The sequence below is a fragment of the Williamsia muralis genome (assembly GCF_002735905.1).
GTDB classification, from domain to species: Bacteria; Actinomycetota; Actinomycetes; order Mycobacteriales; family Mycobacteriaceae; genus Williamsia; species Williamsia muralis_A.
This window is the reverse complement of the sequence record NZ_PEBD01000005.1, coordinates 57,333-115,003: the sequence shown is the minus strand read 5'-3', so window position 1 is coordinate 115,003 and position 57,671 is coordinate 57,333. Positions and strand designations below refer to the sequence as shown.

General features: G+C 65.0%; 51 protein-coding genes and 1 riboswitch (2 of these 52 cut by a window edge). Of the genes, 18 read left to right on the top strand and 33 right to left on the bottom strand.

All coding sequences use genetic code 11. From position 1 onward, the window contains the following. From CSW57_RS07350 to CSW57_RS07330, 5 genes are all read right to left on the bottom strand, one after another. Positions 1-266, bottom strand: partial view of an SDR family oxidoreductase gene (locus CSW57_RS07350; RefSeq protein ID WP_099382194.1) — the start only. 625 nt of this gene lie to the left of the window's left edge; 266 of the gene's 891 nt are visible here — the first part of the coding sequence; it begins with the start codon at positions 264-266; the stop codon falls past the left edge of the window. A 42-nt stretch (positions 267-308) separates the two neighbouring features. Further along, positions 309-1,340, bottom strand: a complete 1,032-nt coding sequence (locus CSW57_RS07345; RefSeq protein ID WP_099382193.1) for a phosphotransferase family protein — start codon at positions 1,338-1,340, stop codon at positions 309-311. Next, positions 1,337-2,560: an acyl-CoA dehydrogenase family protein gene (locus CSW57_RS07340; protein ID WP_099382192.1), complete on the bottom strand. Its 1,224-nt coding sequence runs from the start codon at positions 2,558-2,560 to the stop codon at positions 1,337-1,339. Before CSW57_RS07340 ends, CSW57_RS07345 begins: the two co-directional genes overlap by 4 nt. A 77-nt stretch (positions 2,561-2,637) precedes the next feature. Beyond that, complete coding sequence (locus CSW57_RS07335; RefSeq protein ID WP_099382445.1) at positions 2,638-3,456, bottom strand: SDR family oxidoreductase; 819 nt, start codon at positions 3,454-3,456, stop codon at positions 2,638-2,640. A 19-nt stretch (positions 3,457-3,475) separates the two neighbouring features. Continuing rightward, complete coding sequence (locus tag CSW57_RS07330) at positions 3,476-3,940, bottom strand: cupin domain-containing protein (protein WP_189339166.1); 465 nt, start codon at positions 3,938-3,940, stop codon at positions 3,476-3,478. Positions 3,941-4,147: 207 nt separating this feature from the next. Between CSW57_RS07330 and CSW57_RS07325 the strand changes: the two genes are divergently transcribed. Further along, positions 4,148-5,170, top strand: coding sequence for a hypothetical protein (locus tag CSW57_RS07325; RefSeq protein WP_370623930.1), 1,023 nt, complete (start codon positions 4,148-4,150; stop codon positions 5,168-5,170). A 17-nt stretch (positions 5,171-5,187) separates the two neighbouring features. On the opposite strand, the gene CSW57_RS07320 is transcribed toward CSW57_RS07325, so the two are convergent. After that, the gene (locus CSW57_RS07320) at positions 5,188-6,849 is read right to left on the bottom strand and encodes an FAD-binding dehydrogenase (RefSeq protein ID WP_099382191.1); all 1,662 of its coding nucleotides are present in this window, start codon (positions 6,847-6,849) and stop codon (positions 5,188-5,190) included. Between the two features lie 147 nt (positions 6,850-6,996). Here CSW57_RS07320 and CSW57_RS07315 point away from each other — a divergent pair, with 147 nt between their 5' ends. Further along, positions 6,997-7,380 (top strand): hypothetical protein, encoded by a 384-nt coding sequence (locus tag CSW57_RS07315; RefSeq protein WP_099382190.1) that lies wholly within the window; start codon positions 6,997-6,999, stop codon positions 7,378-7,380. A gap of 14 nt (positions 7,381-7,394) precedes the next feature. On the opposite strand, the gene CSW57_RS07310 is transcribed toward CSW57_RS07315, so the two are convergent. Continuing rightward, entirely contained in the window at positions 7,395-8,243 is an 849-nt protein-coding gene (locus CSW57_RS07310; RefSeq protein WP_143696496.1) for a helix-turn-helix transcriptional regulator, read from the bottom strand. Between the two features lie 35 nt (positions 8,244-8,278). On the opposite strand from CSW57_RS07310, the gene CSW57_RS07305 reads away from it, so the two are divergent. Next, entirely contained in the window at positions 8,279-8,785 is a 507-nt protein-coding gene (locus CSW57_RS07305) for a VOC family protein (RefSeq protein ID WP_099382188.1), read from the top strand. A 40-nt stretch (positions 8,786-8,825) separates the two neighbouring features. After that, on the top strand, positions 8,826-10,172 hold the full coding sequence (locus CSW57_RS07300) for a TIGR01777 family oxidoreductase (RefSeq protein ID WP_099382187.1): 1,347 nt from the start codon (positions 8,826-8,828) through the stop codon (positions 10,170-10,172). Positions 10,173-10,190: 18 nt separating this feature from the next. On the opposite strand, the gene CSW57_RS07295 is transcribed toward CSW57_RS07300, so the two are convergent. From CSW57_RS07295 to CSW57_RS07285, 3 genes are read right to left on the bottom strand one after another with little or no spacing between them, the layout of a single operon-like run. Next, positions 10,191-11,237, bottom strand: coding sequence for a threonine aldolase family protein (locus tag CSW57_RS07295; protein ID WP_099382186.1), 1,047 nt, complete (start codon positions 11,235-11,237; stop codon positions 10,191-10,193). 24 nt (positions 11,238-11,261) lie between these two features. Continuing rightward, complete coding sequence (locus CSW57_RS07290; protein ID WP_223249103.1) at positions 11,262-11,999, bottom strand: ferredoxin reductase; 738 nt, start codon at positions 11,997-11,999, stop codon at positions 11,262-11,264. Beyond that, positions 11,975-12,568 carry a sulfite oxidase-like oxidoreductase gene (locus CSW57_RS07285; RefSeq protein ID WP_099382185.1) on the bottom strand — a complete coding sequence of 198 codons (594 nt, stop codon included), beginning with the start codon at positions 12,566-12,568 and terminating at the stop codon, positions 11,975-11,977. The genes CSW57_RS07290 and CSW57_RS07285 overlap by 25 nt, the downstream gene beginning before the upstream one ends. A 203-nt stretch (positions 12,569-12,771) precedes the next feature. Here CSW57_RS07285 and CSW57_RS07280 point away from each other — a divergent pair, with 203 nt between their 5' ends. Next, positions 12,772-13,548 (top strand): PIG-L family deacetylase, encoded by a 777-nt coding sequence (locus tag CSW57_RS07280; RefSeq protein WP_099382184.1) that lies wholly within the window; start codon positions 12,772-12,774, stop codon positions 13,546-13,548. 1 nt (position 13,549) lies between these two features. Here CSW57_RS07280 and recD read toward each other — a convergent pair whose 3' ends face one another. From recD to CSW57_RS07260, 4 genes are all read right to left on the bottom strand, one after another. After that, positions 13,550-15,400 (bottom strand): exodeoxyribonuclease V subunit alpha, encoded by a 1,851-nt coding sequence (recD, locus tag CSW57_RS07275; RefSeq protein WP_099382183.1) that lies wholly within the window; start codon positions 15,398-15,400, stop codon positions 13,550-13,552. Further along, a complete protein-coding gene (locus CSW57_RS07270) occupies positions 15,397-18,696 on the bottom strand; it encodes a UvrD-helicase domain-containing protein (RefSeq protein ID WP_099382182.1) in 3,300 nt (1,099 codons plus the stop codon). Before CSW57_RS07270 ends, recD begins: the two co-directional genes overlap by 4 nt. A 1-nt stretch (position 18,697) precedes the next feature. Next, complete coding sequence (gene recC / locus CSW57_RS07265) at positions 18,698-22,033, bottom strand: exodeoxyribonuclease V subunit gamma (RefSeq protein WP_099382181.1); 3,336 nt, start codon at positions 22,031-22,033, stop codon at positions 18,698-18,700. A gap of 71 nt (positions 22,034-22,104) precedes the next feature. Next, positions 22,105-22,563, bottom strand: a complete 459-nt coding sequence (locus CSW57_RS07260) for an acyl-CoA thioesterase (RefSeq protein ID WP_223249102.1) — start codon at positions 22,561-22,563, stop codon at positions 22,105-22,107. Positions 22,564-22,932: 369 nt separating this feature from the next. Here CSW57_RS07260 and CSW57_RS07255 point away from each other — a divergent pair, with 369 nt between their 5' ends. Then, positions 22,933-23,571 carry a GNAT family N-acetyltransferase gene (locus CSW57_RS07255; RefSeq protein WP_099382440.1) on the top strand — a complete coding sequence of 213 codons (639 nt, stop codon included), beginning with the start codon at positions 22,933-22,935 and terminating at the stop codon, positions 23,569-23,571. Positions 23,572-23,703: 132 nt separating this feature from the next. Further along, entirely contained in the window at positions 23,704-25,206 is a 1,503-nt protein-coding gene (locus tag CSW57_RS07250; protein WP_099382439.1) for an NAD(P)/FAD-dependent oxidoreductase, read from the top strand. 7 nt (positions 25,207-25,213) lie between these two features. Here the strand turns inward: CSW57_RS07250 and CSW57_RS07245 are convergent, their stop codons facing one another. The 8 genes from CSW57_RS07245 to CSW57_RS07210 all read right to left on the bottom strand — a co-directional run bounded on the left by CSW57_RS07245 (position 25,214) and on the right by CSW57_RS07210 (position 31,446). After that, on the bottom strand, positions 25,214-25,891 hold the full coding sequence (locus CSW57_RS07245; protein ID WP_099382180.1) for an urease accessory protein UreD: 678 nt from the start codon (positions 25,889-25,891) through the stop codon (positions 25,214-25,216). Between the two features lie 16 nt (positions 25,892-25,907). Further along, positions 25,908-26,606: an urease accessory protein UreG gene (gene ureG / locus CSW57_RS07240; RefSeq protein WP_023958086.1), complete on the bottom strand. Its 699-nt coding sequence runs from the start codon at positions 26,604-26,606 to the stop codon at positions 25,908-25,910. A 66-nt stretch (positions 26,607-26,672) separates the two neighbouring features. Continuing rightward, positions 26,673-27,323: an urease accessory protein UreF gene (locus CSW57_RS07235; protein WP_370623929.1), complete on the bottom strand. Its 651-nt coding sequence runs from the start codon at positions 27,321-27,323 to the stop codon at positions 26,673-26,675. A gap of 35 nt (positions 27,324-27,358) precedes the next feature. Continuing rightward, a complete protein-coding gene (locus tag CSW57_RS07230; RefSeq protein WP_099382179.1) occupies positions 27,359-29,080 on the bottom strand; it encodes an urease subunit alpha in 1,722 nt (573 codons plus the stop codon). Then, positions 29,081-29,407, bottom strand: coding sequence for an urease subunit beta (locus CSW57_RS07225; protein ID WP_023958082.1), 327 nt, complete (start codon positions 29,405-29,407; stop codon positions 29,081-29,083). Positions 29,408-29,417: 10 nt separating this feature from the next. Next, positions 29,418-29,720 (bottom strand): urease subunit gamma, encoded by a 303-nt coding sequence (locus CSW57_RS07220; RefSeq protein ID WP_099382178.1) that lies wholly within the window; start codon positions 29,718-29,720, stop codon positions 29,418-29,420. Between the two features lie 104 nt (positions 29,721-29,824). Continuing rightward, the gene (locus CSW57_RS07215; protein ID WP_099382177.1) at positions 29,825-31,081 is read right to left on the bottom strand and encodes a DUF6986 family protein; all 1,257 of its coding nucleotides are present in this window, start codon (positions 31,079-31,081) and stop codon (positions 29,825-29,827) included. 11 nt (positions 31,082-31,092) lie between these two features. Then, entirely contained in the window at positions 31,093-31,446 is a 354-nt protein-coding gene (locus tag CSW57_RS07210; RefSeq protein ID WP_099382437.1) for a PaaI family thioesterase, read from the bottom strand. A 385-nt stretch (positions 31,447-31,831) separates the two neighbouring features. Here CSW57_RS07210 and CSW57_RS07205 point away from each other — a divergent pair, with 385 nt between their 5' ends. The 10 genes from CSW57_RS07205 to CSW57_RS07160 all read left to right on the top strand — a co-directional run bounded on the left by CSW57_RS07205 (position 31,832) and on the right by CSW57_RS07160 (position 44,068). After that, positions 31,832-32,248 (top strand): BlaI/MecI/CopY family transcriptional regulator, encoded by a 417-nt coding sequence (locus CSW57_RS07205; RefSeq protein WP_023958072.1) that lies wholly within the window; start codon positions 31,832-31,834, stop codon positions 32,246-32,248. Positions 32,249-32,256: 8 nt separating this feature from the next. Further along, positions 32,257-33,204: a M56 family metallopeptidase gene (locus tag CSW57_RS07200; protein WP_030162622.1), complete on the top strand. Its 948-nt coding sequence runs from the start codon at positions 32,257-32,259 to the stop codon at positions 33,202-33,204. A 42-nt stretch (positions 33,205-33,246) separates the two neighbouring features. Further along, on the top strand, positions 33,247-34,689 hold the full coding sequence (gndA, locus tag CSW57_RS07195) for an NADP-dependent phosphogluconate dehydrogenase (RefSeq protein WP_030162621.1): 1,443 nt from the start codon (positions 33,247-33,249) through the stop codon (positions 34,687-34,689). 120 nt (positions 34,690-34,809) lie between these two features. Beyond that, positions 34,810-36,252, top strand: a complete 1,443-nt coding sequence (locus CSW57_RS07190; RefSeq protein ID WP_099382176.1) for a GuaB1 family IMP dehydrogenase-related protein — start codon at positions 34,810-34,812, stop codon at positions 36,250-36,252. A 170-nt stretch (positions 36,253-36,422) separates the two neighbouring features. Further along, complete coding sequence (locus CSW57_RS07185) at positions 36,423-37,811, top strand: hemolysin family protein (RefSeq protein WP_099382175.1); 1,389 nt, start codon at positions 36,423-36,425, stop codon at positions 37,809-37,811. Further along, entirely contained in the window at positions 37,804-38,880 is a 1,077-nt protein-coding gene (locus CSW57_RS07180) for a hemolysin family protein (protein ID WP_099382174.1), read from the top strand. The genes CSW57_RS07185 and CSW57_RS07180 overlap by 8 nt, the downstream gene beginning before the upstream one ends. Further along, positions 38,877-39,794, top strand: coding sequence for a 3-methyladenine DNA glycosylase (locus CSW57_RS07175; RefSeq protein WP_223249101.1), 918 nt, complete (start codon positions 38,877-38,879; stop codon positions 39,792-39,794). The genes CSW57_RS07180 and CSW57_RS07175 overlap by 4 nt, the downstream gene beginning before the upstream one ends. Before the next feature lie 46 nt (positions 39,795-39,840). Continuing rightward, positions 39,841-42,024, top strand: a complete 2,184-nt coding sequence (locus CSW57_RS07170; RefSeq protein WP_099382172.1) for a malate synthase G — start codon at positions 39,841-39,843, stop codon at positions 42,022-42,024. A 100-nt stretch (positions 42,025-42,124) separates the two neighbouring features. Continuing rightward, complete coding sequence (gene lppU / locus CSW57_RS07165) at positions 42,125-42,730, top strand: LppU family putative lipoprotein (RefSeq protein ID WP_099382171.1); 606 nt, start codon at positions 42,125-42,127, stop codon at positions 42,728-42,730. Between the two features lie 165 nt (positions 42,731-42,895). After that, positions 42,896-44,068: a substrate-binding domain-containing protein gene (locus CSW57_RS07160; RefSeq protein ID WP_099382170.1), complete on the top strand. Its 1,173-nt coding sequence runs from the start codon at positions 42,896-42,898 to the stop codon at positions 44,066-44,068. Between the two features lie 13 nt (positions 44,069-44,081). Here the strand turns inward: CSW57_RS07160 and gcvP are convergent, their stop codons facing one another. The 9 genes from gcvP to secA2 form a co-directional block, all read right to left on the bottom strand. Further along, complete coding sequence (gcvP, locus tag CSW57_RS07155; protein WP_099382169.1) at positions 44,082-46,913, bottom strand: aminomethyl-transferring glycine dehydrogenase; 2,832 nt, start codon at positions 46,911-46,913, stop codon at positions 44,082-44,084. Between the two features lie 190 nt (positions 46,914-47,103). Further along, positions 47,104-47,197: riboswitch (glycine riboswitch) on the bottom strand. Between the two features lie 53 nt (positions 47,198-47,250). Then, on the bottom strand, positions 47,251-47,892 hold the full coding sequence (locus CSW57_RS07150) for a MerR family transcriptional regulator (RefSeq protein WP_023958051.1): 642 nt from the start codon (positions 47,890-47,892) through the stop codon (positions 47,251-47,253). A gap of 258 nt (positions 47,893-48,150) precedes the next feature. Further along, the gene (locus CSW57_RS07145) at positions 48,151-48,666 is read right to left on the bottom strand and encodes a bifunctional nuclease family protein (RefSeq protein WP_030162603.1); all 516 of its coding nucleotides are present in this window, start codon (positions 48,664-48,666) and stop codon (positions 48,151-48,153) included. Positions 48,667-48,765: 99 nt separating this feature from the next. Beyond that, positions 48,766-49,455 (bottom strand): transcriptional regulator FtsR, encoded by a 690-nt coding sequence (gene ftsR / locus CSW57_RS07140; RefSeq protein ID WP_099382436.1) that lies wholly within the window; start codon positions 49,453-49,455, stop codon positions 48,766-48,768. Between the two features lie 35 nt (positions 49,456-49,490). Next, positions 49,491-49,949 (bottom strand): glycogen accumulation regulator GarA, encoded by a 459-nt coding sequence (gene garA / locus CSW57_RS07135; protein WP_030162599.1) that lies wholly within the window; start codon positions 49,947-49,949, stop codon positions 49,491-49,493. A 208-nt stretch (positions 49,950-50,157) separates the two neighbouring features. Next, positions 50,158-50,562 carry a glycine cleavage system protein GcvH gene (gene gcvH, locus CSW57_RS07130; RefSeq protein WP_062798667.1) on the bottom strand — a complete coding sequence of 135 codons (405 nt, stop codon included), beginning with the start codon at positions 50,560-50,562 and terminating at the stop codon, positions 50,158-50,160. 72 nt (positions 50,563-50,634) lie between these two features. Further along, positions 50,635-51,267 carry a CDP-alcohol phosphatidyltransferase family protein gene (locus tag CSW57_RS07125; RefSeq protein WP_099382168.1) on the bottom strand — a complete coding sequence of 211 codons (633 nt, stop codon included), beginning with the start codon at positions 51,265-51,267 and terminating at the stop codon, positions 50,635-50,637. Positions 51,268-51,342: 75 nt separating this feature from the next. Then, a complete protein-coding gene (locus CSW57_RS07120; RefSeq protein ID WP_099382435.1) occupies positions 51,343-51,852 on the bottom strand; it encodes a DinB family protein in 510 nt (169 codons plus the stop codon). Positions 51,853-52,020: 168 nt separating this feature from the next. Then, complete coding sequence (gene secA2, locus CSW57_RS07115) at positions 52,021-54,459, bottom strand: accessory Sec system translocase SecA2 (RefSeq protein WP_099382434.1); 2,439 nt, start codon at positions 54,457-54,459, stop codon at positions 52,021-52,023. 156 nt (positions 54,460-54,615) lie between these two features. Between secA2 and CSW57_RS07110 the strand changes: the two genes are divergently transcribed. After that, complete coding sequence (locus CSW57_RS07110; RefSeq protein ID WP_099382167.1) at positions 54,616-56,205, top strand: hypothetical protein; 1,590 nt, start codon at positions 54,616-54,618, stop codon at positions 56,203-56,205. Positions 56,206-56,214: 9 nt separating this feature from the next. Here the strand turns inward: CSW57_RS07110 and CSW57_RS07105 are convergent, their stop codons facing one another. Beyond that, positions 56,215-57,360 carry a hypothetical protein gene (locus CSW57_RS07105; RefSeq protein WP_099382166.1) on the bottom strand — a complete coding sequence of 382 codons (1,146 nt, stop codon included), beginning with the start codon at positions 57,358-57,360 and terminating at the stop codon, positions 56,215-56,217. A gap of 53 nt (positions 57,361-57,413) precedes the next feature. Continuing rightward, positions 57,414-57,671 carry the 3' portion of an LLM class flavin-dependent oxidoreductase gene (locus tag CSW57_RS07100; RefSeq protein WP_099382165.1) on the bottom strand. Its footprint extends 798 nt past the window's final position, so only the last 258 of its 1,056 coding nucleotides appear in the window; its start codon lies beyond the right edge, outside the window; it ends in the stop codon at positions 57,414-57,416.

Below are 57,671 nucleotides of genomic sequence, written 5' to 3'. Positions count from 1 at the left end.
CGCTGTTGCAGATCGGTCGCCAGCGCACGCACATCCGCCAGATCAGACAGATCTGCGAGCGCTGTACTGACGCTGCCGGTCGGCGATTGACCCGGTGATCCTGAACCGAGCTCCCCGGCCACTTCTGCGGCCTTCACCTCGTCTCGGGCTACTAGGACGACGTCGGCGCCCTGTGCGTACAACCGCCGTGCGGTTTCCTTGCCCAGCCCCGATGTGGCCCCCGTGACGACGACAGTCCTACCCGCGAGCTCATGCCTCTGCGTCATGGTTTCCTCCCTGTCGGCCGGTCGCCCGGTTCGTTTCTGCCATCACAGGATTCCGGATTCGCGCCCCACCTGCACAGTGCGGACAACAAGATCGTCGATGACCTTGTTCGTCGGTCCGCCGTCGCGTGAAGCATTTCGCGGATCGTTGATCAGTCGTCGGCGAACGCCCTCGGCGATGATGGTCAACCGCCACAGGGCAAGGGTGTGCCAGTAGCCGACGTCGGTCACGTCCCGGCCCGTCGCCTCCGCATAGCCGGCGATCAACTCGGCCCGCCGCGGGAACCCGGGAAGTGTCGGCGCGGTGAAGGGCCCGGCCACCCCGTCGCCCGATTCCGGCCAGAACGCCAGCAGGTTGCCCAGGTCGGCGAGCGGTTCACCGAGCGTGCACAGCTCCCAGTCCACGATGCCGATCACGTCACCGTTCTCGGCCCCGGTGATCACGTTGCTCATGTAGTAGTCGCCATGCACCAGTGTCACCTCGGACTGATCCGGGGCGTGCGCAGCAAGCGCCTGGGCGACCTCGGTGATCTCCGCGATGTCCTGGGTCTTGGAGTGTTCCCATTGCGCCGACCAGCGCTTGAGTTGTCGGGCCGCAAAAGGCTTCTTGCTCGCCAGATCGTCGAGACCGACCTTGGCGAGGTCGACCGAATGAACGGTGCCCAGTGCCCGCGGCAGACTCAACCCGATGGCTCGCCGGCGTTCGGGCGACAATTGCGAGGCCACCGCCACATCGTCGACCACAACCCCGTCGACATAACCCATCAACACAAGCGGGGCGTCTGTGACAGCCGGATCACTGGTGGTGGCGATCATCTCCGGCACCGGAACCGGGGTGTCCTGCAGTGCAGACATGATCCGGTGTTCGCGCAGCACGTCATGAGCCGATGCCAGCAGCGCTCCCAGTGGCGGGCGACGGAGAACCCAGTGGCGGCCACCGGCGTCCCCGACGCGGTACGTCAGATTGGATTGACCGTTGCCGATACGCGAAAACGACAGCGGGGCAACAGCTCCAATGTCGAGACCGACGATCCATTCGGTGACCAGATCAGTGTCGATCCCGACGGCCGTACTCATGCCTTCGCCTCCGTCTTACGGTAAGGCCCGAGCTCCTGGCGCGCGATGGTCCGCTTGTGCACCTCGTCGGGACCGTCGGCCAGCCGAAGCGCGCGCAGGTGTGCGTACATGCTGGCGAGTGGGAAGTCGTCGGACACCCCTCCCCCTCCGTGGACCTGTATCGCCCGGTCGACGATCTTGAGCGCCATGTTGGGTGCGGCGACCTTGATGGCAGCGATCTCGGTGCGCGCTTGTTTGTTCCCCACGGTGTCCATCAACCACGCCGCTTTGAGGGTGAGCAATCGATTCATCTCGATGTCGATGCGCGCCTCGGCAATCCAATCCTGGATGTTCGCCTGGGCGGCGAGCGGCTTACCGAATGCGATGCGCGAGGAAGCGCGCTCACACATCAGTTCCAGTGCGCGTTCGGCCATCCCGATCGCTCGCATGCAGTGGTGTATCCGTCCCGGTCCGAGGCGGGCCTGGCCGATCATGAAACCTGCGCCGACCCCGGCCAGGACGTCGCTGTCGGGCACACGCACGTCCTCGAAGAGAACCTCGGCGTGTCCCTCCCTGTCCTGGTAACCGAACACCGGCAGGTTGCGGATCACCCTGACGCCCGGAGCGTCGATCGGGACCACCATCATCGATTGCTGCGCGTGGGCTGCCGCGTCGGGATCGGTCTTTCCCATCACGATCAGGACTTTGCAGTTGGGGTGTAATGCGTTCGACGTCCACCACTTTCGGCCGTTGAGGATCCACTCGTCCCCGGACCGGGTCATGCTCATCTGGATGTTTGTCGCGTCGGAGCTGGCGACCGCCGGTTCGGTCATCGCAAACGCGGACCGGATCGTGCCCTCGAGGAGTGGCGTCAGCCAGCGCTCTTTGTGTTCATCACTGCCGAACAGTGACAGCACTTCCATGTTCCCGGTGTCCGGAGCCGAACAGTTGGTTGCCTCCGGTGCCAGTGCAGCACTTCGACCCATGATCTCGGCAAGTGGCGCATACTCCGAGTTGGTCAGACCTGCGCCGTAGCGGGGATCGGGATGGAAGAGGTTCCACAACCCGCGCTCTTTCGCCTCGGTCTTGAGTTCTTCGATGATCGGCGGATCGAAATGCGGATTACCGGATTCGGCCATTTGCCTGGCGTAGATCTGCTCCGCCGGATACACGTGCCCCGTCATGAAATCGAGAAGGCGATCTCGGTATTCGAGGCATCGGTCGGAGTAGGCGAAATCCATGTGATGAGTCCTGTATCGAGTGAGAGATGTCTCGGGCAGACCTGATCGCCCGAGTCGAAGCCGGCTGGTTCGGAACGTCAGGAATCCGAGAGCAGATGACGCTGATAACGACGCATCCCGGAAATCCAACGGTCGTAATCCGACCCCTTGTTACGGTAGAAGTCCAGTACTTCCGGATGCGGGAGAATCAAGAATTTTTCCTGTTCGACCGCGGCGAGAACCTGGACCGCCACGTCTGCCGGTTGAAGTACCGCGCCCGCGCCGATCACTGCGCTGGCGGCGACAGAAGCGCCCGGCTGGTCGGTCTCGAACCCGGAGCGAAGCAACTCGGTCTCCACTCCCATGGGGCACAGACAACTCACTTTCACACCCTGGTCGCCGTAGGTGACAGAGAGCCACTCGGCGAAACCCACTGCAGCGTGCTTGGAGACCGAGTAAGTGGCCGAACCGATCTGAGTCAGCAGACCTGCCGCAGACGCCGTCGACACGAAATATCCGCCGCCACGCTCGATCCATCGCGGAACGAGCAACCGCGCGGCACGGACGTGGGCCATGACGTTCACCTCGAGGGCGATGTCCCACAAATCGTCGGGAGTGTCCAGGCCCAGTCCGGCGGTGGTCCCGGCGTTCGCGAAGAAGATGTCCACCGGCCCGAACTCACTCTCGGCGCGGTCGACAATCCGCTGGAGCACACCTTCATCCGCGACATCTCCGCCCTCCGCGACAGCACGACCATCATGCGAAGCGTTGATCTCGTCGGCAACGGCCTCTGCCTTGCCCGCGTTCAGGTCTGCAACCACAACCCGGCTCCCGGCCTCTGCCAGAGCACGACTGAGGGCCGCGCCGATTCCGGCTCCACCGCCGGTTACAACAGCAACTTTCTGGGCTACGTCCATCTCTGCGATCGTAGGCGAGTCACCCGGCGGCGACGTCACACGCCGGGGCTGGCGCGTCCTCGAAGAGCGGATCACCCAAGGGTTCCAGATAGGCGACGTACAGGACCACGGGAACAGTGCCGAGGTTGCGTCCGACGTGGGTGTTGGCGACCCCGCTCGGTTCATTGATGAAATCGCCCGTACGGAAGATCTGGGGAACGCAGTCGGGCCCCGGATGGGTCAGGGTGCCCGCACCGACGAATCCGACAACCGGTCCATCGTGGTAATGCCACCCGGTGGTCCCGCCTGGAGCGATGGTGATCTCGCGCGCCACGACGTGAACACCAGCCGGGATGAATGGGATCAGCTCGGCGGGAATCTCGAAATCCGCGAGAGTCTTGGCCGAAATGTCTTTGCTGGGCGTCGCCGTAGCAGTTGCCGCACCGACGAACAATGCCGCCGTCACCAGCAAAACTGCGGTCACAGACCGGATGAGTTGTTTCATTTGCTGAGCGTAACGGCGATCGAGCCGCCTCACGCGGTGTTCGATACGAACCCGATCCTCCGAGAACCAGCCGCCGTACAATTCTTGCGCACAGCCGGATTGCCCGGTTTCACCACGAGGAGCGACGTGACACGTTCATCCAACCGACCGTCCCGCCTCGGCTTCTTCACTCGGAACGCCGTGGGCTTCAGTTCGGCAGAGGCGTTCATGATCATCGCGATCACCACCATTCTTCTCACCCGGGGTTACTTGTGGATCACCGATTATCCGCAAGTCGGGGGCGGGAACCTACACATCGCCCACGCGCTCTACGGCGGAGCGTTCATGATGCTGTCGCTGCTGATCAGTTGGTGGCTGCTGGGGTTCGGCGCCCGATTGTTCTGTGTTGTCCTCGGCGGTATCGGTTTCGGTCTGTTCCTCGACGAGGTGGGCAAGTTCGTCACCAAGGACAACGACTACTTCTACGGACCTTCCGCCGAGATCATGTATGTACTGGTCGTTTTCGTTCTGATCGTAGGTCGGGTCCTACGAGAGGTACGGCCTCTGAGCGCTCACGAGAAGGTCTCGTCGGCAGCCTCCATCGCGGCCGACGGGGTTGCGCGAGGCCTGGCCCCGCACCGGCGGGAGCTCGCGCTGCGCCTGGTCGAGGAAGCCGAGGAGATGGGCTACGACAAGGTTGCGGCGGAACACATTCGCAGCCTTCTGCTGACATCCGGCATCGCATCAGCGCGGTTGTACGCACTGTCGCAGTGGGCCCCCCGCTTGATCCCTTCGTGGTTCCGAAGTCCGCGATGGCTGCCGATCGTCGGTTGGCTGATGACCGTGACCGCGGCGTTGGCGTTCGGCTTAGGACTTCTCGGCGTCGCGATGAACGGGATCTACCTGGACGACGACAACGTGACGTTCGAATTGGCGGGCATGAGCATGGCCACCGCCATTCTTCTCCTGAGTTCTACCGTCACACTTGCTTTTTCACTCCCGGCGATGGTGATGCTGCGTAAGACCGACAAGATGTGGCCGCTGCATTTCCTGCGGTACGGCGCACTCACCTTCACGATGCTCAATGCGTTGGTCGATTTCGCAACCGAAGGATTCGCCGCTCTGGTGAACCTGTCTGTCGGGGTGTTCACCCTGGCCATCATCTCTTACCGGATCGACGTCCGTGCCAGGGTGGCCCGGCCTCGGGCACACGAGGAAGCGTTGGCGGCAAGTACTCCCGTCCGCGACTGAGCCGCCGGTCCCCCGCCTCAACCGAGGTCGCGGACGAGTGCGCGTCCGGCCGCCCGGCCGGAGAAGATGCAGCCACCGAGGAACGTGCCCTCGAGCGCGTTGTAGCCGTGTACCCCACCGCCACCGAAACCCGCGACCTCGCCGGCTGCATACAGACCTTCGAACGGCTCACCGGACGGCCGGATCACCTTCGCATCGAGATCGGTCTCCAGCCCACCCAGCGTCTTTCGGGTCACCAGATGTAGGCGGACGGCAATCATCGGGCCGTATTTCGGGTCTTGCAACTTGTGAGGCCGTGCCACCCGGATGATCTTGTCACTGAGGTAGTTTCGGGCATTGCGGATCGCCATGATCTGCATGTCCTTGGTGTATTTGTTGTCCAGTTCGCGGTCGCGGGCCACCACTTCGGCTTCGATGCTCGCGAAGTCGAGCTGCGGACCTGTGGTGATCTCGTTCATCCCGGCCACCAGATCGCGGAGATTGTCGCGGACGACAAAGTCGATGCCGTGCTCCTTGAAGGCCTCGACCGGACCCGTTGCGCCTTTGCGGACGCGCTGAAGCAGAAGCTTGATGTCTTTTCCGGTGAAGTCCGGGTTCTGCTCCGAACCCGAGAGGGCGAACTCTTTTTCGATGATCGCCTGGGTCAGGATGAACCAGGTGAAGTCGTGGCCGCCACGAGTGATCGTTCCCAGTGTGCCCAACGAGTCGAAACCCGGGAAATTCGGAACCGGCAGCCGTTTGCCCGTGGCGTCGAGCCACAGTGACGATGGGCCCGGGATGATCCGGATGGCGTGGTTGGGCCAGATCGGGTCCCAGTTCTTGATCCCCTCGGGGTAATGCCACATGCGGTCACTGTTGACGATGTTGCCGCCGGCGTTCTTGGTGATCTCGAGCATTCGCCCGTCCACGTGCGCGGGTACGCCGGTGATCATGTGTGCTGGGGCAGGCCCGAGACGGTCTACCGGCCAGTTCTTCTTCACGAGGTCGAAGTTGCCGCCGATGCCTCCTGAAGTCACGACCACAGCTTCGGCACGGAGTTCGAACTCGGCGGCGGTTTCACGACTCGACGACACCCCTCGCCGCTGGGTCGAGGGCACCAGGACAGATCCCCGTACGCCCACTGCCGCCCCGTTCTCCACGATGAGCTCGTCCACCTGATGCCGGTACTTGATGGTGACCAGACCCTTGGCAGCACCGTCGAGAACCGGCTCGCGGAACACCCGGACCACCTCCGGGCCCGTTCCCCAGGTGATGTGGAATCGCGGGACAGAGTTGCCGTGGCCGGCAGCGAGACCGGAGCCACGCTCGGCCCAACCGACTGTCGCCATCACACGCAGGCCCAGATCGTGCAGATACGAACGCTTTTCGCCGGCGGCGAAGTTCACGTAGGCCTCGGCCCATTGCCGCGGCCAGTGGTCCTCACGGTCACGATCGAATCCGGCGGAACCGAACCAGTCCTGCCGGGCCAGTTCGACCGAATCCTTGATGCCGAGTCTGCGCTGCTCGGGGGAATCGACGAAGAACAGACCACCCAGGGACCAGAAAGCCTGCCCACCCAGGTTCTGTTCGTTCTCCTGTTCCAGCACGGCCACGCGCTTGCCGGCCTTCACCACTTCATGGGTTGCGACCAGCCCGGCCAGCCCGCCCCCGACCACAATGACGTCGAACCTGTCGGCCATCACGGCGCCTCCTCGCGTCCAATACCCGGCATGACGTTCACCCGGCGCATCCGAACAGAGCATAAAGAACGACGCGGGCGGCAGTCCGAGCTACGGCGGCTTTGCGAATTGCCCGCACTGCCGAGGCGCGGAGAAGATACTTGGGGCGTGGTGACAACGGACAGCGGAGAAGACGGCCACGAACGGCAGCGTTTCCGGAAGCTGGCGCAAGCGGCGATGAACGCAGACATCACTGTCGGGCAACTGGACACGATCATCGGTGACCTCGGCGGGGCCCTGACCGACTTCGACAAGGCGATGGCCGGATTCGACACGACCCTCGGCAGTTTCGGCGCAGCCATGGACGACTTCTCGGCGACACTGACGCGGGTGGACAGCACGGTCACGAAAATGGTCGCGGTGGTCGAACGGATCGAACGTGTTGTCGGACGGGTGGAGAACATCGTCGATGTCGCCGAAACGCTGCTTGCACCGGTGGCATCCGCCGAGGCGATGGTGCGTGGCCTGCTGGGAATCGGACGCCGGGGCTGACCGACACCGCGACGTCATTCCCGCCGGGCGGCAGACCGCACATAGTCACTGGGTGTCCGACCGACAACCGCCTTGAACTCGCGGGCCAGGTGAGCCTGATCGGAGTAACCAAGTGACGCTGCCACATCCGCTACCGACAACTGGCCTTCACGCAGGGCGAGCGCGGCGTCTTGCAACCGGCGACGCTGGATCAACCACTTGGGGCTCAGGCCCGTTCGATGTACGCACAACCGCTGAAGGGCTCGCGTGGACATGTTCACCGCGTCTGCGAGCTCGGCGACGCGGCGCGGCCCGTCATCGTCTTCGACCACATCGACGACCCGGTTGATCAACTCGCCTTCGTCGTCGATCTCCCACTGCGTGGCCCAGTCGAGGTATACGGACAGGACCTCCTCGTAGGCGCGCCGATCCGGTTCCGAACATGAGCGCATCGCCGTCCGCACGGCTCCTGCGACATCGCCCCGGCCGGGGATGGGCAAAGGCTCGCCGATCGGCAACACCGGTCCGCCGGCCGTCGAACCCGCCATCGATCTGCCTGTCAGCAGCGTGATCGCGGCGGGTCGCAACAGAACTGCCGCGGCCCAGCTCTTCCCCTCGAGCTTCTGCTCACTGGTCCCCTGACTGACGCAGTAGAGGGCAGCCTTGTCCGGCTCGACGACCACGTTCCCGCCGGGGTGTTCGAGGACTGGTTGAACGATCGGTGCCGGAAGGTTCCAGGATGCGATCCAGACATGCCGTAGAAGGCTCCCGGCCCGGTGTCCGGGAGGGACCGCGAGGCGTGAGATCTGTACGCCACGGGCGCCTGGGCGCAGGTCACCACGCGGCCCGATGGGCCCATGGTGGGAACTGTCGCGTTTCTTCAAGCGCTCACACCCTGCGTCGGTGGACCATCGCCTTCATGAGTATCCACGCTGCCACCGGGCAATTCACCGATCACGGAATCCCCCACGGCTATACCTCCCTCACACCCTTCATCGTCGTCACGCCAGCTGCCGAGGCAATCGAGTTCTACAGCAACGTCTTCGGGGCACACGTTGAACAGCGCACCGACTTCCCCGGTCCCGACGGTGAACCGATTGTCGCGCATGCCGACCTCGACTTCGGGACGGGGCGGTTACAACTGGGCGACCCCAACCCTCAGTATGGACTGGTGCCGAGGCCAGACGGGGACTGCGACTGCTACTCGATCGCCGTCTACGTCACCGACGTGGATTCCGTGGTGCAGCGGGCCGTCGATGCGGGTGCGGTCATCCGCGAGGAGGTACAGACATTCGTCTCCGGTGATCGGTTCGGCTCGGTGCGCGACCCTTTCGGGGTGCGATGGTCGGTGATGACCCGGATCGAGGACCTCTCCCCCGCCGAGAGCGCCTCGAGAATCGAGGAGTGGGCAAAGCAGCAGGGCTGACGATGCGCGCAGACATATCACCGATGCGTAGCGTGGGCCCATGGGCATCACGCATTCGAGTACCGTCCCCACACCTGTAGACGAGGTGTTCGCCTGGCACGGACGGCCGGGCGCCTTCACGCGGCTGGCGCCACCCTGGGGACCACCGTCGTTGATCAAAGAAGCCGAGTCGCTCAGTGACGGAACTGCGGTGTTGGGGTTCCCGGGTGGACTGAAATGGGTCGCGCGGCATCAGCCGTCGAGGTACCACCCGCCCAATCAGTTCGTGGACAAGCTGGACTCGTGGCCACTGAAGTCTGTGCTGACGTGGACGCATCATCACGGATTCTCTGCCGTCGACGCGAACTCCACTCTGGTCACCGACACGGTCGACACGCCCGTCCCGACTGCGTTGCTACGGCCCATGTTTCGCTACCGGCATCGCCAGCTCGCCGACGACCTGGCGGCCCACGCATGGGCGAACGAGTCCGGGCGCGGACCGATGACCATTGCGATGACCGGCTCATCCGGCCTGGTGGGTACCGCCCTCAAGGCCTTCTTGACCACCGGCGGGCACCGGGTGATCTCACTCGTACGCCGCGATCCCTCCCACGGAGACGAGCGACGCTGGGATCCCCACAATCCGGCACCAGACTTGGTGGACGGCGTCGACGCAGTGGTCCACCTGGCCGGCGAATCCATCGCGGGCCGATTCAGTGACAGCCACAAACGAGCGGTCCGCGACAGCCGCATCGACCCCACGGCACAGTTGTCGTCGGTGATTGCGGCCACCACACCCCAGCCCGCGCTCATCTGCGCCTCGGCCGTGGGCTTCTACGGGTACGACCGCGGCGACGAGCAGCTCGACGAGAACGCCTCGCGTGGTGAGGGCTTCCTTGCCGACGTTGTCGCCGACTGGGAGGCGGCGACCGAAGCCGCAGGCGACTCCGGCGTCCGGGTGGTCAACGTCCGCACCGGGATCGTGCAGGCTGCGGCCGGTGGCACACTACGGCTGCTACGCCCACTGTTCACGGTGGGGTTCGGCGGGCGGATCGGGGACGGCAGGCAGTGGCTGCCGTGGATCGCGATCGACGATCTGGTGGACATCTACCATCGCGCCATCGTCGACGAAACGGTGCGGGGACCGATCAATGCGGTGGCACCCAATGCCGTGCGGAACAGCGACTACACCGCCGCCTTGGCTCGGGCGGTGCACCGGCCGGCGATCGTGCCCGTGCCCAGCCTGGGCCCACAACTGATCCTCGGCGCGCAAGGTGCTCGCGAACTCGCGTTGGCCAACCAGCATGTGGTGCCGTCCCGGCTCACCGCGATCGGGCATCGCTTCCGGTGGCCAGAAGTATCCGACGCACTGCGTCATCAACTCGGAGGTGCCACCGATCGGACGTAGGTCGGGAGGCGCACACGATCAGCGTGCGAGCTCTTTTCTGATGTTCTCGATGAAGCGGTCCACGTCGTCGTCGGTGGTGTCGAAGGAACACATCCATCGCACCGTTCCTCCCGCCTCATCCCAGTTGTAGAAACGCCACGACTCACGGACCCGTTCGGCGGCTGCGCGATCGAGGACGGCGAACACGGCGTTCGACTCGGTGGACTGCGCGAAACGAAGCCCCGGAACACCTTCGAGACCACTTCGTAGACGCGCGGCCATCGCGTTGGCGTGCGCGGCAGCGCGGATACCGTTGCCGTCCTCGAACAGTGCCAGCAGTTGCGCCGAGATGAATCTCATCTTGCTGGCCAGCTGCATGCTCAGTTTGCGTAGATAGATCAAGCCGTCGACCCGGTCTGGGTCGATCACCACGATCGCCTCGGCGCCGAGCGCACCGACCTTGGTGGCACCGAGGCTGACGATGTCCACACCGACGTCGGTGGTGAACCGCCCCATCGGCATCTGCAGGGCCGCAGCCGCATTCCACAGCCGTGCGCCGTCGACATGCAACGCCATGTTGTTCCGGTGAGCGAAGTCGGCGTTGGCCGCGATCTCTGCGGGGGTGTAGAGCGTCCCGAGCTCGGTGACCTGGGTCAGGCTGACCACAGCTGGCTGTGCCCGATGCTCGAAACCCCAGCCATAAGCCTCCGTCGCGATCAGTTCCGGCGTCAGCTTGCCGTCCGGGGTGGGCACCGTCAGCAGCTTGATACCACTGACGCGTTCGGGCGCACCGCCTTCGTCGGTGTGGACATGCGCAGACTCCGTGACGATCGCAGCGCCCCAACGCGGCATGAGCGATGTCAGCGCCACCACATTGGCGCCGGTTCCGTTGAAGACAGGAAAAACCTCGGCGCGGGAACCGAATTCGTTGCGGATGACCGCCCGCAGCGCGTCGGTGTAGTCGTCTTCGCCATAAGAGACCTGATGGCCACCGTTCGCCTCGGCGATGGCAGTCAACACCTCTGGCAGCACTCCGGCGTAGTTGTCGGACGCGAATGCACGCCACTCGGGGTCATGTCGTCTCAAGGATTCTGCTTTCCATGTGAGGTCTCACCCTCCGAAACGCTCGGTACGGATGTTCGCGGCGGGATAACCCAGATCGAGTAGCCACTGCGCATACTGTTCGACGAAAGCCGTTGGCCCGCAGACCCGCACCTGCGGATCGAGGCCCACCGGGATCAGAGCGGCCGCGAACTCGGCGATGTCCGGCCGACCGGCCGGTCGCGTCGACGATTCAGGCGCCTGCCGGGTGTACACGTAGTCCACACGCAGTCGTTCAGAAGCGACCAGGCTTTCCAGTTCCTGCGCGTAGTAGCGACTTGCGGGTGTGCGCAGCGAATAGAAGAGCCGAAAAGGCGCCTGGGAGGACGCGTGTTCGTGTTCCCGGATCATCGACATGAGTGGCACCACGCCTGATCCACCTGCGATCAGCTGCACCGGGTTCTGTTCGTTCGGCCTCCAGACGAACCAGCGACCGATCGGCCCGCGGACCTCCACCTGGTCACCCACCTGCAGGTCGTACACGAGGTAAGGCGAGACCTCTCCGTCCTCGAGCTCCTCGACGGTGGTCTCGAGCAGGTCGTCACCGGTGGCCGCGGCAATCGAGTAGGACCTCACCGCCTGATACCCATCCTCGGCGGTCAGGCGGATGTCGACGTGTTGACCCGGCAGCACCCGGCCGCGATCAGGCAGCCGTAAGCGCAGGGTGCGTGCGGTTTGCGTCTCCATCTCGGCCGCGACCACCGTCGCGGGCCGCCAGCCGTTCACCAATACCGCTCTTCTTTCCACGGGTCTCCGTGGTTGTGGTATCCGTTGGTCTCCCAGAAGCCCGGCACGTCGTCGTCCAAGATCGTCAGACCGTTGACCCACTTGGCTGACTTCCAGAAATACAGGTGCGGGATCAACAGTCGTGCCGGCCCACCGTGTTCGGCGGCAAGTGGCTCACCGTCAAAGGTGTGCGCAACCCACGCCTTGCCGTCGAGGACATCTTCCAGCGGCACATTGGTGGTGTACCCGCCATAACAGTGGGCCAGGATGAAACCGTCGGGATCGACGTCTTCACCGAGGAGCACATCCAGCGAGACTCCCCGCCACGTCGTGTCGAGCTTGGACCACGCCGTCACGCAATGGATGTCGACGGTGACGTCCTCCTGGGGCAGCGCCATGAACTCGTCCCACGTCCAGCTCTGCAGCTCACCGTCTCGCCCTTTGACGTCGAAGCCCCACTGCTCCTGTCGGATCGCCGGGGTGGGTCCGGCGGTCAGGACGGGGAAGTCGCGGGTCAGGTATTGCCCTGGCGGTAGCCGATCGTCCTTCTGCCGGCGGCGGGCCCCGAAGCCCTTGTTGATGATGGCCATGGGTGCAATTGTGCGCTGTGCCCACCGATCGTGCATCGACAGGCCCGGACTCACCCACCTGCGTTCTGTCGGAGGAGTTCGCGTGACCGCAGGGTCTGGTCGGCGCTCCACTGCGTCGGCTGCAGGATCGACGCCCACGAATCGGCGGTTTCTCGACCACCATCTCGGGCCGGACCGCAGACGGCTCGGACTAGTCTGGACCCGTGTCGCATCCGAGTCTGCTCTGCATCCACGCGCATCCCGATGACGAAGCGCTCTGGACAGGGGGTGTCCTCCTCCGATGCGCAGAACTCGGCGGTCGCACGTCGGTTGTGACGTGTACGTGGCCCCCGGGCTCCGAACGGGCCGGCGAACTGCAGCGGTCCCTCCAGATACTGAATGCCGGTGCCCCGAGGCTGTTGGGGTATGCAGATCTCGGTGTCACCGACACCACAGAGGACTATCGCTCGTTCTGCGATGCCCCTTTTGATGAACTGGTCGAGTCGGTGGTCGCCCATATCCGGGCATTCCGGCCGGACACCGTGCTGACGTATGACCCGATGGGTGTGTACGGGCACCCCGACCACATCCAGACACATCGCGTTGCGGTTGCTGCGATCGGAGCAGCCGGATACCCGCAGCTGTACCCCGAGGCGGGCCCACCCTGGCGGCCGAAACTCCTCTACCAGGCCACCATGCCGTTCTCGGCTGCCCAGCTTCTCTGGCCTGCGGTGAGAAAACAGGCGAACCGCCCGGTGGGGCCGCTGCCCGGGGTCCCCGACGAGGAGATAGATCTCTTCGTCGACGTGACCGCGTGGCTGCAGACCAAGTGGGACGCCTTGTCCGCACACAAGAGCGAGATCGCCAGAGGTGGCGCAATGACCATGCTCGCTGCCCTGCCGGAGGACGTTCGCTGGGATGTCCTGCGAACCGAGTGGTTTCAGCGAATGGCGCTCCAGCCCGACGCGGAAGCGTTCGACGCCCTACGCTTCTCGCCCTAGCTCACTCGAGCCTGGTCCGTAAGCCGCTTGCGCGCAGCACTTTCCGATTCACACCGGCCCTGATGGCCTCTTCGGTGCCGACGAGCCGCACGCGAGCACTGGCCCGGGTGATGGCTGTATAGAGCAGTTCGCGTGTCAGCAGGGATGACCGCTCCGGAGGGATCACCACGGACACGGACTCGTATTGTGAGCCTTGGCTGCGGTGAATTGTCATGGCATACACCGACGTTGCCGACACCAGCTGAGACGGATGCAGCATTTTGATCGACTGGCCGCGCGCGAACGCCACCATCGGCCTGCCGTCGATGTTCACCACCACCCCGGTATCTCCGTTGTAGATGCCTGTGTCGTAATCGTTTGCGGTCACCAGTAGTGGTTGTCCGGCGAACCACCGGCCCGTGTCGAAAGCCTCCTCCGGTGCGTCGATCCATTCGGTCGCCAATCGTGACCAGTATTCGACGCCCGACGTACCTTCCCGATGAGCACACAGCAGTCGATGCGAGCTCAGTCCGGCCAGGGCCGCCGCGGCATCCCCGGCCTCCGCGGCCACGCGCACTGCGGTGGCGGAGTCGACGACGTCGCGCCGCACCGATTCGAGAGTGTCGAACCCGACGAGTTCGAACTCGTCATGGCCGGCGCCGAGGAGATCGATCACCTCATCGGCATCGCCCCGGCGCACAGCCGCAGCCAACTGTTCGATCCTCTCCCCGAACCGGCGTACCCGCGTCAGACGGATCACTCCTCCCCCCAGCTGTTCACGCTCCTCGACCGACAGCGCGTCTACGTTGTCGGCGTCGGGTTCGAGGTCCTCGGCGACCAGACTGCTCAGCACCGGATTGGTCTGCTCGGTGACGGGCCTCGCGACCAGATCGGCGAGCACAGCCCCGGCATCCACGGAGGCCAGTTGATCAGGGTCCCCCACCAGGACAAGCCTGGATTGGGGGCGCAAGGCATCGAGTAGTCGCGACATCATCGTCAGCGACACCATCGACGTCTCGTCGACGACCACCAAGTCGTGAGGCAGCCGGTTCGTGCTGTCGTGTGCGAATCGGCTGCGGTTTCCCGGCCGCCATCCGAGTAACCGGTGAAGGGTGGTTGCCGTCAGATGCTCCGGAAGCCCGAGTTCGGGTGCCTGAGCGCGCACCGATGCCTCGAGTTGGGCCGCTGCCCTGCCCGTCGGCGCAGCCAGAGCAACGCGAAGACCCGGTCCGTACTCGTCGAACATGAGGGCCAGTACCCGCGCAACGGTGTGCGTCTTACCGGTGCCCGGTCCCCCTGCGATGACCGTTGTCCACCCGGCCGTCGCCAGGGCAGCAGCAATCCGCTGTCGGTCGGGACCGGCGTCGGGGAAATGCCGGTGGAGCCCCTCCGACAATCGCCCGGCGTCGAGATCCGGGTGCGTACGGGCCCGGTTGTCGAGGAGCTCACGGATTCGCTGTTCCTGTTGGAAGTAGCGACGGAGGTAGAGCAGTGGACCCTCGGGCGTGTGTGCGAGATGAAGCGGCCTCAACGGTCCCGCTGCGGCACCCGTCAGCAGAGGACTCGACTCGAGCGCTCTGACGACGTCGGCCGGGTCCGGCCACGGCAACGTGTCCGGATCGATCCCCGACTCCTCGTCATCGATGGCCATCTCGGAGAGCCGGTTGACCTCCACACAGACCGACCCCAACCGGACCGCGCGCACTGCCAGCGCGGTCGCGATCAACACCGCCGGCTCGATGTCGGTCTTGGACAGTGCAGCAAGTCGTTGAGCCACATGGACATCGGCGGCGCTGAGCACGCCGGCCTGATTGAAGGGCACCAGTGGCGCAGCGGCGTTCAACACGATCCGTGCGTCGACATCGGCGGTCACACGGTCACCGTCCTTCCGGCGATGAGGTCGGACACGGCAGCGATGAGGGTCGCCGACGGCCTCCACTCGAACACGCCGCAGCCCGATGGCGTCTGCGGCCCGATCATTGCGCGGACGAAATGGTATTGAACGCCTCCGAGGTGCACAGACGGGTCGTAACCCGGCAATCGCCATCGTAGATAGCGGTGCAACGCAACCGAATACAGCAACGCCTGCAGAGGATAGTGCGAGTGCATCATCTCCCGGGCCATCGACTCCGGTGTGTAGTCCAGGCAGGTGAGGTCGCCGCGCGCGGTCCGGTTCGTCTTGTAGTCCACCACCACGAATCGGTCGCACGGGATCCGCAGAACCGCGTCGATGCTGCCAGTGAGGAATCCGCGCAGCGGCGGTGCGGGCACCCGACGCAGCAGGGCGGGATAGTCGGCGAGCAGATCATCGGGCGACAGATGCTCCGCCATCAGGTCGCTGATGTCTCGCAGGGTCGGATCGGTCTGCGATCCGAGCGGGAACTCGAAGGTCAGCTCTGACAAGCGATCCTTCGAAGGTATGCGCGCGAGGGTGAGTTCGCGATCAGCACCCAAAGGTGTGTGCATCACCGCGGTCAGCGCCTCGGCGAGCACATCGATGTCGACCTCGGCCATCCGCGCCAGCGCGGCCTCGACACAGCGGCGACGCACTTCGTCCGCCAGATCGGTGACATCGGTGTCGACGGTCTCGAGTACCTCGTGGACAAGCGTTCCGAAGGCCGCCCCGAAAGGCAGCGAGTTCATCAGCGACACGTGTTTGAGTTCGGCAGGACCTTCCGTGGTCGCCTCGGCAAGAGGTTCCACCGTCTGCTCGTCTGTCTTGTCCGTGACCTCGGGCTCGCTCGCCACGCCCGGCTGATGTGTGCCCGCCACCAACGCCGAATAGGAGGTGCGCCGCCACGAGCGGTCGATGACGCGGGTGAAGGACGCTGACCCCAGGTCGCCTGCCGACGGCTTCGGTTGTTGCCAACGGGGGCTGCCCATTGGTGCAAAAGTTGCCGGCTGCACGGTGACCACGCCGCCTGCTGCCTCACCCCATTCGGTGAAGAAGCGGGCCACCCGCGCATCGTCGGGTACCACCGGACGTGGTTCGGGGCTGGTTTTGTCGCGGCTGAACAGCAGCCTGTGAAGCGGCGACGAGCGGGTGGCAGTCGCAGGCGCCCACCACAGCACCACGGCGGAGGCAGCGCGTGTGAGCGCTACGTACAACAACCGCAACTCTTCCCCGTCCTCCTCGGCGGCGGCGGTGTCGCGGCGGGCCCGGTACCCGGGTGCGTCCTTGCCTCCGACGTCAAGGATTCGCTCTCCTGAGTCGTTGTGCAGCAACAGAGTTGCCGGGTTCGGATGGCGCGCCGCGTCCCAGCCGTAGGGCACATAGACGATCGGGAACTCGAGTCCCTTGCTGCGATGCACGGTCAGCAATTGAACCGCCGCGGCGTCGCTGTCGAGACGGCGGCTCTGCTCGCCCTGATTGCCTGCGACCGGATCCTTGATCAACTCGGCGAGTCGGCGCACGAGCGCGGTGAGACCCAGCCCCTGCTCCACCACGGCACGGTTGCACAACTGGGCGACGTGGGTAAGGTCGGTGAGTCGACGTTCACCGCCGGTGATACCCAGCAGACGACCGGCGATGTCGCGGCGTCCGGACAGATGCTCATACACCGCCGCAAACCCGGCGTCCTGATAGACCGCCACGAGCTCGCGGATCATCGCGCTGATGTCCGCCGTCAGCTCGTCTCCGCCTGCATCGAGTTCAGTGGCAGTCCACCCCAGGAGCGGGGTGAGTGCAGCCAACCGGATTCGGGCCGTACGACTCGGCTGCTCCATGGCCTGCAACAACCACAGCCAGTCGAGCGCCCCCTGGGTGCTGTAGACACTCGTTCCTCCCGCCAGCACCGACGGTATCCCCGCAGCGTCCAGGGCACCTTGAATCATGCTCAGGTGTTTGTGATTTCGAACCAGGACTGCGACGTCTCCCGGCTCGACCGGCCTCGTCTTCCCACCGGTGACGTGGTCGGTGCCGGAGTTGAGCAAGTCGGTGAGGTCCGCGGCGACGTCGTCGGCCACCGCCCGGCGCACCCTGTCGAGCACCGGAAATCCCGACTTGTTCAGGGGCCCGTGCCCCTTGCGATTCAGATGGCGCAACCGCAGCGGGACCAGGCCGGGAAGCCGAGATGCGTTGTTGTTCGCGGTCACCTGGTGCACAACGATGTCCGGGCTACCCAGAGCTGCTCCGGCGTAGATCCGGTCGAGCGCCTCGATCAGACCGGCGTCACTTCGCCAGTTCGTCGGAAGAGCCTGATGGTTGTCTGCAGCGTGAACGGCATCGAGATAACTGAACACCTCTGCGCCTCGGAAGGCGTAGATCGATTGCTTCGGGTCGCCGACGAGCACCAACGTCGTGTGGCCGTGGAACGCGAGGCGGAAGATCTCCCACTGCACCGGATCGGTGTCCTGGAATTCGTCGACGAGCACCACCCGAAATCGGCTACGGATTCGCCGGCAGGCCGCCGGCCCGTGTGCGGGGTCGGCCAATGTGTCGCGCAGCAACATCTGCAGGTCGTCATAGTCACGCACATTGGTGAGGCGTTTACGCCGCTCCACCTCTTTGCGAACCTGCGTGGCGAACTCCACCCGCATGTACTCGTCCGCCCCGGGTTCGGCGTCAGGCCCCAGCCGCGCCTGCCGCCCGAACACCGCCGCCCGCGAGAAGCCATGGGCGTCACGAAGACTGAACGGCACCGCGTCGGTACCACTGAAGCGCCGGAGGTACAGGTCGTCGGTGACTTCGGTGATGAGATCGCCTACGTCCTCCACCAGAGTGATGTCGTTCTCGAAGTCGCCGGCAAGACCGAGCCCGTCCAGCATGCGGCTGCAGAATGTGTGCGTGGTCGCGATGGTCGCCGCATCGAAGTCCGACAACGCAGCGGTCAACCGTTCGCGACGAACAGCCACGTCCTCGCCGCTGCCGCGGGCGAGCATTGCCACAAGAGGGTCATCGGATTGCACCGCACGTTGCGGATCGGCGAGTGCCCGTGCGAGATCGGCCAGTCGCAGCCGGGTTCGTTCTCGAAGTTCAGCTGTGGCGAATCGGCTGAAGGTGACCAGGAGTAGTTCGGACAGCGGCACACCGGATGCCACGTACCGAGCGGCCAGGCCGACTATTGCGTACGTTTTGCCGGTGCCGGCACTGGCCTCCAATACCGTTGTGCCGCCGGGCAGCGGTCCGGTGATGTCGAAGGTGACGGGAGAAAGACTGCTCTGGGTCATCTCAGCGCACCGTCTCGGCAGCGAGCAGCGGAGCCCACAGGCCGGTCGCCAAGGCACCGAACCTCGAAGGTTCGGTGAGAACAGCCGCATCCGGTGCCGGCGGCTCGGACAGAATCGCACCGAACTCGTTGCCGTACAGGTACTTCACGTAAGGGTCTTGGCCCTCTCCCCCGAAGTCACTCTTGAAGCTCACCTCGGCAGCCTCGACGGCGAGTTCGACACCGTCGCCCCGGTTGCGGCGGGTCGCATATTCACAGGCCGCGGTGGTCGGCAGCGGCAATGGCGCACGCAGGCCGGTATCGCGCATCGCGACCAGATCTCGGAGCGTCGCCGCGGGATCGGGAGGACTCTTGATGTCCGATCGCGCAAGGCGGCCCCCGTACTTTCCCCGACCCAGCACCACCGCCGACCGATCACCCGACTCACTCGCCGCCAGCGCCAGCAACGCCACCCAGGCCGCCACCCGGTGTTTCGGAGCCACCCGCGAGAAGATCGTCCGCACGACAACACCTTCGTGCACGCCGGGCACTGTACCGGTCAGACGTCGACCACCGCCGAGCTCCACCGTGACATCCCTTGCTTCCGAGGGATTTTCGTGCAGCGGGGCGGCAGCGGTCACCAGGGACTCGACGTCGCCTGCAATACGTTGGAACACCTGGCCACCGAGCCGGAACGGTGGAAGCGAACCCCGCCGCAGTTCGGCTGCGCGTAGAGCGGACCCCTCGACACCTGCCAGTCGGGACTGCAGCATCCGGTCGCCGATGGCCCACCGGTCGAGACCGTCGAGGTCCGCGCTGAACACATCGCTCAGTTCTTCGTCGTCGCCGGGCAGATACATACCCAGCCGCTGGCGGCAGAAAGCCCGCATCGGATGTTCCACGAACGCGATGAGGTCGGCCAACTCGACGTCGCCGAGCTTCTCCGGCAATGGTTTCGGGAGGAACTCAGGCTCGCCGATCTGGATCGCTTGGGCAGAGCGCGCACCGGCCAACGCAGAATCATCGAAGCTGAACGGGGCACCGGCGTCGAAGTTGACGGGATCGAACGCGTGCAGCGGGTGCGCACGCACCACCGTCGACCCGTCGGTCAGCATTGCGTCGGCCGAGTCGATCAACTCCCCCACCGGAACGGCGGGCGGGCGACGAAGCCCGGTGACCGGATCGTTCCCTGTGAACAGAATGATGAGGCGGTCGATGGCCGACATGGTGGCGTCGAGGAGCAGCTGACGGTCCTCACTACGGATGTCCCGTTCTCCCACACAGGGATTGCGGCCCATGATGTCGTCGCCGTTGACACTTCCGATCCGCGGGAAGCTCTCGTCGTCGAGCCCGAGCAGGATCACCACTCGGTGTGGCACGGCCCGCATGGGCACCATGGTGCAGACGGTCAGCTCTCCGGTACGGAAGTTCGCCCTGGTCGGCCGGCCGGCCAGACGGTGCGCGAGCATCGCGCGGACGTCGGCCAACCGGACGATGGCCTGGCCGCCGTGTTCGGTCGCGGCAGCCAGCTCGCGGTGCGCCTGACTGCGCTGCCAACTGTCCGCCGACTTCACCGCCGTGAGCAGATCCATTGCCGTGGAGAGATTTTGGGACCACTCTACTGCCGGCCGCGGGCCCCGAAGGGTGGCGAGTGAGTCGTCGAGTCGACTGATGAACTCCGCGAAGCGTCCGGCAAGGTCGACGTCTGCGCTGTCGACGTCGTCGAGGGGCAGCGCGGTGTCGAGCCAGCCGAGTTCACTCTCGTCGGCCGCCACCCCGAGCAGGATCCGGTCCAGCCCTGCGCCGAAGGTGTTCTGCCCGAATCCGCCGAGTCCGAACGGCTTGCGCTGGTTGTCGTTGATACCCCAGCGCGCACCTGATTCTGCGGTCCACTGCCGCAGTCGTTCCAGGTCATCGTCGCTGAAATCGAACCTGGTGCGAACCGGTTCGCTCTCCGCCAACCCCAGCACCTCGCTGGCCTTGACGCGCCCCCCTGCGAGCTCGAGCAGATCCGACATGACCTCGAGCAGTGGATTGGTCTGCCGCAGAGCCCTATCCGCGAGTCGCACACGCAGTTGATGACCAGGGTGCACATTGATCGATTGGCCGAATGACGCACGGATCAACGGGGCGTAGGTCTCCACGTCGGGGCACATGACGATGACGTCACGCGGGTCCAGACCCGGATCTTCCTGGAACATGTGTAAGACCAGTTCGCGGAGCACCTCCACCTGCCGGGCCGGCCCGTGACACGAATGGACCTCGACGCTGCCATCGGCCACACCGACGGCGGGCAGGACCGCATCGGTGCGCATCGCGTGCTGCAGCCGCCGCAGGTGCGTGTCTACTGGCTCGTCAGCGCGGTGGTGGACATCTTCGTCCGCGACGTCGCTCAGCCGGACCTGGAGTTCACGCACTTCTCGCGAGAGCGACGCCACCAGGGGGTGCACGATGAACCGGGCATCGATGTCGCTGCGGCGCACCTGCCCGCCGAATCGTGGCATCTTCTCCCACAGAGCCGGACTCGCATGCGGCAGAAAGAGGTTGACGTCGCGGTGGACGCCGAGTGCCGACAAGATCGCCAACTGCTGGGTGGTGAGGCGGGTGGCCCCGAAGAGGGCGATACGCTCAGGCAGATCGACCGCCGAGGCCCGTCGCCGCAGTGCCGTGCAGACGTCATCGAGACGTTCCGGCGGGCTGGGTGCGTCGATGCGCTCACGCAACATCCGCCAGAGATGCGGCTGCCACCGCACGTCTTCGTCGAGCTGATCGCCCACTCCGTCGGTGTCCGAACCGGCGACCCAGTCGAGGATCATCTGGGGCCGGTGGGTGGCGTAGCTGCGGAACAGTTGCGTCAGGTGCTCTGCTGTCCCGAACCGGCGTCCGACGCGGAAACCGGGAGCTGGTGACGTAGGCCCCGCACCCGGGGTTGCGCCCTGGCCGGTCCTGACGGCGCTCCGATGCCCGAGATGCCGGGCGAGGATTGCGCACGCGGGGTCGTCGACGGCATCGTCGATCACCCCGAGCAGCGTCCACTGCATGCGCGCGGGCGCCCATGGATCGTCGTCGGGCCTGCCTGCAGCGGCGGTACCACTGACCTGAGCGACCACATCGTCGACCAGCGCCGACGGCGAGGGGAACGCGATGTTCGCCGCAATCCCGTCGCCGTGGTGGCCGCCACCCGGAGCCCGGCTCGTTCCGAGAGTCAACGACAACTGTTGGGTCAGCCAGCGCTCGACACCCTGCGCAGGCACCGCAACCACCTCACCGGCGAAAGGGTCGCCGGGCGGCTCCGAAAGGATCCCGGCCAACGCCGCGACCAGCGTGCTGGTGCGTTCGGCACGATGAAGTCTCAGCACTGCACGCCCCCTCGTCCGCGGTTGTCAGGCCGGTATATCACCGCTCGCCGACATCGATCGTCACAGTGCGGTCAAGCTCGGCGCCGGAAAGGAACCGGATCTGCCATCTTTGCCTCGAGGAGATCGCGTACGGCGTCGGGCACAGGTCTGGTGCCGCCGGTCTCGGGGTCGATCATCACCCCGGTTGTCTCGCACAGTCCCACCAGGTTGCCTTTCCCATCACGCAATTCGCTGCCGAAGTCGAAGGACGATGTGCCGAGGCGACTGATCCAGACCTTGGCCGTCACGGGCTCGGGGCCGTAATACAGCGGCGCCACGAACTCGATCTCCTGCCGGGCGAGATGGAAGGCGCCGGTGCTTCGGCCCTGGGTGGCGAACCAGCGGGTGACAGTGCGGACCCGGGCTTCTTCGAACAACCGCGCAAACTGCACGTTGTTCACGTGGTGGTTGGTGTCCAAGTCACCCCAACGCAACTGCAGCTCGACCGAGTCCAGGTCGGTGGGGATTGAACCGGAGGAGGTGTCTTTCACCGGTGCCAGCGTAGTGGCAGGGCCGCAGCGATCCGGGGACGGGTCCATCGCCACGTCGCCGACAACGACGACACGCGACTTGTGCACTCACCGAACGGATTTCACGCAACTCCGCTCACCCGCATGTCTTGGTCACCCAGGCGCCCGGGCGGGTCGGCCGATCGCCACCGCCGGCGGCGATCCTCGCCGGCTCGCGATTTGACGATCGTCACCCACCCGCAAGCTGTCGCAAGCGGGATTCTCACCTCTCACCAGCACCGATGTCCTGGTTGAATGGTCTGCTCCGACACTCTCCGGCGAGGTCTACCACTTGCGTCGCACGAGACCGTAGGATGCCGACATCACGTCAGTGGAATGGGGAATGAAGAGTTGATCATCGAGACCGATCGCCTGGTTTTGCGGCCGGTGTCGATTGCCGATACCGACCACCTCGTCGAACTCGACAGCGACCCGGCCGTGATGCGTTATGTCACCGGGGGGACCGCCACCCCTCGGGAGGTCATCGAGGATTGGGTGATCCCGCGAGCGCTGGCCGAGGCGGGCCACCGCGGCGGTGCCGGTGTCTGGGTTGCACTCGATCGGCTCGACGTCGTCGCAGCGCGCTCCGTCGGCGACCCCCACGCAGAAACAAGCGGGTTCGTCGGCTGGTTCGGTTTGCGGGCGCCTCGCCATTCGTCCGAATCGGAGTTCGAACTGAGCTACCGGCTGCGCCGCCGAGTCTGGGGACGCGGACTGGCCACGGAGGGAGCTCGGGCACTGGTGCAGCTGTCTTTCACCGAGCTGAGCATCAGCCGCATCTTCGCGGGCACCATGGCAGTCAACGCTGCTTCGCGCCGCGTCATGGAGAAGTCGGGTCTGCGCTTGGCCCGGTTACACGACTGCGCCGACACCTCGATCGCGGGTTCCGAGCGCGGCGAGGTCGAGTACGAGATCCTCAAAACACATTGGGAATCAAGCAGTTTCCCGTGGGCACAATCCGCCCGAATCGCATCGAGCATGATCGCCTGAACCGCTCACCTGCACACCTTCGGGTGAATCCGGCCCTTGCCGCGACCAACGCGAGCTCATTGACTACCGTTAGCCAATGAGCGGGTTTTGACCAGCCCTGAGATCCCGCCGCACACCGCCAACCGACAGGAGATGGTCATGAGCGACGAGACTGCAGGTTCGACCCGGCACCGGGTAGTGGTCATCGGTTCCGGCTTCGGGGGGCTGTTCGCGACCCAGCGCCTGCGAAAAGCCGACGTCGATGTCACCTTGATCGCACGGACCACGCATCACCTCTTCCAGCCGATGCTCTACCAGGTGGCCACCGGCATCATCTCCGAAGGTGAAATCGCTCCTGCGACCCGCGTCATCCTGCGCAAGCAGGCCAATGCTCAGGTCCTGATGGGCAATGTGGAGGGCATCGACCTCGAGAAGAAGATCGTGACGTCACGGCTTCTCGAGCGCATCACCGAAACCCCCTACGACAGCCTGATCATCGCCGCGGGCGCCGACCAGTCCTACTTCGGCAACGACCACTTCGCGCAGTTCGCGCCCGGCATGAAGACCATCGATGACGCGCTGGAGTTGCGTGGTCGCATCCTGGGAGCGTTCGAACAGGCCGAGCTGTCCGAAGACCATGAAGAACGGGCCCGGCTGCTCACCTTCGTGGTGGTCGGCGCCGGTCCTACGGGCGTCGAACTGGCAGGCCAGATCGCCGAGATGAGCGACAAGACCCTCAAGGGCACCTTCCGCAACATCGACCCCACCGAGTCCCGCGTCATCCTGCTCGATGCGGCGCCTGCGGTTCTTCCGCCGATGGGCAAGAATCTCGGCACCAAGGCAGCAAAACGTCTCGAGGAGATGGGCGTCGAGATCCAGCTCAACGCGATGGTCGTCGACCTGGACTACGACGGCCTCGTGGTGAAGGACAAGGACGGCAGCACCAGACGCATCGAATCGCAGTGCAAGGTGTGGTCGGCAGGTGTGGCCGCCAGCCCGCTCGGCAAGCAACTCGCCGAGCAGAGCGATGTGGAGCTCGACCGCGCCGGACGCGTCAAGGTGGAGCCCGATCTGTCCATCCCCGGCCACCCCAATGTGTTCGTCGTGGGCGACATGATGTCGGTTGAAAACGTGCCGGGTCAGGCCCAGGGCGCGATCCAGGGTGGGCGCTATGCTGCCGACGCGATCAAGGCCGAGCTCAAGGGTGGCAAACCCGAAGATCGCGAGCCGTTCAAGTACTGGGACAAGGGCTCGATGGCCACCATCTCCAAGTTCAGTGCCGTCATGTCGGTGCCGGTGCCGGGCCTGAAAAAGAACTTCGAGACCGAAGGCTTCTTCGCGTGGCTCGGATGGTTGTTGCTGCATCTCGTGTACATCGTCGGGTTCAGAAACCGTCTCACCACGATCGTCGACTGGTCGTTCGCATTCCTCACGCGAGGTCGCTCTCAGCTCACCATCACCGAGCAGCAGGTGCTGGCGCGCAACGCCATGGACCAGTTGGCTCAGATCGAGCTGGACCGACTGAAGGACGGTGGGGCCGATGCCGTGCCCGCGGACCGCGACCAGACCCCTGGCGACAAACCGGTGCTCTCCGACCCCACCAAGTCGTTCACATCCGAGCGGACCTCGGATCAGTCCAAGCCGGCCGCCAGCTAATCTCGCCTCAGCCGACCAGTTCGGCTGCCGTCCGGTCCGCCGCGGTCAGCGTGTTCGCGAGAACGGTTGTCATGCTGCCGCCGGCCACCAGCCCCAGGCGTGCCGCTGTCGCGGTCGGGTGCACGGTGTCGGGCCGGTTGTCCGGGTAGCGGTACTCACTCAGGAGTACCGAAGGTGAGCTGAGGCTGTCGGTGTCGGGCCTGCCGAGGCGCAGTTGATGACGCAACGCAGCCGTGCCGGCGATGTCGACGCTCATACGACCCGACCACCGTCCGGCATCCTCCCCGCGACGGCCGACCTGCACCCGTTCACAGAACCGGAACTCCCCCGACCCAGCGATCTCCACCGTGCACCGCGTGTGATGCACCGCGTCGCCCGCGACGATCGTGGGCTGCGGATCGACGATCAACGTGGCCCCGTCGGCAACGGTGATGTGCCAGGACATGTCCGAGACGGTGTCGCTGCGGCCCGGCAGCGCGATGGCGGCCGCGACACTGCGCAGCGTCAGTGCAGCACCCGATCTCACATCGACATGGATGTCGATCCGGTCGCCACCGAGGGGGGTCGCTGCGCTGGAGATCAGGTGCAGGACGTCGCGCCCGGTCTGGCGAACCGCCAAACCGCCGCTTGCCCGGACCCGGGGTGATCGCCCCTTGTGCGCCTCGAGATACAGCTCGGTGTGCATGTGATGTGCCGGCTCGTCACACCGTGTTCAGCGGTTGCGTCCGCGCTGCCGCGAGTTGGTCACGCACCCAGCTCAGCACATCGGTCGCCGCAGGGTCGTCCGTCAGAGAGATGAGCACCGTCGGACGACCCTCACGTACCTTCTCGGCATCGCTTCGCATGACGTGGAGGTCGGCGCCCACCATCGGTGCCAGGTCCGTCTTGTTCACCACGAGCAGGTCGGAGAAGGTCACTCCGGGACCCCCCTTGCGCGGCACCTTGTCGCCGCCTGCCACATCCACCACGAAGATCTGCGCATCGATCAACCCCGTCGAGAACGTCGCTGTGAGGTTGTCTCCGCCCGACTCCACCAGGATCAGGTCAAGCGGCGGATTGGCCTCCACGAGGTCGTCGATGGCATCGAGGTTCGCGGTGATGTCGTCGCGGATCGCGGTGTGGGGGCACCCACCCGTCTGGACGGCGGTGATGCGCTCATCCGGCAAGACGGCATTGCGGCGCAGGAAATCGGCATCCTCGGTGGTGTAGATGTCGTTCGTCAGCACAGCGACCGACAGTTCATCACGGAGCTGGCGGCACAGTGCGGCCACCAACGCGGTTTTACCAGAGCCGACGGGACCACCGATTCCGATGCGCAGTGCTTCACCGGCGACTCGTTCGCGCTTGGGCCGCGAATGATCATGTGTGTGCGGCTGTCCGTCGATGAGGTGCGGGGGCATGTTGTTCTCCTTCGGTTGTGCGGGACGTGTTGTGGCAACGCCCGTATCGACGTCGACCCTGAGTTGTCAGGATGCAAACAGTGGCATGGCGCGCAGCTCGTGCCGCTGCGCGAACACATCGAGCAGCGGATCGGAATAGTCGGCGAGTTCGGTACAGGCGATCGCCGCGGTCTCTTCGCACAGCTCGGTCATTTGAACCCCCAACAGAGCGACGTCGCCAGGGTCCAACGCCAGCAGCCGCTGGCCGGCAGTGGCTGATCCGGTCATGGTCGTGTAGATGAGTACCAATGCACTCTGATACCCGTCAAGGCCGGCGGCACGTGCCACCGAACCCGTCACGACCGGAAGGTGCGGCCGGGCGGAGTGCTCGGTCCAATCATGGTGCGGCCAGATCTTTTTCCCCAGGCGCAGCATGCCTCGGCCTTGCGAACGGGACGCCGATCGAGCCGCAGCCGACGGTGTTCGCGCGTCGGCCTGGACGTCGGCAGCCGGCACCTCGAGTCGGCCGTCGACCACTGCGGCCGTGATCGATGCGGCAACCAGACCTGTCGTGCGTACCCGCCTGATGAGAAACGCTTGCAGCGACGGGATGTCTCGGACCACGCCGGAGGTGATCGCCTCCTCCAGCCCCCCAGAGTGGACATGAGCGCCCACCGGGAGCCGAGAGTCCGCCAGAGTCAGCAACATTGCGAGATTCGTGGCGGCGGACCCACCCATCGGCGGCGCTGCCTCCCCTGTCGAGATTGCGGTCATCAGAACAGGAAGTACCGCTGGGCCATGGGCAGTGATGCGGCCGGCTGCTGGTCCCAGACCTGGCCGTCGATGGTGACCGTGAAAGTGTCGGGGTCCACCCGGATCTCCGGCTGCGCGTCATTGTTGGTCATATCCGCCTTGCCGACCCGTCGCACGTCCTTCACCACCGCCAGGCGCCGATCGAGTCCCAAACGGTCGGGAAGTCCGCCCTCGACCGCTTGCGGCGCAACAAAACTCAGCGATGTCGCCGCGGCGAGTTTGGGCGACGCGCCGAACATCGGTCGGGGCAGCACCGGCTGCGGGGTCGGGATGGACGCGTTGGCGTCGCCCATGGCCGCCCACGCGATCGCCCCACCCTTGATGACGGCGTGCGCGCGGACGCCGAAGAACGCCGGATCCCACAGCACGAGGTCGGCGAGCTTGCCCACCTCGACCGAACCGATCTCGTCGTCCAGACCGTGAGCGATCGCAGGACAGATGGTGTACTTCGCCACATACCTCTGCGCGCGGGTGTTGTCGGCGGCCCCGTCGCCGGGAAGGGCACCTCGACGTTCCTTCATCACATGCGCGGTCTGCCACGTTCGAAGTACCACTTCGCCGATGCGACCCATCGCCTGCGAGTCCGAGCCGATCATCGAGATCGCGCCCAGGTCGTGCAGCAGGTCTTCGGCGGCGATGGTCGACGGCCGGATGCGGCTCTCGGCGAACGCAAGGTCCTCTGGCACACTGGGATTGAGGTGATGACAGACCATCAGCATGTCGAGGTGTTCGTCCAACGTGTTCACCGTGTGCGGCCGGGTCGGGTTGGTGGAGCTCGGCAGCACATTCGGGTACGCCGCGACCGTGATGATGTCGGGTGCGTGCCCGCCGCCGGCGCCTTCGGTGTGGTAGGCGTGAATGCCACGCCCGGCGATGGCCCCGAGTGTCTGTTCGACGAATCCGGCCTCGTTCAGGGTGTCCGAGTGCAACGCCACCTGCACACCGGACTCATCGGCGATCCGCAGACACGCATCGATAGCTGCCGGTGTGCTGCCCCAGTCCTCGTGGAGTTTGAATCCCGAAGCGCCGGCACGTAATTGCTCGCGCATCGAGTCGGCGCTGACCGTGTTGCCCTTACCCAACAGGGCGATGTTCATCGGCCAGTGGTCGGTGGCCTGCAGCATCGAGGCCAGGTGCCAGGCACCGGGCGTGACCGTGGTCGCCTTGCTGCCCTCCGCCGGACCCGTCCCCCCGCCGATGAGCGTGGTGATCCCGTTTCCGAGTGCCTCGTCCATGATCTGCGGGCAGATGAAATGCACATGGCAATCGATGCCGCCCGCCGTGACGATCTTGCCGTTGCCCGCGATGATCTCGGTGGACGGGCCGATCACGAGATCCGGATGTACCCCGTCCATGGTGTCCGGGTTGCCGGCCTTCCCGAGGGCCACGATCCGGCCGTCACGAATACCCAAGTCCGCCTTGATGATCCCCCAGTGGTCGAGCACCACGACACCGGTGATGATGGTGTCGGGAGAACCGTCGGCCCGGGTTGCGCGGCCTTGGCCCATCGATTCGCGGATGACCTTGCCACCGCCGAAGACAGCCTCCTCACCCGCGAGACCAGGTCCGCCCGACCTGTCCTCGGTGACCTCGATCAGCAGGTTGGTGTCTGCCAGACGGATCCGGTCCCCCACGGTGGGACCGAACAGGTCGGCGTAACGCGCACGGCTCAACGATGCCATCTACGAATCCAACTTTCCGGGTGGGTTCAGCGAAATACCGTGCACCTCACGGGTACCGGCGATCGGGACCAGCTCCACGGTGGCCTCGATGCCTGGTTCGAATCGAACGGCGGTGCCCGCCGGGATGTTCAAGCGCTTTCCGTGTGCGGCCTGGCGGTCGAAGTCGAGGGCAGCGTTCGATTGAGGAAAGTGCACGTGACTGCCCACCTGAACGGGGCGGTCGCCGGCATTGGTCACCACGACCTCGGTGATCTCGGCACCCTCGTTGATGACGATTTCTCCTGGGGCACAGAGTACCTCGCCAGGGATAGGAGCAGGCTCTGCCATCGTGACTCCTCTAGGAGATCGGGTTGTGCACGGTCACGAGCTTGGTGCCGTCCGGAAAGGTCGCCTCCACCTGCACGTCGTGCAACATCTCGGGGATCCCGTCCATGACCTGTTCGCGGCTGAGCACTTCGCGTCCCGTGGACATCAGTTCGGCCACGTTCCGTCCGTCGCGTGCCCCCTCGAGGATGTGGTCGGTGATGACCGCGACAGCCTCGGGGTGATTGAGCAGCAAGCCACGCGCCTGCCGACGACGTGCCAATTCCGCAGCGTACGAGATCATCAGTCGCTCTTGCTCATGCGGCGACAGATGCACGATGTCCTCCTCGGTGTGAACAGCCGATGAACACGCATCGACCGACTCATACTGCCACGCAGAGCCCGTGTCGGCGCGGTGGAAGATGCCATCGAGCCGCAGGGTCAGCCGAGCACGCCCCCACTCGCGCGCAGTTCACCCAGGGCCAGTGCCGAACACCGAGGTCCGACGGCCAGCACATCCGCCTCGGTGAACGCACCCACCGACAGTCCACGCAGCACCACGAGGGCCAGCGATTGAGCCGTCGCGGGCTCGTCCACGAACTCCGAACTCTGGCGGTCGAAGTACGACTGCAACCGCGTCACGGCCGGCGACATCGCCGATCGGAAGAAGCCGTACACCGCTAGCCATCGAGTCACGAGATGGCCCGGGTGCATGTCCCACCCCTGATAGAAGCCACGCTCCAGGCTGCGGGTGACGAGTCGGTGATGACGGCGTAGAGCCGCTTCGACGACCTCGGCGGAACCGACCGGGGACACCTGGGTGGACCCGTCCGACACCCAGACCCCGGTCTGCGCTGCCGCGACGAGCATCACCGACTTGGCATGGTCGGCGACCGGATGTTCCAGCGACTGCTGGGATGACACGATCCCGCAGGCGGCGCTGTAATCGTATGTCCCGTAGTGCAACCCGGTCAGCCGCGGCCCGCCACGATGGATCGCATCGGCCACCGTGGCACGTCCGTCGGCGCCGAGCACCGCCTGGGGGCTCTCGATCTGCAGTTCGAAACGCAATGCGCCTTCGGGCAGCCCATGCGCGCGTTCGAGCTCCTCACAGATCATCACCACCGCATCCACCTGGGCTGCCGCGCGCAGTTTGGGGACGGTGAACACAAACCCGTCCGGCACCCCGCCGGCAGCATCGAGCACAAGCTCCAGTGACCGCAAGCCACGGGCCCGTTCCGCGGCACCGAGCCCCTTGCAGCGAACGCCGAAGGCACTTGGCGCCTGCTCCGGACGGGCAGACCACGTGGCGATCGTCCGACCGGCCGCTCGAGCGTCGCGGTCCTCGACCACATCCGGTCGCCAGCCGTAACCGTCCTCGAGGTCTATCCGCAGGTCTTCGATCGGCTGGCCGCGCAACCGAGCCCGGACCAGCGAGGCGATGCCGGTGCGATCGAGGTCGGCAACCACGGCGGCGGCCTCGTCAGCGATCGCCGACGCCCGGTCCCCCCAGGTGCCGGGGGTGTCCGCGTCCACGTCGGCGGCACTTACATAGACGGTGTGGGCAGGCTGCTTCTCGGCGCGATCGCCGGGATACGCCCGGTCGAGTTCGACATCGACGGCAGAGAGGACCGCATCGATGCGGGCTCGCGCCGGGTCGGACAATCGTGTTGCGGCCGGTGCCGCATCGTGTCCCATACCGACGCAGATCAGTTCTCGGCGGCGATGTTCTGCAGCCGTACCCGGCCCTGCGCGATCAACTTGCCCGACTCGTCGGTGATGTCGACCTCCCACAGCTGCTGACGACGGCCCCGGTGGATCGGCTTCGAACGTGCAGTCATGGTGCCCGTGCTCACCGCCCGGAGAAAGTCGGTGCTGTTGTTCACCCCGACGACATGGGAATCGGTGATCCCCTTGCTGTTCAGCCATATCTGACCCGACGTGCTCGCGACCGATTCGACCACCGAGCAGTACACGCCACCGTGAACGATGCCCCAGGGCTGCAGGAGCTTGGGGGCGATCTCGAACGTCGCGGTGACCTCGTCGGCTGTTGCGGTTTGCATCTGCAGACCGAGTTCGTTGTCGAAGCCCTTGGGCAACGTGCCCAGCGTCTCGGTCAGATCGATGTTGTCTGTCACCGTGGTTCTCCCTTGCCTGAGGCCGCGCTCTCGGACTACGCGTCGCGTGATCGACAGTCTGTCAAAACCCGGATGACGGGTCCGCCTGCGGTGACCCTCTCGACCGGATGGGCACGGACAAAAAGAATCAGCAGGCCCCACCTTTCGGTGGGGCCTGCTGTGGCGCGGACCGGGGGTCTCTGCAGCCCTCAGGACACTCGCTCGGTCCCACGTAAGGATGAATGTAGGCTAGCCTTACCAACCTGTCAACCGCGACGGAAGAAAATTGATGGCACCACGCGTTGAGCTGTTTGATGAGAAGAAACGTAAAGTGAGAAGAATGAACGGGTTGGGTGAGCTCGAGCGGGCAGTCATGGACAATTTGTGGTCGTCCGCCGAACCGCAGACGGTGCGTCAGGTACACGCAGCTCTGTCGGCGGATCGCGAACTCGCGTACACCACCGTGATGACCGTGCTCCAGCGACTGGCGAAGAAAAATCTCGTCACGCAGCTGCGCGATGACCGTGCCCACCGCTACTCGGCCACCCACCCGCGTGAGCACCTCGTGGCGAGCTTGATGGTTGACGCGCTGAGCGAAGCGGACGAGGCTGGATCACGGCAGGCCGCCCTGGTTTCCTTCGTGGGCCGGGTCGGCGCCGACGAGGCGGAAGCGCTTCGACGTGCACTGGATGAACTGGAATCGGCCCGCGGAGCCCACGGCGAGTCATATCGATCTTCTGAGCCCTAGGACCTATTTTGACCGCGTTGGTGTTCGGGATCGTGGCTCTCGTTCTCGTGGGCCCGGCCCCGTCGTGGCTCGCTCGCGCGCAGTGGCCTCTCCGCGCCCCGCGCGCGGCCATGGCTCTGTGGCAGTCGATCGCCATCGCGGCAGTGCTCTCCGCATTCAGCTGCGGCCTCGCCATCGCTGCAAATCTTCTCGTCCCCGACGCGCAGGGACGACCCACGACGAACCCGTTCGACGAGATCGAAAGCCTCGGCGTGGTGCTCTGGACGGTCTACGTCAGCGTGTTCTTGATCACACTCCTCATCGGTGCGCGGCTGTTCTACACCGTGATCCGAGTCGCCATGCGTACGAGGGCGCGCCGGTCGGCCCACCGCGAGCTCATCGACCTGCTGGACCGGATGGATCGCACCGTCCCAGGCGATCCGCTCAGCGCGCGCGACGTGCGCATGCTCGAGGTCGACCAGCCCATGGCGTACTGCCTCCCCGGCCTGCGACAGCGGGTGGTGATCAGCGAAGGCACCGTTGCCCGATTGCGCCGGGATGAACTCGACGCCGTGATCAGTCACGAGCGTGCACATCTACGCGCCCGACACGACCTCATACTCGAAGCCTTCATCGCCGTTCATGAAGCCTTTCCCCGGTTCGTCCGCAGCCGTTCAGCGCTGGGTGCCGTGCAGTTGCTCGTCGAGCTGCTCGCCGACGACACCGCCATCCGCTGTGCCGGGCGCAAGCAGCTCGGCCGTGCCCTGGTCGCGTGCGCCGATTCGGTGGCGCCTCGCGGCGCCATGGCCATCGGCGGACCCAGCACCCTCACCCGGGTACAGCGGCTCGTCGACACCCGTCCGGCCACCGCCATCTCGGCGTTCGCCTACGTCGCCGCCGCCGCGATCCTGGTGATCCCGACGGTCGCGGTGGCCGTTCCCTGGCTCACCGAGCTGCACCGCCTCATCGACAACTGATCTCGCCGCGAGGTCCGGTGAGCTTAGTCATAGGGTGTACGCATGACTGAAACTGCTGCCCGCGCCCAGATCGGTGTCACCGGCTTGGCGGTGATGGGCTCCAACATCGCCCGAAATTTCGCCCGTCACGGCCACACCGTCGCACTGCACAACCGCAGTATCGCGAAGACCGACGCACTGATCGAAAAGCACGGTCACGAGGGAGACTTCGTGCGGACCGAGACAGTCGCCGAGTTCGTCGCGGCGCTCGAGAAGCCCCGTCGCGTCTTGATCATGGTGAAGGCCGGCGCGCCGACCGACGCTGTGATCGAGGAGCTCGCCGCCGAGATGGAGGAAGGCGACATCATCATCGACGGCGGCAATTCGCTCTACACCGACACCATCCGGCGCGAAGCCGCGATGTCCGAGCGCGGCCTGAACTTCGTCGGTGCGGGTATCTCCGGCGGCGAGGAAGGCGCGCTCAACGGTCCGTCGATCATGCCGGGCGGACCGGCCAAGTCCTACGAGTCCCTGGGCCCGTTGCTCGAGTCGATCTCGGCCCACGTCGACGGGGAGCCCTGCTGCACCCACATCGGCCCCAACGGTGCCGGACACTTCGTCAAGATGGTCCACAACGGCATCGAGTACGCCGACATGCAGCTCATCGGCGAGGCGTACGACCTCATGCGCAAGGCCCTGGACCTCCCTGTCGCCGAGATCGCCGACGTCTTCCGCGAATGGAACTCGGGAGACCTCGACAGCTACCTCGTCGAGATCACCGCCGAGGTCCTGAGCCAAGTGGACGCCGAAACAGGCAAGCCTCTCGTCGACGTCATCGTCGATGCTGCGGGTCAGAAGGGCACCGGCCGCTGGACCGTGAAGTCCGCGCTCGATCTGGGCATCCCCACCACCGGCATCGCCGAGGCGGTCTTCGCCCGAGCGTTGTCGAGCGCCACCGATCAGCGCAAACAGGCACAAGGCCTCGCGTCGGGCACGCTGGCGGCGGCACCGTCGGACAAGGCCACCTTCATCGACGACATCAACAAGGCGCTCTATGCGTCCAAGGTGGTCGCATACGCTCAGGGCTTCGACCAGATCGCGGCCGGCAGCAAGGAATACGACTGGAACCTGCATCCCGGCGACCTCGCCACCATCTGGCGGGGCGGCTGCATCATCCGGGCCAAGTTCCTCAACCGCATCCGGGACGCCTACTCGGAGAACCCGGAGCTGCCAAGCCTGCTCCTCGCTCCTTACTTCCGCGAAGCGGTCGAGAACGCTGTGGACAGCTGGCGCCGCGTCGTCGCCACCGCGACCACGATGGGTATCCCGGTCCCGGCGTTCGCCTCGTCGCTCTCGTACTACGACGCCCTGCGCGCCGAGCGACTGCCGGCCGCTCTCACCCAGGGGTTGCGCGACTTCTTCGGCGCACACACCTACCAGCGCGTCGACAAAGAAGGCACGTTCCACACGCTGTGGAGTGAAGACCGCACGGAGATCGAGGCCTGATCCCCGAGTGGACAACCGGCCCCCGGTCTTGTGCTGCTGTGACACGTCCCACCTGCAGGTTGGTCTGTCGCAACGGCACATGGTCGGGGGTTTTGGGCTTCCCGGGTAGAATTGCCTCACGTGCGCTTCCTTGACGATCATTTCCCGAGCCATGACCTGACCTACGACGACGTTTTTCTCGTCCCCGGTCGGACCGACGTCACCTCGCGGTTCGATGTCGACCTGTCCACCTCGGACGGCTCGGGAACCACCATTCCCCTGGTCGTCGCCAACATGACAGCTGTCGCAGGACGGCGGATGGCGGAGACCGTGGCGCGACGCGGTGGACTCGTGGTGTTACCGCAGGACCTTCCCATCAGCGCGGCCGCCGACATGATCTCGTTCGTCAAGGGACGGCGCCTGGTCGCCGACACCCCTGTGGTCCTCGGTGGCGATGCCGCTGTGTCTGACGCGCTGGCGCTTCTGCCCAAGCGTGCCCACGGCGCCGTGGTCGTCCTCGACACCGACGCGGCGACGCCCATCGGAGTGGTGACCGAGCGGGCCTGTGTCGACGTGGACCGGTTCGCCAGGCTCACCGAAGTGCTCGACCCCGACTTCGTCACCGCCCCCGCGGGAACGCCTCCGCGAGAGATCTTCGAGCTGCTCGAGGGAGCCCACACCGACCTGGCCGTACTCACCGAGCCGGACGGAAGCCTGGCGGGAGTGTTGACCCTCGTGGGTGCTCTGCGCGCGGGCATCTATCAACCCAACGTCGATGGCGCCGGGCGACTGCGCGTCGCCGCTGCGGTGGGTATCAACGGCGACGTGACGGCCAGGGCGACCGCGCTGGTCGAGGCCGGTGCCGATCTGCTCGTCGTCGACACCGCGCACGGTCACCAAGAACGCATGCTGGCGGTGCTGGGGCAGATCGCCGACGCCGATCTGGGTGTGCCCCTGTGCGCCGGCAACGTGGTCTCGGCGCAGGGCACCAAAGACCTGATCTCCGCGGGCGCGTCGATCGTCAAGGTCGGGGTGGGGCCGGGCGCCATGTGCACCACTCGGATGATGACCGGCGTGGGTCGGCCTCAATTCTCTGCGGTTGCCGAATGCGCTTCGGCGGCAAGGGGTTCGGGCGCCCACGTCTGGGCAGACGGTGGCGTGAGGCATCCCCGTGACGTGGCCCTGGCCGTTGCCGCGGGCGCCTCGAACGTGATGATCGGTTCCTGGTTCGCCGGAACGTACGAGAGTCCGGGTGACCTCAAATGGGACCGCGACGGCAAACCGTACAAAGAGAGCTTCGGTATGGCCTCCAAACGAGCGGTCGCGGCACGGACAGCCACCGACAGCGCGTTCGACCGCGCACGCAAGGCGCTGTTCGAGGAGGGGATCTCGAGCTCGCGGATCGCCCTGGACCCCGAACGCCCCGGCGTCGAAGACCTCATCGACCACATCTGCGCAGGTATTCGCTCGACGGCGACGTACGCGGGCGCGCGGTCGCTCGACGAATTGCACGACAAAGCTGTCCTGGGGGTGCAGTCGGCAGCGGGCTTCGCGGAGGGACGGCCATTACCGACGGGCTGGTGACCCGTTAAGATCGTTGATATTCCGGCATCACATTTCACTGCCCTACAACTGGAGGCTGGATTGTTGCGCCTCCACCGGGAGCGGAGCGAAGTTCTCTTGTCTCGAACGTCGTCGTGCGAATTCCGCCTCGCTGCGTCATCGGAACCCACAGACGGCCGTGGTGATCGTTGATGCAAGCGCTCATCCTGGCCGGCAGCCTTCTCGGCTTCATCGCACTGACTTTGGGAACGGCCCTGTTCGTCGCGGCCGAGTTCTCCCTGACCGCTCTCGAACGGTCCACGGTCGAAAACGACGTACGGACTCGGGGTGACCTGCGGTCACGGCAGGTCAGCAAGGCCCACCGGTCGCTCTCGTTTCAGCTGTCCGGTGCCCAACTCGGCATCACGATCACCACGCTGGTCACCGGTTACATCGCCGAGCCGGTCCTGGCCCAGCTCTTCGAGCCGGCCTTCGAAGCGGTAGGGCTCCCGGACGGCGCGACAACGGCCGTCTCACTCATCCTCGCCCTTGTCATCGCCACGTCGTTGTCGATGGTCCTGGGTGAGTTGATCCCGAAGAACCTGGCGATCTCCAAGCCACTGCCCACCGCCCGGGCCACCGCCGGCCCGATGAGTCTGTTCTCGGCAACCTTCCGGTGGCTGATCAACGCTCTCAACGGCACCGCGAACTGGGTGGTCAGGCGCCTCGGCGTCGAGCCCGCCGAGGAACTACGGTCGGCGCGTTCCCCCCAGGAACTCGGCAGCCTCGTTCGCAATTCGGCCCGGCAAGGCGCCCTGGACCCCGGCACCGCTGCTCTCGTCGACCGCTCCCTGCAGTTCGGCGAGCGTACGGCCGAGGAACTGATGACCCCGCGGGTGACCGTGGAGTCGCTCGACATCCACGACACCGTTCGCGACCTGATCCTCGCCTCATCCCGAACCGGCTACTCCCGATTCCCGATCCTCGATGGTGGCGACCTCGACAACATCATCGGCATCGTCCACATCAAGCAGGCGTTCACCGTCCCTCTGACCGCGCGCGCCACCACGCAACTGGGCACACTCGCGCGGGACGTCCCCGTGGTTCCGGCGAGTCTCGACGGTGACGCGCTGATGCAGCAGATCCGGGCAGACGGATTCCAAGTGGCCGTGGTCGTCGATGAGTACGGCGGCACAGCCGGCATCGTCACCACCGAAGACCTGATCGAAGAGATCGTCGGCGACGTCACCGACGAACACGACGACGAGCAAGCCGACGTCCAACGCGATGGGGACGGATACATCTGCAACGGACTGCTTCGTATCGACGAGTTGCTGGATGCGATCGGATACCGGGCACCGGACGGCCAATACGACACCCTGGGCGGGCTGTTGATGTTCCAGCTCGGCCGCATCGCCAGAGAAGGTGACGTGATCGATCTCCCCGTCCGTACAACTGCTTCCGAGGACGACGAGGATTCGTCGCTGACGGAGTCGGACCAACGGTGGCAGGCACGCGTGGTCCGGATGGAAGGTCGCCGGATCGACGTCGTCGCGTTGACGCCGCTGTCCGGGTCAGATGTGGAGCATTCCGATGGGTGATCTCTTCGGTGTTGTCCTGACGGTGTTCCTCTTGGGCGGTAACGCCTTTTTCGTCGCCGCCGAGTTCTCACTGATCTCTGCTCGTCGTGACCGCCTCGAGGCACTCGAGGAACAAGGCAAGCGCCGGGCGCGCACGGTCATCGAGGCAGGCGAACATCTGTCGCTGATGTTGGCCGCAGCCCAGCTGGGCATCACGATCTGTTCGATCCTGCTCGGACGGGTCGGTGAACCGGCGATCGCGCACCTCATCGAAAAGCCATTGGAACTCGTCCACGTACCGCACGGCCTTCTGCACCCGATCGCCTTCGCGCTCGCGTTGTCGCTGGTGGTCGTACTGCACATCCTCCTCGGCGAGATGGTCCCCAAGAACATCGCGCTTGCCGGCCCCGAACGTTCGGCGATGCTCCTGGTGCCGGTGCACCTGCTGTTCATCAAGATCGCCCGACCGCTGATCGCGTTCTACAACTGGTCGGCGAACGTCTCGCTGCGCATCATGCGGGTGGAGCCGAAAGACGAGCTGGACGCGACGGTCTCGGCCAACGAGCTGTCGCAGATGTTGGGCGAGTCGCGCCAAGAAGGCCTCATCGACGAAGAAGAGCACGACCGGCTCACGCGTGCACTCCAGACTTCTGGTCGGACGGTACTCGAAGTGGCGATCCCGCTCAGCGAACTGCGCAGTGTGCAGGTGACCAAGGATGTCGAGACCGGCCGGGTCGGGCCGACTCTCGGCTCGATCGAGCAAGCAGTCACCGACACCGGCTTCTCGCGTTACCCGGTGCGCGGCACCGACGGCACCTACACCGGTTACCTTCACCTCAAGGATGTCCTCGACGAGATCCTCGACGAATCGGTGGGTCCCGACAGCATCATCGGTGTCGACAAAATCCATCCCCTCCCGGTCCTGGCGGACCGCACAGCGCTCGACGAGGCCACCTCGGCCATGCGGCGCACCAGCTCACATCTCGCCGCCGTGGTCGACGACAACGGCCGCACGGTTGCGGTGGTTGCCCTGGAGGATCTCGTCGAGGAGTTCGTGGGAACGGTGCGCGACGAAACGCACCGCGTGTGAGTGGGTTTGTGGCCGTCCAATCCCCTGTCGCCCAGGACTGGCAGGCCGCCGCACAGGCACATCGGGAACGGGTCGACTGTCTCCTGAGCCGGCACCCGGCACGACTGCACGACGTCACCAGGGGCGAGGTCGTTCATCCCGTGTGGGGATTCTTGTTCACCTACTACAGCTATCGCCCCGCTCAATTGCGCCGCTGGCACCCCCGTTTCGGCCACCCGATCAGCGGTTCCGCCGCTCGCCCCTACCTCGACTACTCCGGATACGCAGAGGTCAACGGGGTGGTCACCGTGGATCCACGCCACCTCGCCAAGCGACGCGAGACCGTCGAGTACGTGCATGACCTGCTGTCGGCGACCCGCGAACGCCCCGCTCGGCTGAACTGTTTCGGTCTGCATGAGTGGGCGATGGTGTACGCCGCCCCTTCCGAGCAGATCAGGCACGCGGGCGTTCCTCTGCGTCTGTCATCCGCCGACACCGACGCAGTGGTCCGGTCCATGCCGCTTCGATGCACCCACTACGACGCGTACCGCTTCTTCACCGAACCTGCTCGGCCACTGAACCTGACGGTGCTCGACCGGACGACTCAACAAGACGCAGAACAACCGGGGTGCATCCATGCCGGAATGGATCTGTACAAGTGGGCGTTCAAGCTGTCGCCGCTGATACCTTCCGAGCTCGTGGTGGACGCATTCGAGATGGCACTGCGCTTCCGCGAGCTCGACATGCGGGCAAGTCCCTATGACCTGACGGCGTTCGGATTCGAACCCATCGCAATCGAAGAGGCCGCCGGTCGTGGCGAATATGTCCGGGCACAGTCGGTCCTGACCCATCACGCCCAGATTGTCCGTGCCCGGCTCATCGACCGATGCAGTGCGCTGCTGACCGGCCAGGAGCCCCTCCCTACCCATGAGTAACATAGAGGTCGAAATTGACCTGGATCGAAAGAAAGTGAGGCCGGTTATGGCTCAGCGCGTCACCGTCGACGGCGGCTTGCAGGTTGCGTCCGTTCTTTACGACTTCATCAACAACGAGGCGTTGCCCGGCACCGGCGTAGACCAGGATGCGTTCTGGGCAAGTGCTGCGGCGGTCATCACCGACCTCACCCCACGCAACCGTGAGCTGCTCGCCATCCGCGACGACCTTCAGGCCAAGGTCGACCAGTGGCACCGCGACAACCCGGTCTCGGACCCCGCGTCGTTCGATTCCGACGCCTACAAGGCGTTCCTGACCGACATCGGTTACCTCGCCCCGGTCCCCGACGATTTCCAGATCACCACCTCAGGTGTGGATGACGAGATCACCAGCACCGCCGGACCGCAGCTGGTGGTGCCCATCCTCAACGCCAGGTTTGCCCTCAATGCTTCGAACGCCCGTTGGGGATCGCTCTACGACGCGCTGTACGGGACCGATGTCATCCCCGAGTCCGACGGCGCCGAGAAGGGCAAGTCTTACAACAAGGTTCGCGGCGACAAGGTCATCGCGTTCGCCAAGGACTTCCTCGACACTGCCGCACCCCTGGAGTCCGGCAAGCACGCCGACGCCACCGGTTACGCCGTCGTCGACCAGCAGGTGCAGGTCACCCTCTCCGGCGGTTCGGCCACCGGCTTCGCCGATCCCGCCGCATTCGCCGGATACTCCGGTGACGCAGCTGCTCCCAGCGGGATCCTGGTGCGCCACAACGGGCTTCATCTGGAAATCCAGATCGACGCCGACTCGCCCATCGGATCGACAGACCCGGCCGGGGTCAAAGATGTGCTGGTCGAGTCCGCCGTCACCACGATCATGGACTTCGAGGATTCGGTCGCCGCTGTCGATGCCGAGGACAAGGTCACCGGTTACCGCAACTGGCTCGGCCTGAACAAGGGCGACCTGGCCGAAGAGGTCACCAAGGGCGGTAAAACCTTCACCCGCGTGCTCAATCCCGACCGCACCTACACCGCCCCTGACGGGTCGGAATTGACCCTGCACGGGCGGTCGCTGTTGTTCGTGCGCAACGTCGGTCACCTGATGACCAACGACGCGATCATCGCTGCCGACGGCAGCGAGGTCCCCGAGGGCATCCTCGATGCGCTGTTCACCTCGTTGATCGGTAGCCACGGCCTCAAAGCCGACGGGCTGCAGAACTCGCGGACCGGGTCGATCTACATCGTGAAGCCGAAGATGCACGGCCCGGACGAGGTCGCCTTCACGGTCGAGTTGTTCGGCCGGGTCGAGCAGGTCCTGGGGTTGCCCACCGGCACCCTCAAGGTCGGGATCATGGACGAGGAACGCCGCACCACGGTGAACCTCAAGGCCTGCATCAAAGCAGCTGCCGACCGCGTTGTGTTCATCAACACCGGCTTCCTCGACCGCACCGGCGACGAAATCCACACCTCGATGGAAGCCGGAGCCGTCGTCCGCAAGGCAGAGATGAAGGCGCAGACCTGGATCAAGGCCTACGAGGACTTCAACGTCGACACCGGCCTGCACGCGGGCCTGCAGCACAAAGCGCAGATCGGTAAGGGGATGTGGGCCATGCCCGACCTGATGGCCGACATGCTCGAGCAGAAGATCGGTCACCCCAAGGCCGGCGCGAACACCGCATGGGTGCCCTCGCCCACCGCCGCGACCCTGCACGCGCTGCACTACCACCAGATCGACGTGTTCGAACGCCAGAACGAGATCGCCAAACGCGATCCGGCGTCGGTCGAGGACATCCTCACCATCCCCCTCGCTCCCCGCACCGACTGGAGCGACGAGGAAAAGCGTGAAGAACTCGACAACAACTGCCAGTCCATCCTCGGTTACGTGGTGCGGTGGATCGACCACGGTGTCGGCTGCTCGAAGGTGCCCGACATCCACGACGTCGCACTGATGGAAGACCGAGCGACACTTCGGATCTCGAGCCAGCTACTGGCCAACTGGCTCCGCCACGGCATCGTGTCCGAAGCAGACGTCGTCGCAGCTCTCGAGCGGATGGCACCGGTGGTCGACAAGCAGAACGCCGGCGACCCGACCTACCGGCCGATGGCCGCCGACTTCGAGGCATCCATCGCCTTCCAGGCCGCCAGAGAACTCATCCTCGAAGGCGGCCGGCAACCCAACGGCTACACCGAGCCGATCCTGCACCGGCGTCGGCGCGAGTTCAAGGCCGCCAACGCCTGACCTCCGAAGCGCGGCGCAGGGCGTCGTCGTCTGATAATTTCCTTGTGGCCCGAGCACTGTGCTCGGGCCACAAGGCATTTCTCACCGAAGGTCGAGCACCGTGCTTTCTGACGTCCGTAAGTTCGCCCTGTTCGCCGTTGCCGCGGCCGCCCTCTTCTTTGCAGTCGTCGGCTGCACCAGCGACGAGACCGGCACGGCCACAACTGCTTCTAGTTCTGCGGTTGCGTCCACTGCAGATCCTTCGGAGAGGTCCCAGACCCCCTCCACCACCACATCGGAGGACAGCGGTGAGATCACCGAGATCGACGCCGAGGTCGGTGACTGCGTGAACCTCACCGGCACGATGCTCGACGCGAAGATCGCCCCGGCAACCTGCGGTGCCGTCGACTCCCACTACACAGTCGTGGCGAAGGTCGCCGATGAGAACAGCTGCCCGTCCGACGTCGATCAGACGTACTACGAGGAATTGAACGGGTCCACGACCGGGGTCCTGTGCCTCGACATCGACTGGGTTGTCGGCAAATGCTTCGAGATGGGCACCGCGTCGGACAGCACCGTTCAGGTGCCCTGTACCGGTTCCACCGGCGAGCGCATCCTCGCGGTCCTGCCCAACACCGTGGACGAGACCGACTGCCCCGCAGAGACAGAGACCTACTACACCTACGACGAACGCAAAAAGGTCGTCTGCACCGTCGCACTGTCCTGACCTGGGTTCGTGCCGATCCCGTCGGCACAGGCGGCTCCACCACCAGGAGATACGACCGCATAGACTGCGCAGCACAAGTCAGTCGGCGACCCGGTGGAGCTGTGACCACCCAGTCGCCGAGGCTGTAGGTTGCGGTGGACATGAACTTCGTGGATTGAGGTGTGCGTGGGCGAGCATCGCAGGGCCGGTGGCAGACGCGGTGTCAGCCGTGGCCTTCTTGTACTGGCAATCGCAGTGGTCGTCGTCGTCGCGCTCGGATTCCTATGGGTTCTGTTGGGCGACCGGATCAACGAACAGGGCAAGGATGCGGCCGCCCGCTGCGTCGAGGGCGACCTCTCGGTATCGATCGTGAGCGACCCCGGTCTCGCGGTCCCCCTCAAGGCCGTCGCGGACAAGTACAACAAGACGCGTCCCACCGAACGCGACCGTTGCATCACGATCGAGGTTCGCCCAGGCGATGCCAAGGTGACACTGGACGGCCTCACCGGGGACTGGGACACCGCGTCGCGGGGCCCATTCCCGGCCGCGTGGATTCCGCAGTCGTCGGTGTGGAGTTCACAACTCATCGCGGCTCGGCCGGATGTGGTCGACGGATCCCCGTCGTCACTCGTGACCAGTCCGGTGGTTTTGGCGATACCGGCTGCAGCGGCCGAGGCCATGGACGGCGATGTCGGCTGGATCGAGTTGCCGACACTGCAGCGCTCGGCCAAGGCGATGGACGATCTCGGACTCCGCGGCTGGGGCGAACTGAAGATGGCGATGCCCGTAGGCCCGCAATCGGACGCGACGATGCTGGCGGCCCAGGCCATCGCCACCGAGGTGTCGCGCACACCCAGCGGACCGTTGTCTCCGGAAGACGCTGCCTCCCCGCTTGTCTCGTCGACGCTCCGCGCGATGCTCGCCTCAGCGCCGGCGACGGATCTGGGATCGTCCGAGAGCGGGGTGCGGGCCCTGCAGCAGCAAGCCGATCCCGCGACAGGCAGTATCCATGCCGTACCGATCACCGAACAGCAGCTGTATGAGATCACCAAGGACGACGTCAACTCTGCTGTGGTGGCACTGTTCCCGTCCGGGCCGACCCCCATGGCCGACTTCCCGGTGGTCGAGATGACCGGTGATCAGGTGGACGCGGCACAACGAGACGCCGTCGGCGCCTTCATCGACTACGTCCACGACCCCGAGCAGATCTCGACCATCACCTCACTGGGTTTCCGCGGCGCAGGTCAGCTGCCGCCGGCAACCTCGACCGTGACGTTCCCCGTGACGCCGACACCCATGCCGATGCCGTCGCCCGAGGCACAGAACGCGATCACCGAGGTGCTCACCCGGCGCAGCTGAACCCCGCCCGGGTTCAGGCGAACGCCTCGATCGGCGGGCAACTGCAGATCAGATTGCGGTCACCGAACGCGCCGTCGATACGCCGCACCGCGGGCCATACCTTCGCCCGGGCACCCGCCGACGGCAGTCCGTTCGGGTACACGGCGACCAGTCGGTCATAGCTGTGCTCCCAGTCCCCGACGAGACACTCGGCGGTGTGCGGAGCACCTCGCAGTGGGTTGTCGTCGGCCGGCCACTGACCGTCCGCCACTTTGTCGATCTCCGCGCGAATCGAGATCATTGCGTCGCAAAATGCCTCGATCTCGTCGAGGTTCTCGCTCTCGGTGGGCTCGATCATCAGCGTCCCGGCGACCGGGAAACTCATCGTCGGAGCGTGGAAGCCGTAATCGGCCAGACGTTTTGCGACGTCGTCCACTGTCACGCCGGTGCTCTTGGTGATCGGTCGCAGGTCGATGATGCACTCGTGCGCCACCCGGTTGCCCGCGCCGGTGTACAGCACAGGGTACGAGTCGTTCAGCCGGGCAGCGATGTAGTTGGCGGAGGCGATCGCCGTGAGCGTTGCCTCCCGCAGGCCCTCGGCTCCCATCATCCGGATGTATGCGTAGGTGATCGGCAGGATCGACGCCGAGCCGTAGGGCGCACCCGAGATGGTGAGATCTCCAGGCAGCTCATCAGCCAGTGGATGTCCCGGCAGGAATGGCGCGAGGTGCTCTCGCACTCCGATCGGGCCGACGCCGGGGCCGCCACCGCCGTGCGGGATGCAGAACGTCTTGTGCAGGTTCAGATGGCTGACATCTCCACCGAAGCGCCCCGGCCGAGCCACTCCCACCAGAGCGTTGAGATTGGCGCCGTCGACGTAGACCTGGCCCCCTGCGTCGTGCACCGCGGCGCAGATGTCACCGACCTCGTCCTCGAAGACACCGTGGGTCGAGGGATAGGTGAGCATGATCGCTGCCAGATCGGCGGCGTTGGCGTCCACCTTGGCGCGTAGGTCGTCGACGTCCACGTCGCCGTTGTCACGGCAGGACACCACGACCACCCGCATGCCCGCCATGACCGCGGATGCTGCGTTGGTCCCGTGGGCGCTCGACGGGATGAGGCAGACCGTGCGGTCCGAGTCACCGCGGCTGCGGTGGTATTCGCGAATGGCCAACAGCCCGGCGTATTCGCCCTGCGACCCCGCGTTGGGCTGGACGCTGACCCGGTCGTAGCCGGTGATCGCGACGAGCCAGTCCTCGAGCGAAGCGATGATCTTGCGCATGCCGGGTACGTCACCTGCCGGAGCGAAGGGATGCAGCCGGGAGATGGTCGGCCAGGTGATGGCTTCCATCTCTGCGGCGGCGTTCAACTTCATCGTGCACGAGCCGAGTGGGATCATGCTTCGATCCAGTGCGATGTCCTTGTCGGCAAGACTCCGCAGGTACCGCATCATCGCGGTTTCGGTGCGGTACCTGTTGAACGCCGGATGGGTCAGGTATTCGCTTGTGCGACTGTCGATCTCAGGCCAGTCCTTGGCGCTGTTCGAGGCGTCGACCCCAAACGCGTCGCGGACCGCGGACACGTGGTCCGCGGTGGTTGCCTCATCGCAGGCGATCGCGACATGGTCGTCGTCCACCAGTCGGAGGTTGATGCCACGTTCCTTGGCTGCGGCGACGACGCCGGCGGCCCGCCCGGGCACGGAGGTCAACACGGTGTCGAAGAAGTTGTCGTGCACCACCTCGACACCACCGGACCGCAGCGCCGCCGCAAGTGTGCGGGCATGCCCGTGCACCCGGCTCGCGATGGCGCGAAGGCCGTCGGCGCCGTGGTAGCTGGCGTACATCGCGGCGATGATCGCGAGCAGCACCTGCGCGGTGCAGATGTTGCTGGTCGCCTTCTCCCGCCGGATGTGCTGCTCACGGGTCTGCAGCGACAACCGGTAGGCGAGGTTGCCGTCGGCGTCCTTCGAGACACCGACGAGGCGACCCGGCAATTGCCGGGCGTGTTTGGCGTGGACTGCCAGGTAACCGGCATGGGGTCCACCGAAGCCCATGGGCACCCCGAATCGTTGCGTGGTTCCGAAACACACGTCGGCGCCCAGTTCGCCGGGCGCAGCGATCAGGGTGAGGGCCAGCAGGTCGGCGCCGACGGCGACCAGCGCACCGCGCTCGTGTGCCGCCTCGATGAGCGGCGTGCAGTCGATGACGCGGCCCGACGCTGCCGGGGTCTGCAGGAGGACGCCGAAGAAGTCTCCGTCGGGAAGTCCCTCGGCGAGGTCGGTGGTGACGATCTCGATCCCCAGCGGTTCTGCGCGGGTGGCGATCACCGCTGCCGTCTGCGGGAAGACGTCGCTGTCGACGACAAATCGGGGCGACTTGCTCTTGCCGGCCCGGCGCAGCAAGGTCATGGCCTCGGCGGCCGCAGTCGATTCGTCGAGCATCGACGCGTTGGCCACTTCCATGCCGGTCAGGTCCGACACCATCGTCTGGAAGTTGAGCAGGGCTTCGAGGCGGCCTTGACTGATCTCGGGCTGGTAAGGGGTGTAGGCGGTGTACCACGCCGGGTTCTCGAGGATGTTGCGGACAAGGACAGGCGGGGTGAGCGTGTCGTAGTAGCCGAGGCCGATCATCGACGTCGCGACGGTGTTCTCGGCTGCGAGTGCGGCGAGTTCGGCGAGCACTTCGTGTTCGGATGCCGCAGGCGGCAGTGCTTCTAGACCGTTGTCCTGCGGGCCGTCGAGAATGCCTGCAGGCACCACTTGCCGGGCCAGGTCGTCGAGCGAGTCGGCGCCGATGAGCGAGAGGATTCGGCCGAGCTCGCTGTTGTCAGGACCGATGTGGCGATGAGTGAAGGAAGAGCCGGTCATGGTGGGACCTCCGCAGCGGTCACCGACGGGGCGACCACAGGTTGTGCCGACCGAAGCCGGACGCCGGTCCTCCCCCTCTGTCCTATCCACACTGCCCGAGGGACCGGTGGACGCCTGAGAGATTCAGCCGCAGGGAATGCGGCCTTTCACCATGGGCGGACGGCTGATGCCGCCACTCTCCAGAGACGCCGACGACGACACGGTCCTGGGTGCCTGAGAGTTTGACGGAGAGGTGTTGCTCCTTCGGCGGTCACACTGCTGTGACGCTCTCCCGGGTCGCTGCGACGCGCGTTCAGTCTAGACCGAGGTGGGCAGAGATTGCCGGAGGGGCGATGTTCTAGCCGGTGCGGCGAGCCCGGCTCTTGCGGCGCGAGGCCAGCTCGTCCTCGGGAGCGGCTTCGGTAACACCGCCGTCGGCACGCTCGGCCGGGAAGTCGGCGATGGTTCCGCTCAGTTCACGCATGGCGCCGCTGACCGCGATGCCGAAAACACCCTGACCACCCTGTAGGAGGTCGACGACTTCTTCGGCGGACGTGCACTCGTACACCGTGGTCCCGTCGGAGAACAGGGTGATGCGGGCCAAGTCTTCAACCCCGCGCTTGCGGAGGTGATCGACGGCCACGCGGATGTTCTGCAGCGAGATGCCCGTGTCCAGAAGTCGCTTGACGATCTTCAGGACCAGGATGTCCTTGAAGGAATAGAGCCGCTGGCTGCCGGAGCCTGCGGCGCCTCGGATGGACGGAACGACCAATGAGGTGCGGGCCCAGTAGTCGAGCTGGCGGTAGGTGATACCCGCGATCTGGCACGCGCTGGGCACTCGGTAGCCGACGAGTTCGTCGGGCACGGTGTCGTTGGGGAACAGTCCCGGGATGATGTCGTCCAGCGACCCCTGCGACGGTCGGTCGATCCGGTGGGCATTCTCCCCTTGGGCAGTCTCCCCCACATGGGCAGTTTCACCGTCGTGTGGCTGATCGCCCACTGGGATCTCCTCGCGTGCTCTGTCGGTGACCGTCCGAGCGACGTCTTGGCGCCGACGGGCCCAAGTTTACGCGCTCTGACTGGTCAAAATCACATCACCGCAATTTTCACGGCCTGGAATGACCGTAGGTCCAGGAGGGGCGCCGATCAACGCGACTCGCCCTAACCCTGAACCTAAACTCGAGCTTTAGACGATTCGTGACCCCACGGTTTCCGTTCTGTGATCCAAGCCGGCTGCATCACCGTCGGAACGGAAGGCTCACGCGCCTCCGGTGGCCTTGAAATCGTCCGGAGACACCGAGTCGAGGAACTCCTTGAACTTCTCCACCTCGTCCTCCTTGACCTCGCCTGCCGATTCGTCGTCGGCGTCGTCGCTGTCGTCATCGGGCATCAGCAACCCGGCTTCGGCGAGTACGGACTCCTCGGCGTAGATCGGCACCTCTGCCCGCATCGCGATCGCGATGGAATCGGACGGCCGGGCGGAGATGCGCAGATCCCCGGCGAACACCAGGTCTGCGTAGAAGGTGCCCTCTTGCATGTCGACGATGCGGACTTCGACGAGTTCATGACCGAGCGCATTGATCAGGTTGACGATCAAGTCGTGCGTCAGCGGTCGGGGCGGCTCGATACCCTTCTGTCGCAAGGCAATCGAGGCCGCTTCACTCTGCCCGATCCAGATGGGCAGGAAGCGCTCACCACTGGTCTCCTGCAGGAGCAGGACCGGCTGGCTCTGCGGCGGTTCGACCCGGATACCTACAACGCGCATTTCACTCATGCGATCGGCCCTCCCAACGCTTGTGTGGGCGAATGCTGCACCGCCATCAATCCTATGGCAAGTGAGCCCGTGCGACGACCGAGAAAGCCAAGAGTGGCTTCAGTCGAGCACTTCGCGGACGGCCTGCTTGACCAACTGGGTGTGCAGGGTCACCGACAGGGCGGCGATCTCTCGCACCATCTCCTCGGCCCGGTCGCGGGCCCCGGTGCCCTTGCCCTTGGCGATCGGCCCGGCGATCTGCGCGACCAGACCCGCTTCGCGTTCCGCCGAGACCTTGAATGCCCGCAGGTGCCGCGCCTGAAGACCGAAGTTCGCGAGGGCCGCAGCAGCAGCGACCAGCCTCACCGCATCCTCATCGAAGAAACCGCGAGGACCCGGCACGAGCAGACCGTTGTCGCACAGTTCGGTCACAAAAGCCGAGTCGACCCCGGTGCGCTCGAGGAGGGTGTCACGGCTGAGCCGGCCACCCCCGCCCTGCGAGAAGTCCGTCGCCGGCGCCACCCAGTTCTTCGCGGAAGACAGCAGTCGGGGCCCGGCCTGTGAGTCGGACTGAGCGCCACGGTCGATCTCGTCGAGTTGTTCTTTGATCACCTTGAGCGGAAGGTAACGATCGCGCTGAGCGGTCAGCACGAACCGCAACCGCTCGCAGTCCGCACGGCTGAATCGCCGGTAACCCGATGGCGACCGCTCGGGTGTGATCAGACCTTCCGACTCGAGGAACCGGATCTTCGAGATGGTGACATCCGGGAATTCGCCGCGCAGCTGATCGAGGACCGAGCCGATTGACATCGATCCTTCAGATTGCTGCCCCGCCGACGGAGAGGTCACGCGTTCGAGGAACCTTCGTCACCACTGGGGCCGGTAAGGAAGACGAGGCGGAACTTGCCGATCTGCACCTCGTCGCCGTTGGCGAGAACCGCGGAATCGACCGGTTCGCGGTTGACGTAGGTGCCGTTGAGGCTGCCCACGTCCACCACCTGGAAGTCGTTGTCGCCCAAGCGGAACTCAGCGTGACGGCGACTGACCGTCACGTCGTCGAGGAAGATGTCGCTGTCGGGGTGCCGACCGGCCGATGTGGTGGCCTGGTCGAGCAGAAAACGAGAACCGGCGTTGGGGCCGCGTTTGACGACGAGCAGCGCGGTGCCTGCGGAGAGCCGCTCGACGCCGCTGTCGGCCGATACGGTGGCGGATCCTCCGGTCGACTCCATCTCTTTGATGAAATCGGCCCGGAAGACCGAAGTGGTCTCTACCGGAGCCTCGATGTCCTTCTCGTTGTCGCTCACCAATTCTCCTTCTTCGTAATTGTCCCCGCGGCCCGGAAGGGGGCCAAGTCTTTCCACGGCATTTCGGCGGTCGATCGCTCACACGCCGGATTCGTCCTCATCAAGTGGTTTGGGGAATTACCCGTGACCTAGACCGTACCCTGCCACCGGCCGCAGATGCATAAAGCTGCTGCATACAGTTCCCAAACCGACCTGTCACCGGGTTGCCCTATCCGGCAGTGACTTCGCGATATCCGGACGCATCGAGCATCTCTCCCAACACGGCGTCGAGATCTGCGTCGTCACCGACGTTGATCTCCACCAACCAGCCCATGCCGTAGGGCTCGGAGTTGACCAGGTCAGGACTCGCTTCGAGCCGGTCGTTCACGTTGGTCACGACTCCGGCGAGCGGACCGAAGATGTCCGACACGCTCTTCGTCGATTCGACCTCGGCGAACGACTCCCCCACGACCACCTCGTCGTCCACCGCGGGCAACTGAACGAAGACGACGTCGCCGAGCTGGTCCTGCGCGTAATCGGTGATCCCGACCCGAACGGTCGTATCGGACACCTTTTTCACCCACTCGTGCTCGGTGGTGTACCGCAGATCGTCGGGAGTCTGCTTGTCGGTCACGTGTCACGCCTTCCGGTTAAGCATTCGCTTCGGGGGTTGAAGGGAGAATTTAGCGCACCTTCGGTGTTCATCTCACCGGGGCGAGTTGTCTGGTGAGCTTTTCGCGTGATGCACGGGCGGCATCGCGCGCATCACCTGCAACACCTGTACCCAGTAGAGGACAAACGACCACAGGTACATGCCCGTGCCCCAGATCATGAAGGCCCATCCACAGGGATAGAAGATGTCGCCTATGACCGAATCGAGTTGCCCGGCAAGGATCATCGGGAACCCGTACATCAGCGCGAACGTCGCTGCCTTACCGATGTAGATGACGGGCAGGGCTGTGAGTCCGCGACTGCGCAGCAGGGGCGCGCTCGCCAGCAAGAGGACGTCGCGGCCGATGAGTACACCGATCAGCCACCACGGGATGATCCCGCGGATCGCCAGGCCGATCGGTATGACCAGCATGTAGAGCCGATCGGCCGCGGGATCGAGGAGAGCGCCCAACCTGGACGATTGGTTCATCAGTCGGGCTATCTTGCCGTCCGCCCAGTCGGACAGCCCTGCGAAGAACAAGATCGCGAACGCCCAGCCGTCGGCTTCTTTCGCGAGCAGAACCCAGAGGAACACCGGCACCATCACGAGCCGAACGGCGCTGAGCAAGTTCGGAACGGTGAATATCCGATTCGTTTCCTCAACCGGTTCCGGGCCGATCTCCTCCATGCGAACTACCCTGTCACATCCGCCGGGTTCAGCGTTTCGCGGTTGTCCGGCGTGCGGTGCCTGCGCTCGTTGTCGTCAGCGCCCGGTCTGACCGTCGATCAGCTCGCGCAAGATGTCGGCGTGACCCGCGTGGCGGCCCGTCTCCTCGATCATGTGGGTCAGAGCCCAACGAACGCTTGGCGCAGAACGTCCCGGCGCGGAACGTGGCAGACGCGCGACGAGATCGGCACAGTCGTCGAGGACATCGTTCGCCGACTCGACGGCCTGCCGGTACCTGGCAACTACGTCATCGACGCTGTCCGATGCCTCGGCGGTGAAGGTCGACTGCCACCTGGTGACCGTCTCGCCGAGGAATGTCGCCCGTTCCACATGAACGAGATGGTTGAGCAGGCCGAGCAAATTGGTTCCAGAAGGTACCGCGGCTGCCCGCACCTGCGGTTCGGGAGCGCCTTCCACCTTCGCGATCATCGAGGTTCTCAGGTAGTCGAGGAATCCTCTGAGTACCTCGACTTCGCTGCTACCGGTTCGGGGCGGCGGCGTGTCCCGACGACGCCTGACGCGACCGGGCGAGCTCGTGATCCCCATGGCCGGTTCCTCCGTTCGTCCGGCCATCCGCGACGTCGAACAGCCTGCTTGGCCAGCCTCGCCCAGACGGCTCCGTCTGTCACGGAAACTTGCCGCATCGGCAAGAACGGCCCCGGCACTCCAGATACCGAACCGGCGGGCCACCTTGCGCAGGTCCGCTCCCGACCGCTAGCGGAAGATGCCGATGATGCCCTGTAGCGCCTTTGCACCACCGGAGCTGAACGGGCTGTCGTGCACCATGTACGTCCATGTGGTGGTCGAGCGGCGCAGGTCCGCCTGCTCCAGGTCGACACCGTCAGCAGTGATGACAGCTTCGCGGAATGTCTTGCGCGCGTTCTCGACTGCTTCCCCGGGCAATCTGCCGAACTCGTCGAGGATCAGCTTGTGGAACTCGTCGAGGGGGGACTCACGACCGAGTGACCGCAGGTGGATGCTGGCCCGGACGTCTGAGACGAATGCAAGATGGTCGGCCCATGCTCGATCGAGATGGAACAGCATGATCTCGCGTGCGGCCTGCTCGAGGACAGCCGCGGGGACGGGTTCGGCTTTCTCGACCGGTACCGACGAATCGGACTTGACAGCAGTCTCAGCAAGTTCGTCGCCCACCGACTCCGTATCGGGCGCGTTGTCCGAATCGGCTGTTTCGGCCGGCTCGGGGACGTCTCCGGTCAGTTCGCGATACCGATCGTTCTCCAGGTCCTTCAGCTCTGTGAGGGCGGTGTCGGTCGTCAGCAGTTTCATGCGCCGGTCGATCACGATGTCGCGCTGCTGGTTCACCAGTTGGTTGTATCGCCAGGTGTTCGCATGCAGCTCGAGCATGACGCCTTCGGCCACCCGTTGTGCTTGCTCGATCAGGTCGACGCCCTTGGAGCCCAGCGACCCGTCCTCCGACGAACTGACCGGGTCGCGTTTGAGGGTGAGGTTACGCGTGACAACCGGATCCTCCACGCTCGAGAAGAACACCGAGCGACCCGGATCTCCTTGTCGCCCAGCCCGGCCGCGCAGCTGGTTGTCGAGTCGTTCGGTGTCGTGGCGACCGGTACCGACCACGCAGAGCCCGCCAAGTTCGACCACTTCGTCCCGCTCGGACGTCGATTCGCCGTCCTTCTGGCCTGCGGAGCCGCCGAGCTTGATGTCGGTGCCTCGCCCGGCCATCTGAGTCGACACGGTGACGGCATTCTTGGCACCGGCCTCAGCGATGATCTTGGCCTCTTCGGCATCGTTCTTGGCGTTGAGGACCACGCTCTGCACACCGGCCCGGCCGAGGAGGTGGGCGAGCTCTTCGGACTCCGCGACGTCGTGCGTACCGATCAGGATCGGTTGCCCGGTTTCGTGGATCTCCTTGACGAACTCGACGACGGCTTCGGCCTTGTTGGCCTTCGTGTCGTAGACCCGGTCGACCTCGTCGACACGGATGTTCTTCGTGTTGGGTGGGATCTGCGACACGGCCAGGTGATAGAACTGCCGGAACTGCTCACCGGCCGCCAGCGCCGTACCGGTCATCCCACACACCTTCGGGTAACGCCCGATCAGCGCCTGAACGGTGATGGTGTCGATCACCTCGCCCGAATCGGTCTGCGCCAGGCCCTCTTTCAGCTCGACGGCTGCCTGCAGGCCATCAGGCCATCGCTGCAGCTGGGCGACTCGCCCCCGCGAGGCGTTGATGAGGTGGACTCCCCCGTCGCGCACGATGTAGTGCACGTCGCGTTCGAGCAGGATGTGTGCGTGCATCGCCACGTTGACGTGCACGAGCGTGGTACCCACATGCTCTTCGTCGTACAGGTTGATGCCACCGAGCTCTTGTTCGATGAACGCCGCACCCTCGTCGGTCAGGTAGACGTTCCTGCCCTCGGCGTCGATTTCATAGTGCGTCTTCTTCAACTTGCCGACGGCATCGTGGATGGGTTTGTCGGGCACTTCGCCGGTGGTCGCCCCGGCGAGGATCAGCGGCACCAGCGCTTCGTCGACGAGCACCGAGTCGGCCTCGTCGATGATCGCCACGTCCGGTTTCGGCGATACGAGGTCTTCCGCTCGGGTGGCGAGCTGGTCACGCAGCACGTCGAAACCGACCTCGTTGACCGAACCGTAGGTGATGTCGGTGTCGTAGGCGGCCTTGCGTTCCTCGCGCGTGGAGTTCTCCGACACCGCAGACGACGAGATGGCAAACTGGTCGAACAAGGGCTTCATCCACTCCGCGTCACGAGTGGCGAGGTAGTCGTTCACCGAGACCACGTGCACCCGATGTCCTTGCAGCACATAGCCGATCGCGGCGATTGCACCGGCCAACGTCTTGCCTTCACCGGTGGCCATCTCGATGATGTCGCCCTCGAGCAGCCGAAGTGCACCCTGCAGCTGTACGTCGAACGGCCGCATGTCCAGCGCCCGATCTCCGGCTTCACGGACCAGCGCCAGGAAACGGGCCCGGTCCTCTCCTTCAGGGTCGGTGATGTCGAGCTTCTCCGCCTCGGTGGCGAAGTTCTCGTCGCTCAGCTCCGCCGCCCATGAGTCATGGTCACCGGACTTCTTGATCAAGGTCAGAGACTTCGACTGGTTGCGCGAAGACTGCGCTCCCAGCAGTCGCCACATGTTGTTCGTGAGCTTTCCCACCGAGCCGTACTCCCGTCCATCTGCAAAAGTGCCGTGCTCCACCGTACGCGGAGTGCGTCCGCGGGATACCGTACGCGGCAGGCTTCCCGAGCAATCAGACTCTGCCACTTTCGCGCTGGTCACGGGAGCAATATGATTCCGTCCCGGAGGTGGCCAATGAGCTCGGATCGCGGTTCCGATCGGTCCAGATCGCCGGCAGTCAGGTTCGCGGTTCGCGCAGCGGTCGCCGGCGCGGTGCTGGGATGCGCGGTCGGTCTCGGCGCGTACAACAACTGGCTCGTCGCGCTCTTGGTGGGCGTTCCGTTGGTGGTCACTGCGCTCGTCATCTCGCCGCGTCCCCGCCGGATCGACGGAATGCTGAAGGCAGGGCAGTCCCGCAAACAAATCCCGGTGACGATCGAGGCACTGACCAGATCCAGCCTTGACGCGTCAGATGTTCAGCCAACGCTTGTGACGGCAACCATCTCACCGCCCAGTGACACCGACTATCGCGCGCGGTGGCTCACGGCTATGCCCAAGCCCGTCGCCGCAACCGTCCTGCAGGACGCCGAGACCACCCTTCCCTCTGCTTTGATCCCGCCTCGTCCCGACAGCTCGCTGTCCTACGACGCGGGTATCGCGCCAGGTAAGGCCACAGAGTTCAGTAATCACCCGCCGAAGTCCACGCTGCTGCAACCTCTGATCACCCTCCTCGTGGCGATAGCACTGTTCGTCGGTGTCGGCGAAGGTTGGCACATCTCGGTATCGCTGCCGGATCCTGGGTTCGGTACGACAGCGGACGGCGACAGCGATGGATCGAAGCGAAGTGCCCAAGAGCGCGTGGACGGGATGCTGGCCAAAATCGGCACCTTGGAACCATCGGCCGCAACCAACATCCTGAGTCTGAGTCTGGGAAGTTACGGCAGCGACAACATCTCCCTCCTCGACAGCCAAACGGGTGAGAGCATTAATTTGAACTACTCCGAATCCAGCGGCGACTGGGGAAGAGCTTCCCGGTCGACGACTCCTCTCAGGAGTGGACGTACCTTTCGCACCGACGACATCTCGGGGATGAGTTTCACCGCGATCGTGGATCAGATGAAAGCTGCACTCCCCGAGGACGTACGAGCATTCGAATCGATGACCATCGCACGGTCGGAGGACGACCAGCCGGTCTTGGCCACAGGGACGTTCCACGAAGTGGATGAAGACGCCCCAAACCAGACGGCCTCCATCCAGGCAAACACCGATGGCGCCGTTGCTACCTGGTACCAGCCCGGCGATTTCGAGACCTCGTTCACGCTCGCGCGAGAAGCAATGAACTTGTTCGGTATCCCAATCGACCAGCCGATCGTCAACCGCTTTGAGATCCGGGGGAATCTACCGAGCACCCCGACTGTCAGAGCGGGAGATATCCAGAACTCGGGCGGCCTCCTCATCGACATCACCGATAGGAACGTCGACGCACGCGTGGTCCAGGCACCCGGATCGTTCCCGCAGCTCCTGGTTACCGGCAAGAACACGAATGGGCGATTGCCAGCAGGCTCGGTGGCTTTCCGCGACATATCGAGTGCAACCTTCAAGACTGTGCGCGAGGACTACATGCGCCGACACGGCGTTGACATATTTGATCGCGATGCAGTCGATATACAGACCTCGTACGAGTACGCGCGGGACGATTACCAGACCGTCATCATGATCGCGATGCGCCCGCAAGCCGTCACTGACTACTACTCTTTCCAGGGAGTCTTTCTCGAGTCTCAATGACCGCCTGGGCTATTCCGCCTCCAGCGCCTTTCGCCGTCCCGCATCGATTTCCTCCATCGCCTGCGGTTGCGGATGAAGACTGCCGCGGTCGGTCAGGTCGGTGACGATCTGTTTGATCTGGTTCAGGTACTCGGCCTGCTGCTCGCCCTGGACGTTTCGCGCATTCTCCAGCAGCGACAACGCAACCGTGAGTTCTTTCTGGTCGTTCACCTCGAGTAAACCGGTACCCACCGCGCGCCCATACTTCTCACATTCGACCCACGCCTTACGCAGGTCGATGACCGCCTGCTGATACTCGTCGGCACGGTCGATGTTGACCGGGAACGTATCGGTGCGCAGCTCTTGGGCGCGGTTCAACGTCGTGTGGAAGATCTCCACGGTGTCGACCGACACGTCGGTGACGGCCGGGAACCGGATGAGCAGTTCGGGCTCGAGTTCGTACTGGGCGTAGTCCGCGAGCACATCATCGTGCTGTTTGATTGCCGCCTGCCACAACCGTTGTGCGGCTTCCTCGCTGTCGGCGTTCGCGATGCGCGGGATCAACCGGCCAGGCGGGGGCTGTGCAGGTTGATAACCCGGCTCTGCCGCTGCGGGTTTGGCGAGGCCCCCGGTGGCCTTTCCCACCCTGACCATGCGCTTGGCAGGCTGATGGGCGCGGAGGCGGGCGATCACCTCCGCCGCGGCCGGGTCCGACTCGATCGCCGCGACCTGCCACTCCTGATCCGGGTTGCTCGCGAACCGCAGACGCAGGTACCGGCAGCCTCGGACGTGGAACTGATCAGCGCGCGACGACCGGCTGACAGATGTGTCGGTTGCCAGCTCCGAACTCTGTTTGACCGACAGCAGCGAGTCGAGCGGAAAGGAGTGCAGCGCGGAGTCGGCGTTGCCGAAGTGAACCATCTCATCGTCCACGGTGATCGTCACGGCCGGCAGGTCACGGATGCGGCCCACCGCCGCCAGCAGCAGGCCCAGCCCCAATGTCACGAATACGATGAGACCGGTTGTCATGGGCGGGGCATCAACGATCGTCAGTGCGACCAACTCCAGCAGCGAGGCGATCACGAGCGCGCTCGCAGCTGTTGCGAGCCGTTCGTGAGTCGTACTGCGGTACTCGGTTCGGTACGTGACCGATACGGGGCCGGAACTGCTCGCCACGTCTTGCCTCCTACGGTGCGCCGCACTGCTCGCGACGCTCACACCGCGGGACTTTACCTCTGATCGGACAAGGCCTCGCGAACAATCGGGGCGACCTTCTCCCCGTACAGTTCGATGCTTCGCATCTTGGCTTCATGGGACAGGGTGCCGTTGCCGTACTTCATGTCGAAACGGGTGACCTTCAGTGCCCGCACATTCTGAATGATCTTCGCAGCAACGGTGTCCGGGGAACCCACATACAACGAACCGTCCGGGCCTGCCGCCTGTTCGAACTGACCGCGTGTCGTCGCCGGCCATCCTCGTTCCCGGCC

Excerpts from the sequence above, each read along its gene's own strand:
- CSW57_RS07345 (WP_099382193.1), bottom strand. The coding sequence starts at position 1,340 with ATGAGTACGGCCGTCGGGATCGACACTGATCTGGTCACCGAATGGATC.
- CSW57_RS07340 (WP_099382192.1), bottom strand. The coding sequence starts at position 2,560 with ATGGATTTCGCCTACTCCGACCGATGCCTCGAATACCGAGATCGCCTT.
- CSW57_RS07335 (WP_099382445.1), bottom strand. The coding sequence starts at position 3,456 with ATGGACGTAGCCCAGAAAGTTGCTGTTGTAACCGGCGGTGGAGCCGGA.
- CSW57_RS07330 (WP_189339166.1), bottom strand. The coding sequence starts at position 3,940 with ATGAAACAACTCATCCGGTCTGTGACCGCAGTTTTGCTGGTGACGGCG.
- CSW57_RS07325 (WP_370623930.1), top strand. The coding sequence starts at position 4,148 with ATGATCATCGCGATCACCACCATTCTTCTCACCCGGGGTTACTTGTGG.
- CSW57_RS07320 (WP_099382191.1), bottom strand. The coding sequence starts at position 6,849 with ATGGCCGACAGGTTCGACGTCATTGTGGTCGGGGGCGGGCTGGCCGGG.
- CSW57_RS07305 (WP_099382188.1), top strand. The coding sequence starts at position 8,279 with ATGAGTATCCACGCTGCCACCGGGCAATTCACCGATCACGGAATCCCC.
- CSW57_RS07300 (WP_099382187.1), top strand. The coding sequence starts at position 8,826 with ATGGGCATCACGCATTCGAGTACCGTCCCCACACCTGTAGACGAGGTG.
- CSW57_RS07285 (WP_099382185.1), bottom strand. The coding sequence starts at position 12,568 with ATGGCCATCATCAACAAGGGCTTCGGGGCCCGCCGCCGGCAGAAGGAC.
- CSW57_RS07270 (WP_099382182.1), bottom strand. The coding sequence starts at position 18,696 with ATGACCCAGAGCAGTCTTTCTCCCGTCACCTTCGACATCACCGGACCG.
- CSW57_RS07250 (WP_099382439.1), top strand. The coding sequence starts at position 23,704 with ATGGTCATGAGCGACGAGACTGCAGGTTCGACCCGGCACCGGGTAGTG.
- CSW57_RS07245 (WP_099382180.1), bottom strand. The coding sequence starts at position 25,891 with ATGCACACCGAGCTGTATCTCGAGGCGCACAAGGGGCGATCACCCCGG.
- ureG (WP_023958086.1), bottom strand. The coding sequence starts at position 26,606 with ATGCCCCCGCACCTCATCGACGGACAGCCGCACACACATGATCATTCG.
- CSW57_RS07235 (WP_370623929.1), bottom strand. The coding sequence starts at position 27,323 with ATGGGTGGGTCCGCCGCCACGAATCTCGCAATGTTGCTGACTCTGGCG.
- CSW57_RS07230 (WP_099382179.1), bottom strand. The coding sequence starts at position 29,080 with ATGGCATCGTTGAGCCGTGCGCGTTACGCCGACCTGTTCGGTCCCACC.
- CSW57_RS07225 (WP_023958082.1), bottom strand. The coding sequence starts at position 29,407 with ATGGCAGAGCCTGCTCCTATCCCTGGCGAGGTACTCTGTGCCCCAGGA.
- CSW57_RS07215 (WP_099382177.1), bottom strand. The coding sequence starts at position 31,081 with ATGGGACACGATGCGGCACCGGCCGCAACACGATTGTCCGACCCGGCG.
- CSW57_RS07210 (WP_099382437.1), bottom strand. The coding sequence starts at position 31,446 with ATGCAAACCGCAACAGCCGACGAGGTCACCGCGACGTTCGAGATCGCC.
- gndA (WP_030162621.1), top strand. The coding sequence starts at position 33,247 with ATGACTGAAACTGCTGCCCGCGCCCAGATCGGTGTCACCGGCTTGGCG.
- CSW57_RS07185 (WP_099382175.1), top strand. The coding sequence starts at position 36,423 with ATGCAAGCGCTCATCCTGGCCGGCAGCCTTCTCGGCTTCATCGCACTG.
- CSW57_RS07180 (WP_099382174.1), top strand. The coding sequence starts at position 37,804 with ATGGGTGATCTCTTCGGTGTTGTCCTGACGGTGTTCCTCTTGGGCGGT.
- CSW57_RS07170 (WP_099382172.1), top strand. The coding sequence starts at position 39,841 with ATGGCTCAGCGCGTCACCGTCGACGGCGGCTTGCAGGTTGCGTCCGTT.
- gcvP (WP_099382169.1), bottom strand. The coding sequence starts at position 46,913 with ATGACCGGCTCTTCCTTCACTCATCGCCACATCGGTCCTGACAACAGC.
- CSW57_RS07145 (WP_030162603.1), bottom strand. The coding sequence starts at position 48,666 with ATGAGTGAAATGCGCGTTGTAGGTATCCGGGTCGAACCGCCGCAGAGC.
- ftsR (WP_099382436.1), bottom strand. The coding sequence starts at position 49,455 with ATGTCAATCGGCTCGGTCCTCGATCAGCTGCGCGGCGAATTCCCGGAT.
- CSW57_RS07125 (WP_099382168.1), bottom strand. The coding sequence starts at position 51,267 with ATGGAGGAGATCGGCCCGGAACCGGTTGAGGAAACGAATCGGATATTC.
- CSW57_RS07120 (WP_099382435.1), bottom strand. The coding sequence starts at position 51,852 with ATGGGGATCACGAGCTCGCCCGGTCGCGTCAGGCGTCGTCGGGACACG.
- CSW57_RS07110 (WP_099382167.1), top strand. The coding sequence starts at position 54,616 with ATGAGCTCGGATCGCGGTTCCGATCGGTCCAGATCGCCGGCAGTCAGG.